General features: G+C 43.9%; 50 protein-coding genes, 2 tRNA genes and 1 other RNA gene. 26 read left to right on the top strand and 27 right to left on the bottom strand.

The genetic code is table 11. From position 1 onward, the window contains the following. Positions 1-60: 60 nt before the first annotated feature. Positions 61-555 (top strand): metallophosphoesterase family protein, encoded by a 495-nt coding sequence (locus EO130_RS09565; protein WP_127141293.1) that lies wholly within the window; start codon positions 61-63, stop codon positions 553-555. Positions 556-619: 64 nt separating this feature from the next. Here EO130_RS09565 and EO130_RS09560 read toward each other — a convergent pair whose 3' ends face one another. Continuing rightward, a complete protein-coding gene (locus EO130_RS09560) occupies positions 620-1,030 on the bottom strand; it encodes a DUF4293 domain-containing protein (RefSeq protein WP_127141292.1) in 411 nt (136 codons plus the stop codon). A gap of 189 nt (positions 1,031-1,219) precedes the next feature. Between EO130_RS09560 and rho the strand changes: the two genes are divergently transcribed. The 4 genes from rho to EO130_RS09540 all read left to right on the top strand — a co-directional run bounded on the left by rho (position 1,220) and on the right by EO130_RS09540 (position 5,105). After that, positions 1,220-2,836: a transcription termination factor Rho gene (rho, locus tag EO130_RS09555; RefSeq protein ID WP_127141291.1), complete on the top strand. Its 1,617-nt coding sequence runs from the start codon at positions 1,220-1,222 to the stop codon at positions 2,834-2,836. A 130-nt stretch (positions 2,837-2,966) separates the two neighbouring features. Then, positions 2,967-3,614, top strand: coding sequence for a hypothetical protein (locus EO130_RS09550; RefSeq protein WP_127141290.1), 648 nt, complete (start codon positions 2,967-2,969; stop codon positions 3,612-3,614). A gap of 10 nt (positions 3,615-3,624) precedes the next feature. After that, the gene (locus EO130_RS09545; protein WP_127141289.1) at positions 3,625-4,314 is read left to right on the top strand and encodes a hypothetical protein; all 690 of its coding nucleotides are present in this window, start codon (positions 3,625-3,627) and stop codon (positions 4,312-4,314) included. A 104-nt stretch (positions 4,315-4,418) separates the two neighbouring features. Further along, a complete protein-coding gene (locus EO130_RS09540) occupies positions 4,419-5,105 on the top strand; it encodes a hypothetical protein (protein ID WP_127141288.1) in 687 nt (228 codons plus the stop codon). A gap of 64 nt (positions 5,106-5,169) precedes the next feature. On the opposite strand, the gene rpsT is transcribed toward EO130_RS09540, so the two are convergent. The 4 genes from rpsT to proS form a co-directional block, all read right to left on the bottom strand. Then, the gene (gene rpsT, locus EO130_RS09535) at positions 5,170-5,421 is read right to left on the bottom strand and encodes a 30S ribosomal protein S20 (protein WP_127141287.1); all 252 of its coding nucleotides are present in this window, start codon (positions 5,419-5,421) and stop codon (positions 5,170-5,172) included. Positions 5,422-5,456: 35 nt separating this feature from the next. Then, positions 5,457-5,528 (bottom strand) — tRNA-Glu (locus EO130_RS09530). Positions 5,529-5,597: 69 nt separating this feature from the next. Continuing rightward, positions 5,598-5,669, bottom strand: a tRNA-Glu gene (locus EO130_RS09525). 81 nt (positions 5,670-5,750) lie between these two features. Further along, the gene (proS, locus tag EO130_RS09520; protein ID WP_127141286.1) at positions 5,751-7,226 is read right to left on the bottom strand and encodes a proline--tRNA ligase; all 1,476 of its coding nucleotides are present in this window, start codon (positions 7,224-7,226) and stop codon (positions 5,751-5,753) included. A 94-nt stretch (positions 7,227-7,320) separates the two neighbouring features. On the opposite strand from proS, the gene EO130_RS15460 reads away from it, so the two are divergent. Beyond that, the gene (locus EO130_RS15460) at positions 7,321-8,550 is read left to right on the top strand and encodes a hypothetical protein (protein ID WP_164732915.1); all 1,230 of its coding nucleotides are present in this window, start codon (positions 7,321-7,323) and stop codon (positions 8,548-8,550) included. Positions 8,551-8,588: 38 nt separating this feature from the next. Next, positions 8,589-10,091: an OmpP1/FadL family transporter gene (locus tag EO130_RS09505; protein WP_127141283.1), complete on the top strand. Its 1,503-nt coding sequence runs from the start codon at positions 8,589-8,591 to the stop codon at positions 10,089-10,091. Between the two features lie 52 nt (positions 10,092-10,143). On the opposite strand, the gene EO130_RS09500 is transcribed toward EO130_RS09505, so the two are convergent. After that, positions 10,144-11,586 carry a T9SS type B sorting domain-containing protein gene (locus EO130_RS09500; protein WP_127141282.1) on the bottom strand — a complete coding sequence of 481 codons (1,443 nt, stop codon included), beginning with the start codon at positions 11,584-11,586 and terminating at the stop codon, positions 10,144-10,146. 115 nt (positions 11,587-11,701) lie between these two features. Continuing rightward, positions 11,702-13,504, bottom strand: coding sequence for a T9SS type B sorting domain-containing protein (locus tag EO130_RS09495; RefSeq protein WP_127141281.1), 1,803 nt, complete (start codon positions 13,502-13,504; stop codon positions 11,702-11,704). Positions 13,505-13,637: 133 nt separating this feature from the next. On the opposite strand from EO130_RS09495, the gene folE reads away from it, so the two are divergent. Further along, the gene (gene folE, locus EO130_RS09490) at positions 13,638-14,318 is read left to right on the top strand and encodes a GTP cyclohydrolase I FolE (RefSeq protein ID WP_127141280.1); all 681 of its coding nucleotides are present in this window, start codon (positions 13,638-13,640) and stop codon (positions 14,316-14,318) included. 15 nt (positions 14,319-14,333) lie between these two features. Then, positions 14,334-15,815: a cysteine--tRNA ligase gene (gene cysS, locus EO130_RS09485; RefSeq protein WP_127141279.1), complete on the top strand. Its 1,482-nt coding sequence runs from the start codon at positions 14,334-14,336 to the stop codon at positions 15,813-15,815. On the opposite strand, the gene EO130_RS09480 is transcribed toward cysS, so the two are convergent. Beyond that, positions 15,812-16,723: an AraC family transcriptional regulator gene (locus EO130_RS09480; RefSeq protein WP_127141278.1), complete on the bottom strand. Its 912-nt coding sequence runs from the start codon at positions 16,721-16,723 to the stop codon at positions 15,812-15,814. The two genes, cysS and EO130_RS09480, sit on opposite strands and share 4 nt — an antisense overlap. A 211-nt stretch (positions 16,724-16,934) precedes the next feature. Between EO130_RS09480 and exaC the strand changes: the two genes are divergently transcribed. The 7 genes from exaC to EO130_RS09445 all read left to right on the top strand — a co-directional run bounded on the left by exaC (position 16,935) and on the right by EO130_RS09445 (position 23,495). Continuing rightward, positions 16,935-18,458 carry an acetaldehyde dehydrogenase ExaC gene (gene exaC / locus EO130_RS09475; protein WP_127141277.1) on the top strand — a complete coding sequence of 508 codons (1,524 nt, stop codon included), beginning with the start codon at positions 16,935-16,937 and terminating at the stop codon, positions 18,456-18,458. Position 18,459: 1 nt separating this feature from the next. After that, a complete protein-coding gene (locus tag EO130_RS09470; RefSeq protein ID WP_127141276.1) occupies positions 18,460-18,846 on the top strand; it encodes a DUF779 domain-containing protein in 387 nt (128 codons plus the stop codon). 63 nt (positions 18,847-18,909) lie between these two features. Beyond that, positions 18,910-19,131 carry a membrane protein insertion efficiency factor YidD gene (gene yidD, locus EO130_RS09465; protein ID WP_127141275.1) on the top strand — a complete coding sequence of 74 codons (222 nt, stop codon included), beginning with the start codon at positions 18,910-18,912 and terminating at the stop codon, positions 19,129-19,131. A 69-nt stretch (positions 19,132-19,200) separates the two neighbouring features. Further along, complete coding sequence (gene lgt, locus EO130_RS09460; protein WP_127141274.1) at positions 19,201-20,163, top strand: prolipoprotein diacylglyceryl transferase; 963 nt, start codon at positions 19,201-19,203, stop codon at positions 20,161-20,163. A 3-nt stretch (positions 20,164-20,166) separates the two neighbouring features. Next, positions 20,167-20,652 carry a DUF192 domain-containing protein gene (locus EO130_RS09455; RefSeq protein WP_164732914.1) on the top strand — a complete coding sequence of 162 codons (486 nt, stop codon included), beginning with the start codon at positions 20,167-20,169 and terminating at the stop codon, positions 20,650-20,652. A 47-nt stretch (positions 20,653-20,699) separates the two neighbouring features. Then, positions 20,700-21,950: an ATP-binding cassette domain-containing protein gene (locus EO130_RS09450; protein ID WP_127141272.1), complete on the top strand. Its 1,251-nt coding sequence runs from the start codon at positions 20,700-20,702 to the stop codon at positions 21,948-21,950. A gap of 81 nt (positions 21,951-22,031) precedes the next feature. Next, positions 22,032-23,495 carry a glycosyltransferase gene (locus EO130_RS09445; protein WP_127141271.1) on the top strand — a complete coding sequence of 488 codons (1,464 nt, stop codon included), beginning with the start codon at positions 22,032-22,034 and terminating at the stop codon, positions 23,493-23,495. A 55-nt stretch (positions 23,496-23,550) separates the two neighbouring features. Here EO130_RS09445 and secDF read toward each other — a convergent pair whose 3' ends face one another. Further along, positions 23,551-26,517 (bottom strand): protein translocase subunit SecDF, encoded by a 2,967-nt coding sequence (gene secDF / locus EO130_RS09440; RefSeq protein WP_127141270.1) that lies wholly within the window; start codon positions 26,515-26,517, stop codon positions 23,551-23,553. Positions 26,518-26,740: 223 nt separating this feature from the next. Beyond that, a complete protein-coding gene (gene mdh / locus EO130_RS09435) occupies positions 26,741-27,667 on the bottom strand; it encodes a malate dehydrogenase (protein WP_127141269.1) in 927 nt (308 codons plus the stop codon). Between the two features lie 246 nt (positions 27,668-27,913). Here mdh and EO130_RS09430 point away from each other — a divergent pair, with 246 nt between their 5' ends. Further along, on the top strand, positions 27,914-28,285 hold the full coding sequence (locus EO130_RS09430; RefSeq protein WP_241244332.1) for a hypothetical protein: 372 nt from the start codon (positions 27,914-27,916) through the stop codon (positions 28,283-28,285). Positions 28,286-28,366: 81 nt separating this feature from the next. Here EO130_RS09430 and EO130_RS09425 read toward each other — a convergent pair whose 3' ends face one another. Next, a complete protein-coding gene (locus EO130_RS09425) occupies positions 28,367-29,377 on the bottom strand; it encodes a DUF6588 family protein (RefSeq protein ID WP_127141268.1) in 1,011 nt (336 codons plus the stop codon). Positions 29,378-29,450: 73 nt separating this feature from the next. Next, positions 29,451-31,391, bottom strand: a complete 1,941-nt coding sequence (gene gyrB / locus EO130_RS09420) for a DNA topoisomerase (ATP-hydrolyzing) subunit B (protein ID WP_127141267.1) — start codon at positions 31,389-31,391, stop codon at positions 29,451-29,453. A gap of 324 nt (positions 31,392-31,715) precedes the next feature. Between gyrB and EO130_RS09415 the strand changes: the two genes are divergently transcribed. Further along, entirely contained in the window at positions 31,716-32,258 is a 543-nt protein-coding gene (locus EO130_RS09415; RefSeq protein WP_127141266.1) for a hypothetical protein, read from the top strand. 118 nt (positions 32,259-32,376) lie between these two features. On the opposite strand, the gene asnB is transcribed toward EO130_RS09415, so the two are convergent. Next, complete coding sequence (asnB, locus tag EO130_RS09410; RefSeq protein ID WP_127141265.1) at positions 32,377-34,047, bottom strand: asparagine synthase B; 1,671 nt, start codon at positions 34,045-34,047, stop codon at positions 32,377-32,379. Positions 34,048-34,285: 238 nt separating this feature from the next. Between asnB and EO130_RS09405 the strand changes: the two genes are divergently transcribed. Continuing rightward, on the top strand, positions 34,286-34,819 hold the full coding sequence (locus EO130_RS09405) for a DUF2911 domain-containing protein (protein ID WP_127141264.1): 534 nt from the start codon (positions 34,286-34,288) through the stop codon (positions 34,817-34,819). 69 nt (positions 34,820-34,888) lie between these two features. On the opposite strand, the gene EO130_RS09400 is transcribed toward EO130_RS09405, so the two are convergent. The 5 genes from EO130_RS09400 to EO130_RS09380 all read right to left on the bottom strand — a co-directional run bounded on the left by EO130_RS09400 (position 34,889) and on the right by EO130_RS09380 (position 43,193). Further along, positions 34,889-36,508 carry an amidohydrolase gene (locus EO130_RS09400; RefSeq protein ID WP_127141263.1) on the bottom strand — a complete coding sequence of 540 codons (1,620 nt, stop codon included), beginning with the start codon at positions 36,506-36,508 and terminating at the stop codon, positions 34,889-34,891. After that, positions 36,508-37,113 (bottom strand): hypothetical protein, encoded by a 606-nt coding sequence (locus tag EO130_RS09395; protein ID WP_127141262.1) that lies wholly within the window; start codon positions 37,111-37,113, stop codon positions 36,508-36,510. The genes EO130_RS09400 and EO130_RS09395 overlap by 1 nt, the downstream gene beginning before the upstream one ends. A gap of 107 nt (positions 37,114-37,220) precedes the next feature. Then, complete coding sequence (locus EO130_RS09390) at positions 37,221-38,309, bottom strand: OmpA family protein (protein WP_127141261.1); 1,089 nt, start codon at positions 38,307-38,309, stop codon at positions 37,221-37,223. A 102-nt stretch (positions 38,310-38,411) separates the two neighbouring features. Continuing rightward, on the bottom strand, positions 38,412-40,157 hold the full coding sequence (locus EO130_RS09385; RefSeq protein WP_127141260.1) for a TonB-dependent receptor: 1,746 nt from the start codon (positions 40,155-40,157) through the stop codon (positions 38,412-38,414). A 12-nt stretch (positions 40,158-40,169) separates the two neighbouring features. Beyond that, a complete protein-coding gene (locus tag EO130_RS09380; RefSeq protein WP_127141259.1) occupies positions 40,170-43,193 on the bottom strand; it encodes a tetratricopeptide repeat protein in 3,024 nt (1,007 codons plus the stop codon). Positions 43,194-43,454: 261 nt separating this feature from the next. Between EO130_RS09380 and EO130_RS09375 the strand changes: the two genes are divergently transcribed. The 4 genes from EO130_RS09375 (at position 43,455) to ppgK (ending at position 46,742) form a co-directional block, all read left to right on the top strand. Further along, the gene (locus tag EO130_RS09375; protein ID WP_127141258.1) at positions 43,455-44,000 is read left to right on the top strand and encodes a LemA family protein; all 546 of its coding nucleotides are present in this window, start codon (positions 43,455-43,457) and stop codon (positions 43,998-44,000) included. A gap of 440 nt (positions 44,001-44,440) precedes the next feature. Beyond that, the gene (locus EO130_RS09370) at positions 44,441-45,127 is read left to right on the top strand and encodes a DUF3137 domain-containing protein (protein WP_127141257.1); all 687 of its coding nucleotides are present in this window, start codon (positions 44,441-44,443) and stop codon (positions 45,125-45,127) included. A 76-nt stretch (positions 45,128-45,203) separates the two neighbouring features. After that, positions 45,204-45,887, top strand: a complete 684-nt coding sequence (locus EO130_RS09365; protein WP_127141256.1) for a cell division ATP-binding protein FtsE — start codon at positions 45,204-45,206, stop codon at positions 45,885-45,887. Positions 45,888-45,983: 96 nt separating this feature from the next. Next, positions 45,984-46,742, top strand: coding sequence for a polyphosphate--glucose phosphotransferase (gene ppgK, locus EO130_RS09360; RefSeq protein ID WP_127141255.1), 759 nt, complete (start codon positions 45,984-45,986; stop codon positions 46,740-46,742). A gap of 109 nt (positions 46,743-46,851) precedes the next feature. On the opposite strand, the gene typA is transcribed toward ppgK, so the two are convergent. From typA to EO130_RS09345, 3 genes are all read right to left on the bottom strand, one after another. Continuing rightward, positions 46,852-48,651, bottom strand: a complete 1,800-nt coding sequence (gene typA / locus EO130_RS09355) for a translational GTPase TypA (RefSeq protein ID WP_127141254.1) — start codon at positions 48,649-48,651, stop codon at positions 46,852-46,854. A 97-nt stretch (positions 48,652-48,748) separates the two neighbouring features. Continuing rightward, a complete protein-coding gene (locus tag EO130_RS09350) occupies positions 48,749-49,306 on the bottom strand; it encodes a hypothetical protein (RefSeq protein WP_127141253.1) in 558 nt (185 codons plus the stop codon). Positions 49,307-49,375: 69 nt separating this feature from the next. Further along, a complete protein-coding gene (locus tag EO130_RS09345; protein ID WP_127141252.1) occupies positions 49,376-49,951 on the bottom strand; it encodes a hypothetical protein in 576 nt (191 codons plus the stop codon). A 73-nt stretch (positions 49,952-50,024) separates the two neighbouring features. Here EO130_RS09345 and kdsA point away from each other — a divergent pair, with 73 nt between their 5' ends. After that, on the top strand, positions 50,025-50,843 hold the full coding sequence (gene kdsA / locus EO130_RS09340) for a 3-deoxy-8-phosphooctulonate synthase (protein WP_127141251.1): 819 nt from the start codon (positions 50,025-50,027) through the stop codon (positions 50,841-50,843). Positions 50,844-50,847: 4 nt separating this feature from the next. Here kdsA and EO130_RS09335 read toward each other — a convergent pair whose 3' ends face one another. From EO130_RS09335 to EO130_RS09315, 5 genes are all read right to left on the bottom strand, one after another. Then, positions 50,848-51,216 carry a DUF1801 domain-containing protein gene (locus EO130_RS09335; protein WP_127141250.1) on the bottom strand — a complete coding sequence of 123 codons (369 nt, stop codon included), beginning with the start codon at positions 51,214-51,216 and terminating at the stop codon, positions 50,848-50,850. Positions 51,217-51,237: 21 nt separating this feature from the next. After that, on the bottom strand, positions 51,238-52,107 hold the full coding sequence (locus tag EO130_RS09330) for a DUF808 domain-containing protein (RefSeq protein ID WP_127141249.1): 870 nt from the start codon (positions 52,105-52,107) through the stop codon (positions 51,238-51,240). A 102-nt stretch (positions 52,108-52,209) separates the two neighbouring features. Next, positions 52,210-52,689 carry a COG2426 family protein gene (locus EO130_RS09325; protein ID WP_417935514.1) on the bottom strand — a complete coding sequence of 160 codons (480 nt, stop codon included), beginning with the start codon at positions 52,687-52,689 and terminating at the stop codon, positions 52,210-52,212. An 84-nt stretch (positions 52,690-52,773) separates the two neighbouring features. Beyond that, positions 52,774-53,043 carry a hypothetical protein gene (locus EO130_RS09320; RefSeq protein ID WP_127141248.1) on the bottom strand — a complete coding sequence of 90 codons (270 nt, stop codon included), beginning with the start codon at positions 53,041-53,043 and terminating at the stop codon, positions 52,774-52,776. A gap of 82 nt (positions 53,044-53,125) precedes the next feature. Continuing rightward, positions 53,126-54,331, bottom strand: a complete 1,206-nt coding sequence (locus EO130_RS09315; protein ID WP_127141247.1) for an NAD(P)-dependent oxidoreductase — start codon at positions 54,329-54,331, stop codon at positions 53,126-53,128. A 351-nt stretch (positions 54,332-54,682) separates the two neighbouring features. Here EO130_RS09315 and ssrA point away from each other — a divergent pair. Continuing rightward, positions 54,683-55,081, top strand: a transfer-messenger RNA (tmRNA) gene (gene ssrA / locus EO130_RS09310). 235 nt (positions 55,082-55,316) lie between these two features. Beyond that, the gene (locus EO130_RS09305; protein WP_127141246.1) at positions 55,317-56,468 is read left to right on the top strand and encodes a site-specific integrase; all 1,152 of its coding nucleotides are present in this window, start codon (positions 55,317-55,319) and stop codon (positions 56,466-56,468) included. Here EO130_RS09305 and EO130_RS09300 read toward each other — a convergent pair. Beyond that, positions 56,465-57,588 (bottom strand): IS3 family transposase gene (locus tag EO130_RS09300; RefSeq protein ID WP_417935513.1). Its coding sequence is split into 2 segments (ribosomal slippage): positions 56,465-57,336 and positions 57,336-57,588, totalling 1,125 coding nucleotides; the frame shifts between segments, so codons are not numbered across the junction. The two genes, EO130_RS09305 and EO130_RS09300, sit on opposite strands and share 4 nt — an antisense overlap. Between the last annotated feature and the right edge of the window lie 83 nt (positions 57,589-57,671).

Genomic DNA, 57,671 nt, shown 5'->3' with positions numbered 1-57,671 from the left:
GATAATTGAATCCTTTCCAAACTAAATCCGACCTTGGGTTTTTAGCATATTTTTAGCGAAATGACAAAGATTTTATTGCTTTCCGATACGCACGGACATATGGATGAGACCATTCTGAAATATGCCGCCCAGGCTGACGAAGTTTGGCATGCTGGCGACATTGGGAACCTTGCTGTAACCGATAGCTTGAAAGCGTTAAAACCTGTTCGGGGCGTGTTCGGAAATATTGACGACCATGTGATCCAAAAAGAGTTTCCGGAAAACAATCGATTCATGTGCGAAGGGGTCGATGTATGGATTACACATATTGGTGGTTACCCAAATCGATACAACGTTCGTGTGCAGGATGAGATAAGAAGCAATCCGCCAAAACTATTTATTTGTGGGCATTCCCATATTCTAAAAGTAATGCACGACAAAAAATTGGGGCTTTTGCACATGAACCCCGGAGCCTGTGGCAAACACGGCTTTCATCAAGTGCGGACCATGCTTCGGTTTGTAATCGATGGGGAAAAAATCAGTGACCTGGAGGTTGTAGAACTTGGCAAACGGTAACCAAACATAAAAACCCCGGCCGAAGCCAGGGTTTTTTCGCACTAATACTACTAAGATGTTAGGTTCAACGTAAGCGATCAACAGATTTTACAAGATCTTCATCCTTTTTGATAGCCCTGTTAGCCAGGACCAGAAAAACGATAGAAAATACAGGAATCAGCATCCCAATACCCTTCTCAGAAACCACAGTTTCTCCGGATAAGCTTAGCGATCGATAAACGAAAAATCCTAGTAAAAAAAGGTTCAATATCATATTCAATCTGTTCACCACAAATTGATTTTGTCTTTTCTTGTACATCACAATCGACACAACGGCCAAAACGGTCACAACATAAAAAACAAGGCTGACCAGTACTTCGTCCTGGGCAAACACTTCTTTTCCGCCTACTTCCACCCATAGGTTCAAAAAGAACGGCAGTATGCCCGAAACTAGGCCGACTGCGAGTAGAAATAACGTTTGTACGCGTTGAATCATTGCAAAATTTGATTTCCAATGGCAAAAATAGGCGTCTTTTTGAGAAATGAGGACTTATTCTTGAAAAATAATTCGTATTATTGTGGTGTTATTAGCAAGCGCCTACCAAGAAATTCTTTTCTCCAGTAGTATCCAAATAACCTCACTTCATATTTAGAATCACACAAGTTTAACTTATTTCATTATTTAATGTTCGAGATTTCAGATCTAAAAGCTAAAAAGCTTCCTGAGTTGCAAGAGATTGCAAAAGAGCTCAATGTCCCCAAATTCAAAACGTTGAAAAAACTGGACCTAGTTTACCAAATACTGGATGTACAGGCCTCCAACCCTAAAGCCGTTGCAGAAACGGTAGCTACAGCAACAGCGGACGAAAAGTCAGAGCCCAAACAAAAAAGAGCTAGGACCCCGCGCCCGAAAAAGACCGAGGCAAATGACAACAAAGGGGACGCCCCCGAAAAAGCTCCACAGAAAAGAGAGCCTCGAAACAAAAAGGATGATTCAAAAGGGCAAAGTCCACAACAAAAGAAGGACAGCAAACCTCAGAACACCAATAACAACAACTCCCAGAAGAGCCAAAGCAACAAAAGGAGCAATAATAACAATACGCAGCACAACAAAGGCCACCACGACAAAAAGAACAGCAATTTTGACAAGGACCTAAAAAATAGGTACAAAGAGCCTGAGTTCGAATTCGACAGCATTATCGAAAGCGAAGGTGTGTTGGACATTATGCAGGATGGTTACGGATTTCTCAGGTCTTCCGATTATAACTACCTCTCTTCTCCCGACGATATTTATGTTTCCCAATCGCAAATACGTTTGTTCGGATTAAAATCCGGGGATACGATTTTGGGCAACATCCGTCCGCCAAAGGAAGGTGAAAAATACTTCCCACTGATCAAGGTGAACAAAATCAATGGACTTGATCCCCAGGTAGTACGCGATAGGGTTGCTTTTGAGCACCTTACCCCGTTATTTCCAAAGGAAAAATTCAAATTGGCAGAATTACAGAGCACCATCTCCACAAGAATCATGGACCTGTTCTCGCCTATCGGAAAAGGACAAAGGGGAATGATCGTTTCGCAACCTAAAACGGGTAAGACCATGTTACTTAAGGATATTGCCAACGCCATTGCGGCCAACCACCCAGAGGTGTATCAAATCATCCTTTTGATCGATGAGCGCCCTGAAGAGGTTACCGATATGCAACGTAATGTACGTGGTGAAGTAGTTGCTTCCACTTTTGATAAGGAAGCCACCGAGCACGTAAGGGTTGCCAATATTGTTCTTGATAAAGCGAAAAGATTGGTGGAATGTGGTCACGATGTAGTGATTCTTTTGGATTCCATCACCCGTTTGGCCCGTGCCTATAACACCGTACAGCCAGCTTCTGGTAAGGTATTGAGTGGTGGTGTGGATGCCAATGCGCTGCACAAGCCAAAACGTTTCTTTGGCGCCGCCCGTAACATTGAAAATGGTGGGTCGTTGTCCATCATCGCTACGGCATTAACGGAGACAGGCTCCAAAATGGACGAAGTGATCTTTGAGGAATTCAAGGGTACCGGTAATATGGAGCTTCAATTGGATAGAAGAATCTCCAACCGTAGGATCTTCCCTGCCATTGACCTTATTTCATCATCCACCCGAAGGGACGACCTTTTGTTGGACGAAAATACCATTCAACGTATGTGGATCTTGCGCAAATACCTTGCGGACATGAATCCTATCGAAGCAATGGAATTTATGGAGCAGCGCATAAAGCAAACCAAGAACAACGAGGAGTTTTTGCTCACCATGAACGAGTAAAAATAATTCGGTCACAAATAAAAACACTTAACCCTTCAATTTGCTTTGAAGGGTTTTTTGTTGAGTCAATTTATAGAAAAGGCATATCTTTAGTTCGGTTTCCTCAAAACTGAACTTTAAACACTTTACTATGAAACACAACAGAAAGGCCTTGTTTGCTTTTTTTGGAGCATCACTATTACTATTGGGAGCTTGCCAGCAGGGTCCGAAGAAAGAAGAGCCTACCGAACCGACACCTGAAAAAGTATCACCTCCAGAGGGCATCATATCCCTGGAAGAATCCAAATCCCTTTACGACAATTATACCCGGAACAGGGTGGCTATGATCGAACAGTTTGAAATGGAGCAAAATCCGGACGAAAAATTTATCCCTGCCCGTTTCACCTCTTTCACTTATAAGGACATCAAAAACTACATGGCCTATGTGGAACAGGAAGCCGAAGCTGCAGGCGTTGAAGTAGCATCCCTACGCCTCTACTTTGCCAATTATCCCAACAAGCCCGATTTTCCCGATGGAAAAAAAGTGGTACACCCTAGGCAGAATTCAATATTCATAGTACCTACCACTATGATGGACGGTAAGGAATACGGTTTTTATATTACCGCCGACGGAAAGGCTAAACCCATAAAAGATAAAGTAGGTAGCCCAGAAGATGGCGACATGAACGAAGCCAATACATCCAAAGCAAGCATGGTACCCGCCCTGTTTCAAAATGGTGATCGAAGCTTGAACCTTAATCATGGGGGATCGGGACCGCCTCCCTACACCGATTTTTAAATAAAGGGACATGCCGACAGAGCTCCTCGATTATCTGACCGAGCACTTTTATGTGCCGCTATACTTGATTACTTGGATAGTGGCCATTGTGAGGTACCGTAGGTATTTTGACACCCCGTTGAAATACTTTCCAATGATTATCATATACACCTTTTTTACAGAGCTATTGGGCGTGCTCATTAAGTACAATAATAATTTCCAATTCTTTTCGGATGGCAGGTATGCTTGGCACAATGTCATTATTTATAATGTGTACCAGCTCGTTTTCTTTATCTTCTTTTTTGAAGTTTATCGAAAGGTACTTCACAACGAGAATCTCAAAAAGCAAATTGGATATTTGATGGGTATATGCGCTTTAGCATATCTTGTAAATGCCATAGCCTACAATCCATTGCACAATCAAATGACCTATGCCCACATCATTGGGTCGGTGATGATGGTCTACATCGTGCTCGCATACTTTAGGGAAAAGCAGTTGGAGCAATTGCCTCAGCCCTTAAAATTTAATTTAATGTTCTGGGTTAGCACAGGTATTCTTGTTTTTTATACACTTTTCCCGATTATTTCCACTATTTACCTATTGGACCTCAACATTGGAATTCAGGTATACTTTAGACCATTGTTACTTACCGCCATAGCCTTAATGTACATCATTATCATATTTGGGCTATTAATGGGCAAAAGAAAGGCTTTTCGATAAACATAATGTTACAAGTTCCTAAAGAAAGCCTCCCTCGTGGAGGCTTTTTATGTATTTTTACGAACACAGAAAGCTACTGACAGCCAATCAGGTAGCCCACACCCATGGAGGAACTATTTACATTTCTTAGTGAGCAGTACATCATTCCCTTCTACCTGATTGTGTGGCTTGTGGCCATGTCCCGTTACCACACTTATTTTGTCACCCCCATGAAGTATTACCCCATGTACCTCATGTATACCTTTTTAACCGAGTTGCTAGGATATTTCATCAAATTCCATGAAGAGTTTCAAGTAGTGAACGACAGTAACTATGATTGGTACAATGTAATTATCTACAATATTTATTCCGTGATTTCCTTTGCGTTTTTCTATTACCTCTATTGGCGCTTGGTAAAAACGGACAGATACAAAAAATGGATCATTGTAGGTGCCGTAACGAGCCTTTGTTCCTACGGAATTAGCCTTTTCTTTCAAGACCCGTTCTATTCCAACCTCTATTACGCAGATCTCGTGGCGTCCATGACCCTTCTATTTGTGATTTGGCTCTATTTTAAAGAAAAAAGGAACGAGATCCATTCCCAGCCCATGAGATATAATTTAATGTTCTGGACAAGTTTGGGACTGGTGGTTTTTCATACGTTCTTTCCGTTTCTAATCTTTATCGGGTATGAGGCACCAAAAATATGGGTAGAATACCGCCTACGAAGTATATTGTGGGTATTGATTTTGTTTATGTACGGCTCCTTTCTAATCGGGGTACTCACTCATAAAAGGAGGGCGTTTCGATAGCATAGCAACAAAAAAGCGCCCCCAATATGGAGACGCTTTATGCTATTTAAAAAATGATTCAAGATTACATTGCTGCAACTTGGGTCATCAATTTGCTTTTAAGGTTGGCCGCCTTGTTACTGTGAATGATATTTTTCTTGGCCAATTTATCGATCATACCAACAACAGTGGGCAACAAAGCTTCAGCAGCTTTCTTATCCTCTTCGTTACGCAATTTTTTGATGGCATTACGCACGGTTTTGTGCTGATACCTGTTACGCAAACGTACTGCTTCGTTTCTTCTAATTCTCTTTAATGCTGACTTATGATTTGCCATTGCTTACAATTAATTCTTTCTAAATTCTTTCTTTGTAGCCCGTAGGGGAATCGAACCCCTGTTACCAGGATGAAAACCTGGCGTCCTAACCCCTAGACGAACGGGCCATTATTTCAACTTGAAGGTTTAAACATCCACCAACCTAAAATAAGCTTTTTAGCTTAAACCCTGCTTTGTAGCCCGTAGGGGAATCGAACCCCTGTTACCAGGATGAAAACCTGGCGTCCTAACCCCTAGACGAACGGGCCATTATGCTTGCATAATTGCGGATGCAAAAATACAACTATTTTTAAGTCTTGCAACAGTATTTTTTATTTTTTGCCACCTGCTTAGTAGGCTTTCGCAAACAACACCCGTTGAACCGAGGGTTTTCCCGTTACCATACACTTGCCTTCCTCCTTTTGCCCATGCAAAGGAATACAACGGATGGTTGCCTTTGTCTCCTCCTTAATTCTATCCTCCATTTCAGCGGTACCATCCCAATGAGCCGAAACAAAACCACCTTTTTCCTCGATTACTTTCTTGAACTCATCATAAGAATCTACCTCCGTAATATGCTCTTTTCTGTAATCCAGTGCCTTTTTAAAAATGTTCTCTTGGATATCGTCCATTAAAGCAACTACTTTCTCCACTACCTCATCGGCCTTTACAATCTCCTTGGTCAAAGTGTCCCTACGGGCCACCTCAAAGGTTCCGTTAGCCAAATCTCTTTGTCCCACAGCCAGTCGGACGGGAACACCTTTCAATTCATACTCATTGAACTTAAAGCCTGGTTTGTGGGTGTCACGGGTATCATACTTCACCGTAATTCCTCTACTGCGGAGCTCCTTGACCAAAGGCTCCACTTTTTCTGAAATAGCATCCAATTGGTCCATTCCTTTATAAATCGGCACAATAACCACTTGTATCGGCGCTAGCTTGGGAGGAAGCACCAAACCATTGTCATCGCTGTGGGTCATGACCAAGGCACCCATCAATCGTGTGGAAACACCCCAAGAAGTGGCCCAGACATAATCCTGTGAACCTTCCTTATTGGCAAACTTCACATCGAAAGCCTTGGCAAAGTTCTGTCCCAAAAAGTGTGAGGTTCCAGCCTGCAAAGCCTTGCCGTCTTGCATAAGGGCCTCAATACAATAGGTTTCTTCTGCGCCGGCAAAACGCTCACTTTCGGTTTTGGTTCCCTTGATTACGGGCACGGCCATGTAATTTTCAACAAACTCGGCATACACGTTCATCATCAGTTCTGCCTCTTCCAGCGCTTCCTCACGGGTAGCATGGGCCGTGTGGCCTTCCTGCCACAAAAACTCGGCAGTTCTCAAAAAAAGACGAGTCCTCATCTCCCAACGCACCACATTGGCCCATTGGTTGATTTTTAAGGGCAAATCCCGATAGGATTGAATCCATCTTCTATACGTATCCCAGATAATGGTCTCAGATGTAGGGCGCACAATGAGTTCCTCTTCCAATTTAGCGTCCTCGTCCACCACAATGCCACTGCCATCCTCCGCATTCTTCAAACGATAGTGGGTAACCACGGCACACTCTTTTGCAAACCCTTCCACGTGGCTTGCCTCCTTGCTCAAATAGGACTTGGGTATGAACAGCGGAAAATAGGCGTTCTCATGACCTGTTTCCTTGAACATCTTATCCAATTGTCCTTGAATTTTCTCCCAAATAGCATATCCGTAGGGCTTGATAACCATACACCCCCTTACCCCTGAGTTTTCAGCCAAATCTGACTTTACCACCAGTTCGTTATACCATTTGGAATAATCCTCTGCTCTGCTCGTTAAATTTTTACCCATCAATTGTAGTTTGGCACAAAACTTGCGACTTTAATAGTGAAATGATTGGGTAAAACTAATTATTTTTAGTATGTTCAACAATAAAAATTGCACCATGTTACAGTCTTTACTTCTCAATAAATTACGAACCCCCGCCATATTGATGGTTACTGCCCTCATCATGGCCTCCTGCGGTTCTTACCAGCAGGCCTCCTATTATGATGATGGAATCTATACTCCCAACAACCGCGTAGTAAGCGTGGAAAAGAGGAATGCGCAAGCCGAAAGGGTTGAGCAGCAGGAAAATAACATCTATGGGGACTATTTCGGTGAGAAAGCGAACGAGTACGGTGAAATTTTGGACAGTGAGGTTTTTACCGATGTGGAAAGTTATTCCAGCCAAACACAAAACGATACCATTCCCTATGGCGAACAAACCGACTATTTCGCCTACAATAACAATTACAATGGCAATCCTGGATGGGGAGACAATCCATCCAACATCTCTATAAATGTTTATGACAACAGCTGGGGCTGGGGTTGGAACGACCCATGGCTATGGAACGCTGGCTGGGGTTGGAACGACCCTTGGTTATGGAACGGCGGCTGGGGCTGGAACGCTGGCTGGGGCTGGGGAGGCCTTGGTTGGGGATGGAATGCTGGCTGGGGTTGGGGCGGATATTGGAACCAACCCTTCATTGGAAGAGGATATTATGGCAGAAATTACGCTCGTATCTCAGGCAGACGCGGGTATTCCTACCTGCCTGGAACTACCATCGCCTCACGTACCAACAGACGCTATTCCGATGGATTTAGATATAACAGTGGACGTTCCAACAGAACCGTTGGACGAAGTAATAACTTGGCAAGTCGCAGTGCCCGTGGTTACAGTAATCGCTCCAATGTAAGGAGAACGGTAAGTGCCGACGCCTTGGCCAGAAACCGGGATTACAGAACCAGTAGAAGTACACGGACCTCGCCTAGCTACAATAGAAATTCAAGATCCTACAACAATAGGTATGGAACATCGCCTTCCACTAGAAGCAACCGAAGCTATAATGGCAGTAATGCAACCCGAAGCTATAATAGAAGTTCTGGAACACGGTCTTCAAGAGGCTATTCGCCAAGCAGAAGTTACAACCGATCTTCTAGCGGTAATAGCTCACGAAGCTATCGTAGTAGTGGATATTCCGGAAGTAGTAGGTCTAGTGGCAGCTACAGAAGTTCCGGTGGAAGCTCCAGAAGTTCTGGAGTAAGTAGATCATCGGGTGGTTCACGTTCCTCTGGAGGAGCTTCGCGTTCTTCCGGTGGAAGTAGAGGTGGACGTGGTGGCGGAAGACCATAATCATTCCATAATTTATCGATTAATCTAAATCACAAGAAATGAAAAGAATCTCAACTTTCATCGTGGTACTGGCATGCACTTTTGCAAGTGCACAGACCATTGATGATGTGGTACGCTACAGCACCGAGAACCTACAGGGAACCGCTAGATTTCAAGCTATGGGCGGGGCGTTTGGAGCCTTGGGTGGCGATTTATCTGCCCTTAACGTGAACCCCGCAGGTTCTGCCGTGTTCAACTTTAGCGAAATCAGTATAACAGGCTCCAACTATCACAGGAACAACGATGCCCTGTACGGTGGCACCGTAACCAACACTACTGATAATTCCTTGGATTTTAATCAAGTGGGTGGTGTACTTGTTTTTACTTCGTCCAGTGACAGCCCTTGGAAAAAACTGGCATTGGCCTTTAATTATGATTTGGCCCAAAATTTTGATAATACTTATTTTGCTTCAGGCAGCACTGCTGTTGGGGTTGACAATTACTTTCTCAACTTTGCGCAAGGCGAACCTTTGGGTCCCCTTCGTACGCGGGAAGGTGAATTTGTGGAAGATGCTTATTTGGATATCGGAGCCAATTTGGGGTATTCCGCCCAACAGGCTTTCTTGGGGTTCCAAGCTGGTATCATTGAACCAGTAGACGATGTGGACCAAAACACGGACTATTTCTCCAATGCCCAATACGGCACGGTAAATCAGCGATATCAACAGAGCACCTCTGGATTCAATAGTAAGTTCACGGCCAATTTTGCCACTCAATATAAGGACAATTTGTACTTAGGGGCATCTTTAAATTTCCATAATGTCCTTTATGAAAGAGTTAGCCTTTTGGATGAACAAGGTTATGATGCAGATTCGCCGATACAGACCATTGCATTCGACAACCTTCTGCGTACAGAGGGCAATGGATTTTCATTCAGCCTGGGCGCCATTGCAAAATTGAATCAAACTGTACGAGTGGGTGCCAGTTATCAATCCCCTACTTGGTATAGGCTCGCGGATGACACCTCACAGCGCATCAATTCCAATTTGGCGGTGCCTGACATCGACTTCATTAATTTCAACATAGTGAATTTGTATGAAGAGTACCGCATCAAGACTCCTGAAAAATACACAGGAAGTTTGGCCTTGGTGTTTGGTCAGGATGGATTGATAAGCTTGGACTATTCCTATCAAGATATGTCCAAAGCAGAATTGCGCCCTACTTCCGATCCAAGCTTTGCTGATGAAAACGAATTTATAGGAAATACCTTGGGGGCGGTGAATGCTTTCCGTCTCGGTGGGGAATATCGAATTGAGCAGGTAAGCCTTAGAGCTGGTTACCGTTATGAGCAAAGCCCTTATGAGGATACCGATTTTGTGGGTGACCTCACCGGTTTCTCCGCAGGTATCGGATATACCTTTGGCGCCAACCGTTTGGATTTGGCCTATAGCCGCACTGAGCAGGATACGAATTCCTTCTTCTTCGATGGGGGCGTTGACAATGCTGCGCTTATCAATCGCATAAACACGAATATTGCCTTGGGCTACACCTTTAAATTCTAGAAAAAGAAAATATAATGCGATAAGGTCGGAAGAAATTCCGGCCTTTTTTTATCTATCGTACTAACGAAAAGTGTCTTCGCACGGATCTGGCAACAATGACATTTTCATCATTGCGCTCATATTCCAATCGGAACCAATAATCGGAAGAAGGCATGTCCCTCCCATTGAAAGTGCCATCCCAACCGATGTTTACATCAATCTGCTTAAGCAACTTTCCGTAACGGTCGAAAATATACACTACAGGATTGCCCAACTCCTCTACCCCATACACGGTCCAATTATCGTGGGCACCATCACTATTGGGCGTGAAAAATTTTGGATAGCCCACGACCAAAAATTCGATAGGTTCGGTGGTGCCACAACCGTTTTTATCGTTAATAACCACAGTGTTTACGCCAGGAGGAACATCCAAAAACACAGGGTCGTCCTGATATTCCCCTCCGTTGATGGCATATTCATAATTTCCGTCTCCCACGGGGACAATTTCAATATTGTAAGGGTCGGTCTGGTCGCTGTTGACCAAATCGTCAATTACCCGAACCTCATCCAATTCGGGAGTGCCGTAGAAGGTAATCAATACATCATCGGTTATAATGGTTGCCTGATTGGTTTCGATAGAAACAAAATAACGTCCCGAATTGGGGCTGGAAACAGTCAACTCGGTCTCCGTAGCACCATTGGCCAAAATTTGGTCGATAACACCATCATCATCAAAATCAACGCTCCATGTTACATTGGCAATATTGGGACCTGCCGGTGAATTAAGGGCAGATAAAACAATGTCCGGGTCGCCTTCGCAAGCTACAATATCGAAACCTAAAAACTCATCGCGCAAACTACAATCCAGCGCCGTATTTTGGTCTTCATCCACAGAAGTACCCGTAAAGGTGAGGATAAAGTCCTCTGGCTCATCATCAAAATTGGTGTTGTAATTATTGATGTAGAGATAATAGATTTCGCCCTGTCTCACATTCAACCATTCATCATAGGTGTTTTGGCTTCCTTTTACAAACGGAGCCCCTTCCCTACCATCAACAGGATTGGTGCCAATTCCGGTGAAACCGGTATCATTATACTCGTAATTGCAACGAATGGGCTGTGCGGTTCCATCCCCTACTATGGTGCAAAAATTTTCATTGGAAGTTTCATCAAAAGGACCGTACAGAGCAAAATCCCATTCCGCGGTGACCGGGCTTCCCGGAGTAACGGGAAGGGCTTCAATGTCAAAACCGATTTGACCATCGGTTCCTGCCCTAAACACATACCAAGCCGTATTGTTTTCGATATTGGCGGAACTCACGCTCCCTTTTTCCAAACATCCGGTTTGGGTAATGACCTCAGGATCAAAATCGTCAATATCCCCACCTCCGTCGGTGGTTCCCAAAATGGGAGCATCGGCACAAACGGGTATCGCTGTTCTACAATCTGGGGAGTTTTGCGCGCTGACCAACTGGCATACAAGAAAAAAACAGATAGCGCTGAATAGAGCTCTCATAGAATTTTGGGGCTATTGATTATGCTGCTTATTAGCAGTATAACTCCTTAACCTACGCTTTTAGTATGCAGTCATCGAAGAAATTTACCGTTAATCGACAAACGGTAACACTTCGCTATCGCCTTAAGGAAAAATGGCTTTGCAGGTATTTGGCAACGGTGCGGTTGCCATCTGCATCAATGTAGGACAACTTGAACCAGTAATCGGTTGATGGCAAAGGTTTCCCTTGAAAATTCCCGTCCCATCCAGCATCGAACTCGTTCATTTGTTTAATGAGTTTACCATAGCGGTCATAAATCGTTACAATGGGCGAGTTCAAGGTAGAAAGCCCCTCAATCTGCCAAGTCTCGTTCAACACATCGCCATTGGGCGAAAAAGCAGTAAGAAAGCCCACGACCACAATGTCTTCTTCTACCTCACCACAGCCATACAAATCTCGCATTCGTATGGTATGAACACCAGGAGGAACACCTTGGAACACATTGCTGCTTTGAAAATCAGTACCATCTAGACTAAATTCATAGGTACCATCGCTATCGGTATTGATGGTAACGGTATTATTGACACTCATATCGGCTATATCAATACTGGAAATTTGGGGCACGGTGGATATCTCGACCACAACCGTTCTGCTGGCCTCACAAACAATTCCATTGGATTGATGGGTTACCGTTAGGATATATTCCCCCGCTTCGGATATCAAAATAGATGGGGTTTGCTCTCCTGTATTCCATTGATAGGTGTAATTAGGATTGGGCTGCGTTTCCCCGATTTCCAGACTTCCAACGGCTTCACAGATGACAGCCTGCTCATCGAAGGTTAACACTGGGGTGGCTATGGCATTGATATCAAAACTTTGGGAAGCATCGTAGCAATCAGGATTTGCCAAGGAGGTAGTCCTCACATAAATAGTTTCCGAACCGCCTGAAAGGACATGGTTTCGCTCTAATGGAGCTATACCTGCATGCGCATCGGCTTGGGTACTATGATAACTGACCACAAAAGCACCTGGATCTATTCCGCTAAGAGCTTCTCCGTTTTTAGTATTCAAATCAAAGGTCATTCCCGGTTCATGGCAAAAGGTTTCGTCAGACAGCATACCCGTAACCGGCACTTCATTAAATCCAACTTGCACATCGCTTACAATTTGTTCTGCGGACGTAAGGACCACTACTCGGTAATTGCCCGAACCTGGAACGGTATAGGTAGCTCCATTGGCTCCTGATATCAATTGAAAACCAGTCCCTTCATCACGATACCACTCATAACCGGCAGCCCCTGTGGTTGTTGCATCCAGGACTACAGTTTCGCCTTCACAAACGGTGATGGGCGGACCCAACAAATTACTCACAATGGAACAATCCAAAGCGCTGTTGGGGTAATCTACCCATACATTTCCTGTAAATTGTATGGAAAAACCAGAGTTGATGTTGCTAAAATTATTGATGAACAGGTAGTACTCCTCACCAGCCTCAACCTGTAACCAGTCTTCATAGTGTACGGAGTCTTCATCGCCCGTAGGGTCCTCCCCCACTCCTATAAAACTGGTATTCTCACTGTTGTCGAAAAAATTACATCGAACGGGGTCGCCCAAATTGTTGCAATCCGTAGCTTGGTACAAAGCAAAATCCCAATCCTCATTACTGTTATGCCCTATATTGAAGCCCAATTGGCCAGCTTCAGCCGTTCTAAAGCGATACCAAGCCGAATTGGATTCAATGGCACCCGTTGTGGTCTGCTCCAAGCAACCGCTGGATGATGCCCCATTAAAGTCATCGGTACCAAAACCATCGGTACCTCCATTAACAGGGGTATTGCTGCAAATTGGAATTGCTTGGGTACAATCTTGGGCAACTTGCCCTTGTGCAGTTTGCCAGAACAATAAAAGCAGCACGATCCTTATAATAGGTTTCAACATAAAAGACTGTAGGTTTGGGCATTATAAAAGTACCGCGCACTGTGCCTTAACAATAATTTATGTTGTCAAACCCTTGATACCAGATGTTAAATCGTTCATTAATGTATATCTTTGCCCTCCATAAGCAGTACCTATGAAATTAGAGCAGGCATTGGAAGAACAATATGAAGAAAGAGGGAACGACCACGTAGGTTCCTCATCGGATACCCCTTTACGAGAGGATGCTTTTGTATTGAGCGACGAAGAAAAAATCGAAAGAATACAAAAAAGCGTCAGGGAAATTATGCTTACCCTGGGTCTTGATTTGGATGATGATAGTTTGAAAGGCACCCCAAAACGGGTGGCCAAAATGTACGTACAGGAAATTTTTGGTGGATTGCATCCGGACAGAAAGCCAAAATCATCAACTTTTGACAATAAGTACAAGTACGGCGAAATGTTGGTCGAAAAAAATATCGTAGTGTATTCCACTTGCGAGCATCACTTATTGCCCATCGTTGGGCGGGCGCACATTGCCTATATTTCCAATGGAACCGTGGTTGGACTTTCCAAGATGAACCGAGTTGTGGATTATTTTGCCAAACGACCACAGGTACAGGAGCGTATGAACATCCAAATCGTAAAGGAGCTTCAAAAAGTGTTGGGAACCGAAGATGTGGCCTGTGTTATTGACGCCAAGCACCTCTGTGTAAACTCTAGGGGTATTCGCGATATCGAGAGCAGCACGGTAACGGCTGAGTACGGCGGCAAATTCAAGGAAGAGGCCACAAGACGGGAATTTTTGGACTACATCAACATGGATACCGAATTTTAAACACCAACCGTTTAAATGCAATTGTACAAAGAGCAAACCTTACGCATCCATAACTCCCTTACTGGAAAAAAAGACGTATTCCAACCCATAAACGAAGGCCACGTAGGCATGTATGTCTGCGGTCCTACCGTTTACAGCAATGTACATCTGGGCAATTGCCGCACCTTTATGTCCTTCGACATGATTTTTCGGTACTTCAAGCATTTGGGATACAAAGTGCGCTATGTGCGAAACATTACCGATGCAGGACACTTGGAGAACGATGCGGATGAAGGGGAGGACAAGATTGCAAAAAAGGCCAAGTTGGAGCAGATTGAACCCATGGAGGTAGTGCAACGTTATACGGTGGATTTTCACAATACCTTGCAGTTGTTCAACTTATTGCCCCCAAGCATTGAGCCCACCGCCACGGGACACATCATAGAGCAGATAGAAATCATCAAGGACATTCTTGAAAAAGGATATGCCTACGAAGCCAATGGTTCGGTCTATTTTGATGTGATCAAGTTCAACAAAGACCACGATTACGGTAAATTGAGCGGCAGAAAGTTGGAAGATATGATTACCAACACCCGAGAACTTACCGCCCAGGACGAAAAAAGAAACCCACAGGATTTTGCGCTTTGGAAAAAAGCCGAGCCACAGCACATCATGCGTTGGCCATCCCCTTGGGGCGATGGTTTCCCGGGATGGCACCTGGAATGTACGGCCATGAGCACCAAATACTTGGGCGAAACCTTCGATATTCACGGTGGTGGAATGGATCTCAAATTTCCCCATCACGAATGTGAAATAGCACAAGCCGAGGCCAGTACGGGAAAATCTCCCGTAAACTACTGGATGCATGCCAATATGTTAACGCTTAACGGTAGAAAAATGTCCAAATCAACGGACAACAATATTTATCCTGCGGAGATTTTTAGTGGTGACAATAACATCTTAAGCAAGCCCTACACCCCTGCGGTAGTTCGCTTTTTTATGATGCAAGCGCATTACACGAGTATTTTGGACCTTAGCGATGAAGCTTTACAAGCCTCCGAAAAGGGATATAATCGTTTGATGGAAGCCTTGGATAGCATCGATAAATTAAAAACAGGAACAAAATTAGACTTTGATGTGGCAACATGGAAGCAGAAATGCTACGATGCCATGAACGACGATTTCAACACCCCGATTTTGATAGCACAGCTGTTCGAGGCAGTAAAGCACATCAACTTGATCAAAGAGGATAAGGAAAGTATTTCCAATGAGGATAAAGCGGAATTGAAAAAAACATTGCAAGCCTTTATTTATGATGTATTGGGCATAGAAAACCAGTCTATGGCCAAAGATGACTCCAACACCTTGAACGGGGTCATGGAACTGTTGATTGACATCAGGAACGAGGCGCGTGCCAAAAAGGACTTTGCCACTTCCGATAAAATACGCGATCAATTGGTAGCTTTAGGGATTCAAATCAAAGACGGTAAGGACGGAACCACTTTTAGTGTCAACTAAGCGTTTTTCAAAAATTTTGATTGGTATTCTCCGGGCGAAACATGAATCTTTCGTTTGAACAATCGGTTGAAATAGGAACGGTTCTCGAAACCACATTCCAAATAGATTTCCTTTATTTTTTTGTCCGGGTCCTTCAATAGCTTGATGGCCATTTTAATACGCTCACCGTTAATGTAATCAATGGGGGTGATTCCCAACTCCTCCTTAAAGGTTTTGTGAAAGTGGGATTCGCTCATACAGGCCTTTTTGCTCAAATCACTGACGGATATTGGTTCGTGCAGATGGTTGGAAATGTACTCCACTACATAGGCCAATCGGTTATTGGCGCTTAACTTGGTTGCGTTTTGGTTATAATTCTCACGGCGGTTGCCCTGCAAAATACGGATAATCAATTCTTGCAACATATTATCCACAAAAAAGTCCTTGGAAGGATGATTTTCGGTAAATAAATACAGGAGCCTTTGAATGATTCCATAAATACTGGCATCATTGGTAAAGTGATAGTTGTAATCCATCAAAGCCCATTCGGAACCATCATGCTTTGGCATGGATTCATTCATCAAGTTGATGACCTTATTGATTTTTTCGTCAGAAATGGCCATGGCCAAGCAACGTGTCGGATTCTCTTGGTTCGCCTCTGGGAAATCAATGCACATGACCTCGTTAGAGGGCAAAATCAAAGATTCGCCCGGTAAAAAATCAAAGGAATTCTTATCCCGTAAGTGCATCACCTTTTTTCCGATCAGCATGGAGGCTAGAACAGGTTGGTCAAATTGCAGGAGCACCTTTTGTGCTTGCAAATGCGTTTCAAAGACATGCATGGCTGCATTGTTGAGGGTGTAGGACGTTTGGTTTTCCACCAAATGCTCCAGCTTTCTCTCTTTGAAAAATCGTTCAGATAACTGCATGTTAAGTGTTTACTCCTTAAAATATCAAACAAAAACTTAATAAATATAAAAAATTAAGCGTTCTTTTTTGTTAAAAATATAAATCAAAGAGGATTGGTCATGTCATTAATAGAATACGTCAGATGTACGGAGTTCAAAATCAATACTTTTAGAATCAGTCACTTAGTACAAGTGATGACGCACATAAATATTAACTAAAACAACTTGTATTATGAGCAATGTACAAACTACGGAACAAAACGTTCTGGAAAAACCAAAGTTTAAGGACCAATACGAAAATTATATCGGTGGCAAATGGACCCCTCCCACCAAAGGAGAATACTTTGACAATGTTTCCCCTGTCGATGGGAACTCGTTTACCAAAATAGCAAGGTCCACCTCAGAAGATGTGGAAAAGGCCATTGACGCGGCCTGGGCAGCAGCTCCGGAATGGAATAATTCCTCGGCCACTTACCGCAGCAATCTTTTATTGAAAATTGCTGATGTGATGGAAAATAATTTAGAGGTGTTGGCCCGTGCCGAAACGTGGGACAACGGCAAAGCCCTTCGTGAAACCCGTGCAGCCGATATGCCCCTGGCCATTGATCACTTTAGATATTTTGCAGGGGTAATCCGTGCAGAGGAAGGTTCCGTAAGTGAATTGGATGCCAACACGGTTTCCATGAATATATTGGAACCACTGGGAGTCGTGGGACAGATTATTCCATGGAACTTCCCCATTTTGATGGCGGCATGGAAAATAGCTCCGGCCTTGGCGGCAGGCAACTGTGTAGTTCTAAAACCCGCAGAGCAAACCCCTGTAGGAATTTTGATTTTGATGGAGCTTATCGAGGATATTCTCCCCGCTGGAGTCCTCAATATCGTGAATGGATTTGGTTTGGAAGCAGGCAAGCCTTTGGCCTCCAGTCCGCGTATCAATAAAATCGCCTTTACCGGGGAGACTACCACGGGGCAATTGATCATGCAATACGCTTCCAAAAACATTATCCCCGTTACTTTGGAATTGGGAGGAAAATCTCCAAACGTGTTCTTTGAGAGCATAATGGAAGCTGATGACGAGTTCTTCGATAAGTGTTTGGAAGGAGCTGTTATGTTCGCCCTTAACCAAGGTGAAGTATGCACTTGCCCCTCTCGAATATTGGTTCAGGAAAGCATTTTTGATGCCTTTATCGAGCGTGTCGTGGAACGCACAAAAGCCATCAAGCTGGGGCATCCGTTAGACCCAACTACCATGATGGGTGCACAGGCCTCGAATGACCAGTATGAAAAAATTCTAAACTATATCCAAATCGGCAAGGAAGAAGGATGCGAAGTGCTCGCCGGTGGAGAAGCCGCCTACAATGAAGGACTTGAGGGCGGATACTACATCCAACCCACCATCTTAAAAGGAAACAACAAAATGCGGGTGTTCCAAGAAGAAATTTTTGGACCTGTGGTCTGTGTGACCACTTTTAAGGACGAGGCCGAAGCCTTGGAAATCGCCAACGATACCCTTTACGGATTGGGCGCTGGGGTTTGGACGCGCGATATGCATCAGGCCTACAAAATTTCCAGGCAGATCCAAGCTGGTAGGGTTTGGGTAAATTGTTACCATGCCTATCCCGCCCACGCACCATTTGGCGGCTACAAAAAATCAGGAATTGGTAGGGAAACCCATAAAATGATGCTTAATCATTACAGACAGACCAAGAACATGTTGATCTCTTACGACAAGAACAAATTGGGCTTTTTCTAGGATGGAGCCTTTGGTAAAACGTGTACTGGTTTCGGACAATGCCATAAAAATCATTGAACAACTTAGGGAGAAACATGGCGAACTCATGTTCCACCAAAGTGGGGGCTGTTGCGACGGCTCCTCGCCCATGTGCTTCCCTAAAGGTGAACTGATGCTCAATGAGAACGATGTGAAATTGGGCACAATTCACGGTTGCGATTTTTTTATGAGCAAGGACCAGTTCGAATACTGGAAACACACTCAGCTTACAGTGGATGTGACTACGGGACGAGGTGCCAGTTTTAGTCTGGAAATTCCATTGGGTCTCCGTTTTGTCATCAAATCACGACTCTATACGGATGATGAGCGGGAACATTTGGAACCCGTGCAATCGGGTGAAGAAGTTTAAAACATGCCCCGACCTTGTCGGGGCTTTTTGTTTCCTTGTATCTTTGTGTCAGTTAAACATGCCATGAAGAAAATTTTGATAGCGCCATTTGTGCTGTTGGTGCGCTTTTACCAACTTTTTATCTCCCCCATGCTCCCCTCAACCTGTCGCTATTCCCCTACTTGCTCGCAATATACTTTGGAAGCCTTAAAAAAACACGGTTTGCTTAAGGGCGGGTGGCTCTCCATCAAACGGATAGTCAGCTGTAATCCCTGGGGAGGAAGTGGTTATGACCCTGTCCCTTAAAAAATTGAAGTTTAAATAACACTGAGCAACCGTCCAAAGTAGTTATATTAGTCCCTAAAATTTATGCACATGTACTTTCTAGGATTTGACTGGAACCCCGAAGGAACCTTGTTTAAACTGGGTTTTATACAGATAAAATACTATAATCTGCTCTGGATTGCGGCCTTTGTTCTGGGCTGGTTCATCATGAAAAAAATATTCCTGAACGAAAAGAAGTCCATGGAAAAACTGGATTCCCTTTTCATTTATACCGTGGTTTCCATTATGCTGGGGGCACGTTTGGGACATGTGTTTTTTTATGATTGGGACTATTATAAAGATCATTTGGCAGAAATCCTTTTGCCAATTCGCGAAAGTGCCAACAGCTCGCTTTTTGGGCTCATAAACGGTTATGAATTTACGGGCTTTACGGGTCTTGCCAGTCACGGGGCCACCATCGCCGCTGTTATTGGTATTGCGCTGTACTCCTTAAAATGGAAGGATATGAAAATACTCTGGTTATTGGACCGGTTGGTCATTCCTTCAGCGATAGGTGCGGCCTTTGTGCGGTTCGGCAACTTTTTTAATTCTGAAATCAACGGAAAAAAGGTGGATGAATCCTATTTTTTGGCCACCCGTTTTATCCGCGACTCCGACGATATGCCTGCCTATCAGGCCATGGCCTTGACCAAGGAACAGACCCCGAATGCAGCCTACAAGGCCATTCAGCACAATCCGGAGTATGCCAATATTTTAGAGTCAATTCCGTATCGCCACCCCGCACAGCTCTACGAAGCGTTTTGCTATATTTTGGTCTTTATTGGGCTTTATTTGCTTTATTGGAAAACAGATTGGAAAAATAAGCCCGGTTTCTTGTTCGGTCTCTTTTTGGTACTCTTGTTCGTGGTCCGCTTTTTTGTGGAGTTTTACAAGAAAAGCCAGGGCGGTTTCGAGGAATCCCTCGGAATGTTGTCCACCGGACAATGGTTGAGCCTCCCTATGATCATCATCGGTTTCTATTTCATGGTAAAACCCACCCCGGTAGAAATTTAAATTATGGCATACTTCAAACATATCTCCTTTTTGGTCTTTTTACTTGTTTTGGCATCCTGTAAAACCGAGTCCAAGAGCGCAATTAAAACCGAGACTGTTTCCTTCACCAAGGAAGGGGAGCTTAAGGTACTGTCTACCGAAACGGATTCCATTAAGGCCAATTTTGATATTGAAATTGCCGAAACGGAATATGAGACCCAGACCGGACTCATGTACAGGAAATCGATGAAAACAAATCGGGGAATGTTGTTTGTGCAGCCCACTGAGGCATTGCAGTACTTTTACATGAAGAACACGGAAATCCCGTTGGACATCATCTATATCAACTCAGGGATGAAAATCGTGAGCTTTCAAAAAAATGCGCAGCCCTTTAACGAGAACACCTTACCATCCAACGTCCCCGCCAAATTTGTACTCGAAATCAATGCAGGTCTTTCCGACCAATTGGGACTACAGGTTGGGGATAGCATCAGTTTTTCAAGATTATAGTCCAAACTAAAGGATAATCGTAATTTTGGGGAAAGACCTTGAACCGAATGAAGCGGCCGAAAAGCTACGCAATCCTCATACAAAACAACGCCAATACCGAGCCCTTGGTGCAGCGGTTGCTTCAAAATAAGACAGTGGAGGGCCTGACCGAACTGCAGCACTTAAATGGGCTGCTGTTTTCTAGGTCTGAGATTCATCGATATATGGATGAAGAAGATCGCCACGACATCAAAATTTTGACCAAGGATGGCGATCAACCGCTCAAGACCATGAGCAGTGGGGAGCAAAAAAAGGCCCTGCTCAACTATTTGCTCCAACAGAACCCCGACTTTATGGTATTGGTGAATCCGTTTGATAATTTGGACGTTACCACCCAAGTCAAGCTTAGGAAACAACTGCTGGAAATCGCCAAAACCAAAATAGTGGTGCAGGTGGTCAGCCGATTGGATGATATTCTTCCAGGTACAACCCACTTTTTCAAATTGGATGGCAGCACCTTGGAATCCTACCCATACCCAGATGATTTTTGGAACGAAACCAGAATTACCTCAAACCCGTTCCAAGACTCCATACCAGCACCGCTGAAACCCATCGAAACCATACACAGAGAATTGGTTTGTTTCAAAAAAGTGTCTGTCAGTTTTGATGGCAGACCTGTGCTCGACCAAATCGACTGGACCATTAAAAGTGGTGAGTTTTGGCAACTGATTGGACCCAACGGTAGTGGAAAATCTACCCTCCTCTCCATGATTACCGGCGACAGTCACAAAGGCTATGGACAAGATCTCACCATTTTTGGTCAAAAAAAGGGAAGCGGTGAAAGTGTTTGGGACCTGAAGCAAAAAATCGGATACTACACTCCTGCCATTACGGATAAATTTCGGGGTTATCATAGTTTGGAACATATGATCATATCTGGACTTCATGATTCAATCGGCCTTTACGTACAACCCACGGATAGTGAAATCAACCTTGCCCGCCAGTGGCTCCAACTTTTGCAATTGGACGATAGAAAAAGGGAGCATTTCAGGGAATTATCCGACGGCGATAAACGCTTGGTGATGATGGCCCGCGCCATGGTAAAACATCCGCCCTTATTGATTCTTGATGAGCCCACAGCGGGTCTGGACGATGCCAGCGCCTCCCTTTTCGTGGCCTTGGTGAACAAAATAGCCAAGGAGAGCGAAACCGCCATTGTGTTTGTTTCCCACCGAACAGAGCCCCAACTGGAGCCGATGTACATCTATGAATTGATACCTAGGGAAAGTGGTTCAATAGGGATTTCGATTAAATCGTAATCATTTAAAAAACAGATTATTAACAACCTCACTCGTTTTTTTGCTATCTTATAAGGGAATCAAACAGTAACCTTCCCTTCCATGCAAAAAATTAATGTTAAGCCAGGCGCCAAACTTGTAGACTATAAGGCGTACGGTTCTCTCTATTCCTCTGTTCTGGATTTTATGGAACAGGCCCAAGACCCTATCGATTCTCTCAAAGGAAGCACTATTTGGATGATCAACTCTACGGCCATTGGCGGTGGGGTGGCCGAAATGCTCCCGAGTCAGATGCGGATATTGCGCGAACTTGGCGTATCCATCGAATGGCTGGTTATCGAAGCCAAAAAAGAGGCCTTCTTTGATCTGACCAAGCGTATACACAATGCCATTCACGGAAGTGGAAAAGGCGTTTTTACCGGAGAAGACCGTAAGATTTACGAAGAAGTGAATCGAAACAATCTCGCAAAGGCCTTGGAGCTTATCAAGGACGGTGATATTGTAGTGGTACACGACCCACAGCCCATGCCGCTAGCCGCCATGATCAAAAAGGAGAAGCGGGTCTCCATTATTTGGCGATGCCATATCGGTTTGGAGGAAGATACCAAAGTAACCGACGCCGTATGGAAATTTTTGGAACCTTACACGGACGATTATGACCATTTTGTGTTTAGTCTGCCCTCCTATGTGCCCAAGCCCTTGAAAAACAAAACTTCCATTATTCCCCCTGCCATAGACCCTTTGAGCCACAAAAACCGGGAATTGCAATTGCACAAGTGTATTGGTATCCTTTATCAGTCTGGCGTGTTGGACGACCACAAGGCTATTTTGTACCACCGTTATGAGCATTTGGTACGAAAGGTAATGCCCGATGGCTCTTTTGATGTTTTGGATGCAGGTCAGAACTTGGATTTGATCTATCGTCCCATCATCACCGAAATCTCTCGTTGGGACCGCCTCAAAGGCTTTAAGGAGTTGATGGAAGCCTTTATTAAAATGAAACTGGACAACCGAGAACACGGAGATCCCGATAGTTTGGAGTACAAAAGGATTGAAATGACCCTATTGGTGATGGGAGGTCCCGATCCTGCCTTTGTATCGGATGACCCTGAAGGGAAAGAAGTATTACAGGAGCTCACCGAAACGTATAAACAGGTGGACCCTAGCTTGCAAAACGATATAGCCATACTCTTACTGCCTTTGGATAATCCCAAGCAAAATGCGCTAATTGTAAATGCGCTCCAACGCACATCCAGCATTATTGCACAAAATTCCATTCAAGAAGGGTTTGGACTTACGGCCACAGAGGCCATGTGGAAAAGAAAACCTGTATTGGTCTCCAATGCCGCAGGGTTAAAATATCAAGTGGTGCATAACAAAACAGGTCAAATCAACCCGGACCCTACAGATATAGCTAGCTTGGCTAAAACCATGGCCTACATGCTCAATCATCCCAAAGAAAGGGATAAATGGGGCTTTAATGGACAATTAAGGGTTATCCAGAATTTCACCTTGTTTAGCCAACTTTTATCCTGGTTAGGAACCTTATCGGCAAATAGAATATAAAAACAAAGGCCCTTAAAAGGGCCTTTGTGTAAAGTGTAATATAAAAAACGAAAAACTATGCTCCTGTAGCAGCAGCAATTTTCTTCTTCAATGAATCGAACATTATCGGTGTTGCAATAAACACGGAGGAGTAAGTACCCACAACTACACCAACAATCATAGCGAACATAAATCCTCTTAGGCTCTCACCTCCAAAGATGAAGATGGCCAACAATACAATCAATGTAGTAAGGGAGGTATTCAACGTTCTGCTCAACGTACTATTCAGTGCAGAATTGATATTTTCTCCATTGTTAAATCCTTTTAGTCCAGTTATTTCACGGATACGGTCAAAAACAACCACCGTATCGTTGAGTGAGTAACCTATTACCGTCAGGATAGCCGCAATAAAGGCTTGGTCAATTTCCATATTGAAAGGCATAATGCTTCCGGTCAAGGAGAAAATACCCAATACGACCATGACATCGTGGAATACTGCAACAACAGCTCCCAAGGAGAATTGCCATTTTCTAAATCGGAATAGGATATACAGGAACACCACAGCCAACGAGGCAATAATGGCCAAAATAGCTCCTTTCTTAATGTCATCTGCAATGGTAGGACCTACCTTTCGGTATTTCAAAACGCCCAAATCTTCCGCTGTACCACCTGGCTTAAAATCGTCATAGGTAGTACCATCAGGGAAATACTTTTGAATTTGGGTGAACATTTCGTTCAGAATCTCGGTATCCACTTCTGGACCGTTTTCTTCAAACCTGTAATTGGTGGTGATGATAATCTGATTGGCGGCACCAAAAGTCTTTGCGTTGGTTCCACTTCCAAAAACAGCATTCAGGTCACCAGCAATCTCAGATGGGTTCACTGGATCTTCAAATCGAATTTGATAAGAACGTCCTCCTACAAAATCAACGCCTTGTTGCAGTTTAAGAGTCATCAAAGAAACTATACTCACAACAATCAGAATACCTGAAATAATGTATGATATTTTACGCTTGGACAAGAAGTCGATGCTCAAGTTTTTGAACAAGTTCTTGGTGATTCCTGTACAGAAATCCAATCGACGACCTTTTTTACTGGTATAGGCCTCGATCATCAATCGGGTTACAAAAATAGCGGTGAACAAGGACGTTACAATACCAATCATCAGGGTGGTAGCAAAACCTTTAATGGGTCCTGAACCAAAGATAAAGAGGATAATCGCTGTAAGTCCTGTAGTAATGTTGGCATCCAAGATGGAAGACAATGCGTTTCCAAAACCATCGGCAATGGCTTGCGCCTTTCCTTTTCCTCTATCCAATTCTTCTTTGACCCTCTCAAAAATAAGTACGTTGGCATCCACGGACATACCAATGGTCAATACGATACCGGCGATACCGGGCAATGTCAATACGGCCCCTAAGCTGGTCAACACCCCAAAAATCAGGAGAATGTTGAACAAGAGTGCGATATCGGCAAAAACACCTGCTCTTCCGTAGTAGAAAATCATCCATACCAAAACGAACATCATGGCAATGAGGAAGGACATCAAACCACTGTTGATGGCTTCTTGACCCAATGATGGGCCTACTACAAAGGAATCGATAATCTCTGCGGAAGCGGGTAATTTACCAGCTCGCAATACGTTGGCGATATCCTTGGTTTCGTTTACGGTAAACGTACCTGTAATCTCTGAACGGCCACCAGAAATGGGTCCGGAAGACACCCCAGGTGCGGTATACACTTTATTGTCAAGAACAATGGCGATACCAGTCTGATTGTTGTAGGCGTCACCTGTCAATTCTTCCCACTCCTTGGCACCACGGGTGTTCATCGTCATGCTTACGGCAGGCTTATTGAATTGGTCAAAGGTATCCTGTGCATCGGAAACTACGTCTCCGCTTATTCTAGGAGTACCTTCCCTGTTGGATTTCAGCGCATACAAATCCACCACTTCTGCGTCTTGCGATGGTCTTTCCCAAAGGAATTTGGTGAATTGGATGTCGTTTGGCAACAATCTTTTGATTGCCGGCATTCTCAAGTAGCTACCCAACTCGGCCGTATCCGAAACCATGGCGCGCGCAATGGCGTGACTACCTGGGTTGGCCGGAAGCAATTTGCCCAAAAGTGGGTTCGCCTCTGCCGTCATGTCCAATGAGTCCTGAGCCACATCGGAAAGCAGGGAATCAATCTCGGATTCAGGTTTCGCCGCTTCTTCTTCGGATGCCTTGGGCTCCAAAATCTCTTTTAAACGCTCGTTGGCATTTACAAAAAAGTTCCCCAAACTTTGGTTGCTCTGCGGATAGGTTTCCCAGAACTCCAACTGAGCTGTGCTGGACAGCAATTCTTGGGCACGGGCAATATCTTTGGCTCCAGGAAGCTCAACTACGATCCTTCCCGAATTTCCTTCTCTTTGAATATTGGGTTGTGTAACCCCGAAACCATCAATACGCTCACGGAGTACTTCGAATGCAGAAACGATGGATTCATCAATCTTTCTTCGGATGATAGGTTTTACCTCTTCATCGGACATTTGAAAATTGATATCATCACTAAGTCCCTTGTTTGCGAAAATGTCGGGTGAAGCAAGTTTGGTGTCACCTTTAATGTTGTCAAAAGCATCAAAAAACAATTCCAAATAGGTATCATCACTACTGGTTGATGCTTGATCGGCATCGGCCAATGCTTTGTTGAATACCGGGTTTTTGGTATTGTTGGCAAGGCCTTTCAAAATATCCTTTACGGAAATCTGTAAGGTAACATTGATACCGCCCTTGAGGTCCAATCCCTTGTTCAACTCTTTTGTCTTGGCTTCCCCATAGCTCGTATAGCCCAAAACAGTGTTATCACTGATGGAGTCCAAATACGATGCCTCTAAAGCTTCACGCTTTGCAACATAGTCTTCCTCAGCCTCCGAAATTTGGCTAACTGCGTAAGCTTCAGCATCTCCCTCCAACTTGTTAGTGATGAAAGTATAAGATAACTGATAGATGCTCACCAAGCCAAAAAGGATAGCGAAAAGCCTTATAAGTCCTTTATTCTGCATTGATTGTTAATTTTATAGAAGTTTTCTTAAACAGCGTGCAAATATATCATTTCCGATAAGATTTGACAATAGAATTTGATGTAATTGCAATTCCTGATGATGGTTATGGGCCAAAAAAGAAATTGCCATTCCCGACAAACCTTGGAATCTCCCAAAACCGCTGGGCAATTTCCTTAGGGCTTACGTCAGAAATGGCAATTCAATAAATTTGGTTTGATAAAGGCTATACGTCCAGTAATCCGTTGGTTTTTTTAACACCTTCGGCACTTTCTTGCATTTTGGCCTTTTCCGCATCGGACAGTTCGATTTCAACGATTTTTTCGATACCGTTCTTGCCCAAGATCACGGGAACACCAATACAGATATCATTTAAACCGTACTCGCCTTCCAACAAGGTGGAACATGGATACATTTTCTTTTGGTCGCAAGCAATGGCCTGCACCAAACCAGAAACAGCGGCTCCTGGAGCGTACCAAGCACTGGTTCCGAGCAATTTGGTCAATGTAGCACCTCCCACCTTGGTCTCTTCCACGACCCAGTTCATTTTTTCTTCGGATAGGAATTCGGAAACCTTTACGCTATTACGGGTGGCATGCCCAATCAAGGGTACCATTCCGGTATCGCTATGTCCTCCGATTACCATTCCATCCACATCGGAAATTGGTGCTCCCAAGGCTTCGGCCAATCTGTATTTAAAACGTGCGCTGTCCAAAGCTCCTCCCATACCAATGATTCGGTTTTTGGGCAAGCCCGTAGCCTTGTGCACCAGATAGGTCATCGTGTCCATAGGATTGCTCACTACAATAATGGTCACGTTGGGAGAGTGCTCCAAGAGACTGGTGGATACCGTTTTTACAATTCCAGCATTGATTCCGATCAATTCCTCGCGGGTCATACCTGGTTTACGTGGTATTCCAGAGGTAATCACTGCGATATCGCTGTTCGCAGTTTTGCTGTAATCGTTGGTGCTTCCAGTAATTTTGGTATCAAATCCATTCAAAGAAGCGGTTTGCATCAAATCCATGGCCTTTCCTTCGGCATAACCTTCTTTGATGTCCAATAAAACAACTTCTGATGCAAAATTTTTCATCGCTATGTATTCAGCGCAGCTTGCTCCTACTGCACCAGCTCCAACTACGGTAACTTTCATGTGTATAGATTTAAATTTTAGTCTTCAAAAATAAGGCATTTGAGGCAGAAAAAAGCTGACTTTTACCAGTTTTAGCGGCTTCTTTTGTGCAAACGGCAGCTTGTTCCCATCAATTTGGATTGTCTGCTCCAACATGACCTACATCATTGTCCTAAACCAAATGCAACTATTTTCCATTTTTTATACAATACATCGTCACAAACCGACGTTCTAATAGTCCCAAATTTAACGTAACCTACTTGACCTATGAAAAAGCTCTTTTCATTGTTGTCGATTGTTGGCATCATCGCCATCAGCAACTGTACACGCGTACCAGAAAACCACGACCCTATCTTGGGCATCTGGTCAAAAACTGAATCTTCCATCCTTGAAGGCAAGGGAACCAACACTACTCGCGAAGAGTGGATTTTTAACGACGTTTATTTAGGTAGGTACCAAACCTACTCCAATTCCAAATTGACTTTTTATACCGATTTTAAATGGTCCGAAGAGAACGGGACCTATACCATTATATATGGTGATTCTCAAGTGAAAGATATCACCGTAAGCTTGGAAAAAGCCAAAAAACCTGAAATCTTAACCTTGGATAATGGCTCGGTCTTCGCCACCAGGGAGTAACGTGAAGGCTACATATATGAAAATAGGAGGCCCCGGGAGCGGGGCCTTCTTTATTTTTGGGTATGTCCTTTGGGTTACCTACTACCTGAATCCGAAGTTGATACCAAAGGTAAAAGTGCGGAATTCGGCAATATTGTATTCGGCATTGAGCCTGAAAAAGCCTAGCTTTATTTTGGTACCCAAGTTGGCGTTAATACCACTGGCATTTTGAGAAACCGTAAATGGATCTACCACAGTTTCGGCGAAGAAAGGTCCGTTGGCCTCGTAGGTACCCAACAAATCAATATCCGATTTTCCTGTGATATAGCCCAACCCACCGTAAAAATTGATGACGGGAATATTTTTGGTTGAAACCACTGCACTAAAGTTCCACGTTTTAAAGGAAGCATCCAGACGCTGGTCACTTCCTTGAATGGTCGAAGAATCGGTGAAATCGTACTCTCCATTCAGATTGGTATAGCCTATTACGGCAGATATAGCAACGGGCAACACCTTATCCGCAGGCAACATTTTGGTGAAATCATATTGCAAACCTGCACCAAACAATCCAATCTTGGCGTCGTCCTCAAACTTGATCTGTGGCAAGAAACGGGCTTTTACCTCCAAACCCTTGATCAACCCCACACTCGCCTGAATATACCCTGATGGGATAAAATTGAGATTTTCGCCCGCAAGACCCGAAGGAAGTTCAAATTCCTCTCGGAACAAGCCGCTTTCGTCTTCCACAAACACTTCTACTCCATCAATGTCGCCCAATGCGGTGGACACCAATCTAGCTTGGCCTGGGTTGTTCACAAAGTCGAGGTTTTCATAATCTGCTGGATTCAAAAGGAAGGCCTTTTTATCATCCTTATTTTTAAAACCAGTCAAGTTTCCAACGATGGAAATTTCAAAACCTCCCAAGGGTTTTGCATCGGCCGTATTGTACCATCCGGTTGAAATACTGTAGAGAGTTCCTTCAGAAACGGGCGATAGATAGGCATTGGCAAATCGTTCGGCATCTGCGACGCCCGATACGAAAATATCGTTTAAATCTTGGGCCTTTACCATGGTCATGGAAACCAGTGCTAAGCCTAATACTATTCTTTTCATACTATTGAAGTTTTGACCAAAACTAAAAAACTCGCCTTTTTGGGGCGAGTTTTTGTTGTGAAATCTAGGTTATTTATACGTCTATGTTGGCATAGACGGCATTTTTCTCTATAAATTCTCGTCGAGGTGGCACCTCATCCCCCATCAACATGGAGAAAATACGGTCGGATTCCGTTGCATTGTCAATCTGTACCTGACGTAATTTTCTAAAATCTGGATTCATAGTCGTATCCCAAAGCTGCTCGGCATTCATCTCACCAAGACCTTTGTAACGCTGGATACCTGCTCCACCACCCATTTCTGCATTGATCGCATCGCGCTCCTTATCGTTCCACGCATAGCGTTTTTTGGCTCCTTTTTTCACCAAATACAATGGCGGGGTCGCAATATAAACGTGCCCACCTTCTATCAATTCCCTCATATAACGGAAGAAGAAGGTCAAAATGAGTGTTTCAATGTGGCTACCATCGACATCCGCATCACACATGATGACAACTTTGTGGTAACGTAGTTTCTCCAAGTTCAAGGCCTTGCTATCTTCCTCCGTTCCGATGGTCACCCCAAGAGCGGTGTAGATATTTTTGATTTCTTCATTTTCAAAAACCTTGTGCTGCATGGCTTTTTCCACATTCAGGATTTTACCTCGTAATGGAAGAATAGCCTGAAAATTACGGTCTCTACCCTGCTTGGCCGTACCTCCCGCGGAATCTCCCTCTACCAGGAACACTTCGCATTTGGTTGGGTCCTGCTCGGAGCAGTCAGATAGCTTTCCTGGCAAACCGCCAACGCTCATCGGGTTCTTACGCTGAACCATTTCACGGGCTTTTGCGGCTGCATGCCTAGCCTGTGCGGCGAGTTTTACCTTTTCCACAATTTGTTTGGCATCATCTGGATTCTCTTCCAGATAGTCGGTCAACATTTCGGAAACAGCCTGGCTGACGGCACTGGTCACCTCACGGTTCCCCAATTTGGTCTTGGTCTGTCCCTCAAACTGTGGCTCGGCTACCTTCACGGATACAATGGCGGTAAGTCCTTCGCGGAAATCGTCTCCTGATATTTCAAACTTGAGCTTATCCAACATCCCAGAGTTATCCGCATACTTTTTCAGGGTTGTGGTCAAACCTCTTCTAAAACCAGAAAGATGCGTACCTCCTTCGTGGGTATTGATATTGTTCACATAGGAATGTAGGTTCTCGGTGTATCCTGTATTGTAGACCATGGCCACTTCCACCGGAATACCGTTCTTTTCACCTTCCATGGAAATCACGCTCTGGATCAAAGGCTCACGAGTGCCATCCAAAAACTTGATAAATTCCTTGAGTCCTTCCTCCGAATGGAAGGTTTCGGAGATAACTTCTCCTTTTTCGTCCTTGCGCCTTTTATCGGTCAAGGTTATGGTTACCCCTTTGTTCAGATAGGAGAGCTCTCTCATCCTATTGGCAAGGGTTTCATAATTGTATTCCGTGGTTTGGGTAAAGATGGTGTTATCTGGAACGAAAGTGACAATAGTTCCAGTCTCGGAACTTTCACCAACACTTTTTACTGGATAAAGGGTTTTTCCTCTTTCGTATTCCTGCTCCCATATCTTTCCATCTCGATATACTGTTGCCTTTAAGTGGGAGGACAAGGCATTCACACAGGAGACACCCACACCGTGGAGTCCACCTGAGACCTTGTAGGAGTCCTTGTCAAATTTACCACCGGCCCCAATTTTGGTCATAACCACCTCCAAGGCAGAAACACCTTCCTTTTTGTGCAGGTCTACAGGGATACCCCTACCGTTATCTTGAGTGGTGATGGAGTTATCCTCATTGATGATCACATCTATCCGATCACAATGGCCGGCCATCGCCTCATCAATGGAGTTATCCACTACCTCGTACACCAAATGGTGCAATCCACGGACCCCAACATCTCCAATATACATGGAAGGTCTCATACGTACGTGCTCCATACCCTCAAGGGCCTGGATACTATCCGCCGAGTATTGTTTCTTGTTTGCTTCTTCGCTCATATATTTATAGGTATTTGGCTCAAAATTTCAAATCTTACAAATATAGTGAATACCCAGTGCAATTAGGCCCAAACCCTATTTCCAACCCCTTAAGTTATCAACAAAAACTGTGGAAAACGCCCCCGTTTTTAGCTGTCAATTTTAGAACAAAGCAGAAAACCATACCAACTGATTTTACGAAATTCAGCAATCAGTGTAAAAGCGGAGATAAGTAAGAAATATTTTATAAGAAGTTAAGTTTAAATCTTTCAAATAGCTATTCAAAACATTGGTGCTTAGGGGCAGAAAGTATATGTTTGTGTGTATACATTCTAATTTAACATTATGAAAAAAGCGTTTTTATTGCTTATGGCAACAGTAGGGTTTGTTTACACAATTCAAGCCCAAGATGGAACCCAGACCGACCAAGGTAGTTGGCTGATTGAAGCCAACACAGGTTTTGGCGGTGTTTCCGCACACGCAGCCAATACAGGGTTTGGTTTTTTTACATCAGATGGAATCACTTCTTGGAGTATTGGCAATGAAGGTGGCTACTTTGTAGCGGATGGTTTGGCACTCAAAGCAGGGGTGGGATACACCAGCACCAGTTTTTCTGATTTTGATATATCGGAATCGATCCTAACCTATAAATTGGGCGCTAAGTATTATATCATAAATACTATCCCCGTTCAAATAGATGTCACTGGCGCCAGCATAAAGGACGCTAACGAAAATCCCCTTTGGTTGGGCTTACAAGGAGGCTATGCCATCTTTATTGGCGATATGGTCAGTATTGAGCCCGGTTTGCGATATAATCTTAGCCTTAATGAGGATTTCACCGATGAAGGAATATTTGAATTCCGAGTAGGTTTCGCTCTTCACTTCTAGTTAGGTCCCAACATTTTTAATACAACTAAAAAGCCCCTTGGACAAGGGGCTTTTCGGACTAATTAAAAAATGAAACAAGTAAGATTTACTGCTCCATATCGTTGGTTGGTAAAGGGGGCTATTTCACATATGCATCGGTATGAACCTTAGCCACAGCTCTTCCCGATGGATCGTTCATGTTCTTAAAGGCCTCATCCCACTCCAAGGCAATCTTGGTACTACAGGCCACTGACGGTTCTTGGGGAACACTCAATGCCGCTGCATCCGAAGGGAAGTGACTTTCAAAAATAGATCGATAATAATATTCTTCTTTCGATGTAGGTGTCTGTATCGGAAATTTGAAATGTGCATTTTGCAACTGCTCATCTGTAATCTCTTCTTCCACCAAGGCTTTTAGGGTATCTATCCAACTATACCCAACGCCATCTGAAAACTGTTCCTTCTGCCTCCAGACGACACTCTCTGGCAGATAGTCTTCAAACGCTTTGCGCACCACCCATTTTTCCATGCGTTCTCCATTGATCATTTTATCTTTTGGGTTAATGCTCATTGCTACATCCATAAACTCTTTGTCCAAGAAAGGCACTCGACCTTCAATACCCCATGCCGCCAAGGATTTATTGGCTCGGAGACAATCATACATGTGGAGTTTGTCCAGTTTCCGAACAGTCTCCTGATGAAAGTCCTTCGGGCTTGGTGCCTTATGAAAGTACAGATAGCCGCCAAACAGTTCATCTGCTCCTTCGCCGGACAAGACCATCTTTATGCCCATGGATTTAATGACCCTTGCCATTAAATACATTGGAGTCGAGGCTCTTATGGTTGTAATATCGTAAGTTTCTAGATTATACACAACATCTTTTATGGCATCAAGCCCTTCTTGTATGGTAAATTTAATCTCGTGGTGCACGGTACCGATGTGGTCCGCCACCTTTCTTGCGGCCGCCAAATCCGGGGAGCCCTCTAGTCCCACGGAGAACGAATGTAGTTGTGGCCACCATGCATCGGCAGTATCACCGGACTCGATTCTTTTTTGGGAATATTTTTTGGCGATCGCCGATGTTACGGAGGAATCCAAGCCGCCGGACAACAATACCCCGTAGGGAACATCGGACATTAGTTGACGGTGCACCGCAGCTTCCAAAGCATCCTTTATTTTTTGGATACTGGTTTCGTTCTCCTTAACAGCATCATACTCCATCCAATCCCGTTTGTACCATCGCACAAATTCTCCATCGGAACTGTGTAAGTAATGCCCCGGAGGAAACAATTGAATCTTGGAGCAGGTGCCTTCCAAGGCCTTTAGCTCAGAAGCTACGTAAAAGGTACCGTTTTTGTCCCATCCAATATACAGCGGAATAATACCCATATGATCGCGGGCAATAAAGTATTCATCCTTTTCAGAATCGTAAATGGCAAAACCAAAAATTCCGTTCATTTCATCTATAAAATGGACACCTTTCTCCTTGTAAAGTGCCAAAATTACCTCACAATCGGATTGGGTTCTAAATTCATAGTTTCCTTCGAACTGCTTTCTTAGCTCTTGATGATTGTATATTTCGCCATTGGCAGCCAACACCAATTTGCCATCCGCGCTCAATAATGGCTGTTTGCCCGAAGCTGGGTCCACAATGGCCAATCGTTCATGGGCAAGGATGGCTTTGTCATCAGAATAAATTCCACTCCAATCCGGCCCACGGTGCCTAACTTTTTTAGACATTTCCAACAATTGGGGCCTTAGTACTTCCGTACTTTCCTTCACATCAAATGCGCATACAATTCCACACATATCTTTATAATTTATAACAATTTTAAAACAAAAATGCATTTTAACATTAAAAAACAAAAGTATATATCAATAATATATTATTATTTTTAATTTTTAATGCCTTATTTCTACATAAATGTAACTGATATTTGTTTTTATGCTTTTATTATGAACGCATTGTAAGGTTGCTTAATTTCCACGTCTGTATATTTGAATAACATTTAATCAAATCCTTAAACTAGGAACTTAAATCACAATCATGAAGAAATTAACCGTATTACTAGTAGTGCTTTGCACCAGCTTGGTATTTACCACCGATGCCACTGCACAGAAATTTAGCGGACTGGACAAAAGTCCTGCCGATATTGCCTATTACCCTGCGAGTTCAAGGGACACCGACAAGGCCGTTCGAGTTATTTACAGCCGTCCTCAACTAAAAGGTCGTAGCTTGGCTGAACTGGCTCCTGTGGGAAAAGTTTGGAGAACTGGAGCGAACGAAGCCACTGAAATTACTTTTTACAAAGATGTGATGATCGGCGGCAAAAGCGTTAAGGCTGGTTCTTACTCCCTTTTTACGATTCCCGGGGAAGATGAGTGGACCGTTATCTTGAACAACAATTTACACCAATGGGGCGCCTATTCCTACGATAGTGATGCCGATGTAGTGCGCGCTATGGCAACTCCTTCCATGGACAACGAAGAATTGGAAGCGTTTGGAATTGCCTTTGATGATGACGGCAACATGGTGATGGGATGGGGAACCACAAGGGTTACCTTGCCTATTAGCTACTAATCCAAATGGATTTCAAATAAGAAAAGCCCCGATTCGGGGCTTTTTTTGTTCCTACGTCAGAAAATTTTCCTATTTCTTCTGAACACCACCTAGGAAAACCTGCTCGGCGGTTACGTTGGGAATCTCTTCCGATGGGATGGTCATCAAATCATCGCTCAATACCACAAAGTCTGCGAATTTTCCCGGTTCAATGCTTCCCTTTTCATCTTCCTCAAAATTGGAATAGGCTGCCCAAATCGTCATTCCCTTCAAGGTTTCCTCCCTGCTCAGGGCATTTTCCATTTGAAAACCACCTTCAGGATATTGCTCAAGATCTTGACGAGCTACCGCTGCGTAAAAGGTTAAAAACGGACTTACTTGTTCCACCGGAAAATCGGTCCCTAAGGCTACCAGCCCAGCTTTGTCGAGCAAATCCTTAAAAGCGTAGGCTCCTTTAACGCGCTCCTCGCCCAATCTATCCTCTGCCCAGTACATATCGCTGGTAGCGTGGGTAGGTTGTACGGACGGTATGATTCCATTTTCAAAATAATCAAAATCGGACGGCGTTATCACCTGCGCATGTTCCACTTTCCACCTACGGTCGCTCTTGCCTTCCAATGCTTTTTTGTAGGCGCGAAGCACCACGATATTGGCAGAATCCCCTATGGCATGGGTATTCATCTGGTAATCTGTGGCGGCAATGCGCTCTGCCAAGGCTTCAATCTGGTCCACTGGAGTGACCATCGCCCCAAAATGTCCCGGCTTATCGGAGTAGGGTGACCGCAAGGCCGCACCGCGGGAACCCAAGGCCCCATCGCCATAAACTTTTACGGAACGAACATTCAACCCTTCGGTTTTGATGATGCCTTTGTTCAAGAAATAATCTAGATTTTCAGGATAGTTAGATACCATGGCATACACCCGAATCGACAATTCATCCGCTTGCTGTAAGCTATCGATGAGCTCGATGATATCCCGAGGCAGGCCGGCATCGTTGACCGTGGTCAGTCCGTAATCCAATGAGATTTTCTCAGCATCTTTTAGCGCCTGTATCTTTTGTTCCAAACTGGCTTCAGGAATTACCTTATCGACCAGAGCCATGGGATTATCCACCAGTACCCCGGTAATTTCCCCATTTTCCTTTACGATTTCACCTCCTTCAGTTTCTGTCTCGTCGGTAATCCCAGCCATATCCAATGCTTTCTGATTAACCAAATAGGCATGGCCATCAACGCGTTCTAGCGCTACGGGGGTATCGGGAAACAATTCATCCAACTTGTCCTTGGTCGGGAACTCCTTGACCTCCCAGTCGTTTTGGTCCCATCCCCTACCTCTAATGAAATTTGAGGGACGCTCTTTCTGAAAGGCCACTACCCGTTCCACAACTTCGTCAAAACTCTGGGTGCCCACCAAATCAACAACTTGTTGGTTCTGCCCCAATCCATAAAAATGGCAATGGGCATCAATGAGGCCTGGAACTATGGTCTTGCCCTCGGCATCCAACTGTTTCTTTGCATTATACTTTTTGGAAATTTCCTCTGAATCGCCAACAGCCACAAACTTGCCATCTTTGACGGCAAAACCGGTCACTTTTGAAAAATTGGCATCGACGGTGTAGACATTCGCGTTGGTAACAATGAGGTCTACCTCTTTTTTAGTGTTGCAAGAGAAGAAAACTGGGATAACAAACAGTAGTAAATATTTTTTCATTATTCTGGGATTAGATCTTTACCATCCCATAAAAATACCTTTTCTTTTACAAATGACTTTAATTCATGCCCTTGATTTAAATCTAAAAACCCCAAAACAATTCTGCCTTCTCTACCAAACCTTTCATTAGGAAAACGGTACTGGTAGTGATATAATTCATTACCCATGTTCTCGGTACTCAAAGTTGGCAACCGATGGAGTGAACCATTTGAGGTTTCCAAAAAATAATGTGAGTCCAGTAAATCTCCACAGCCCGAAAAAAGGTTATCCACAAGGATGACTTTTTCAACTCCGTCAATTTTAGGACAATCATTTATCCAAACCCAAAAATCGGTATTCTCAAGATCTGACTCACTTAAAAAACCAACGAAACGGATTGTATCCTGCCCTTTTAATAGAAAAGCCTCATATTTCTTTTCTTTATATGTCATGGTTGAATCGTCTGTATTTTCGTGCTCCGCATATTCCGAATAAACAATGGAATACTCTTCGTTTGGATAAAATTCGCTTCCATGTCTTGGATATTCAAAAACTTGTGCAGCTACATATTGGCCGAACAATAAAAAGCACCCTAAACTAATTGCCCTAAGGATAAATGATTTCATGGTTATACTATTTTGCTACCAAAATAAACCATTGTATAATTTTTTAAGCAGTGAATTGACGGATGCCCTGTTTGAATTGACGAATGGCCTTTTTGAGTTGACGGATGCTAATTATCCTCAAACTTTGTCATTACGAACTCCACACGACGGTTCTTTCTTCGGGCTTCATCGGTGAGGGTGGTGTCCAACGGTTTGCTGTCACCAAACCCTTTGGAAGTAATCCTATTTTTGTCCAAACCCAGATCAATGAGATACTGTGCTACGCTACTTGCCCTTTCCCGAGAGAGAATATCGTTGTATGCATCGGAACCCAAATCATCGGTATGCCCGCTGATGGCGACCTTTAACTCAGGATTCTTCATGAGATAGTCATAAATATCTTTGAGGCTTTGCTCCGCTTTGGGCTGCAAATCGAAACGGTCAAAGTTAAAGTTGACATGGTCCAATACATAGACTTCGTCCGTTTGGTATTCTGGACCAAGGTAGGTGAGTGTGATATCATCCAGATAGTAGTAGGCATAGCCTTCATTGTGTTTGGACGCATCATTATTGTCGAGGTAATTGGTACCAGCATTACTTTTGAAATTTCCAAGAATCAAATAGCGCTCAAATCCCTTCGCTACCATGTCAAAACTGAGTTCCATCCATTCTTGTTTATCCTGATAGTACCCCGTTACCGGGAACTGTTTGATTGGTGTAGTTTGGATGGCCGATGCCAAAAGTTCTCCTTGCGAAAGCTCCCGTTTGGTGTGCACCGAAAGTAGTTTTTCGGTAAATACTGCACCCATATCCATTACTGCCCCATCGGATTTTTCGGAAAGGCTGATAAACAAGGTCAATCGATACCGACTTCCTTTTTGCAGGGTTTCCGTTAAGGGGACCTGGATGTATTCCCGGTAATCTCTAGGAGCGTACAGATACATTCCGGCATAACCTGCTCCCTCGTATGGTGCCTGCTTTCCTTTAAAGTTCATGGGAACGCCCAGTTTGGTACGGCTACATTCGTTAAAATAATCGGTGGTTCCCAAGGTGGGAGCGCTCCAATAGGCGGCATCCTTATTGAGATTGCTCATCTTAACGGGACAGGACACAAAGTCCTCAAAACCTCCATTTTGCACCAAATTCTGGCCGTATCCTAACGAAAAACTCGTTAAAACAAGGGATAAAAACAAGGTCTGTATTGGTCTTGGCTGCATTATTTCCGTTTCAATAGGAACGGCCAACTATTGGGCAATCAATCTATTGACCGAAAATAATGAACGGTATTTTTAACAATTTATTGCCTATTTCCTTACACACTAGAAATCGAACTTATAGGATACTCCCGCCAACGCTTGGAATCCTTGGACTCGAAAATTGGCCCAACGTTGGTAATTGTTATTGGCAATATTGGAAGCTTTCACAAAGATGGAAAGCTGGTCATTAAAACGATATCCCACATGGGCATTGGCATCAAAAAATCCATCGAGGGTCACTTGATCGAATTGTAATTGTGAATCCAGCGGGTCGATTTGGGAAAGCAAGTCTTCCCTTTCACCGACGTAAAAGAGGTTGGCTCCCATATACCACTGCTCGCTAATCTGATAGTCCATAAAAACAGACCCTTTGATGGTAGGCAAATTCCACGCAGGATTATCTGTTTCCGTGTCATAATCGTAAAATTCAGCGTTCACCCCCAATGAAAAATTTCGGTTCACATCCACATTAATTTCTCCGAAAACACCCAAGGTTTTTACATCATCATAAAACACCTGAAAGGAATTGCCGAACGTATAGCTTTTCTCATCATCCCTTATGGTGTTAATGGGATTGTGGATAAAGAGTGGTTTCCTGTTCTCTGCCATATACGACCCCTTGATATTGTACCCCACATTGGAAGTCAACTGGCCCTTCAATCCCAAATAGCCTTCATACTGCCGATCGGTAGGGGTGATATCCAAAGTTGGCGAAACGAAAGGGTTTTCATTTACAAAATCGTGATAGGAATTTTGTGCCAACTCCCCCTCAATGCCCCCGTAGGCGATAACATTTTCATCCAAGACACGGTAGGACGCGGTTACAGCGGGATAGATATAAAAATTATTCTCGCTATTTTCCATATCCAGTCCGTAGACGATATTGGCCCCCAAATTCAAGGTAAGGTCATCCCGAAGAATCAACAAACTTGGCGTCACCCCAGCTTGCAAATGGCTGTAATTTTTCTCCCCTTCATTGATCGTTTCCGTGATGGACCCATTTGCAAAACTGCCCCCCACATAATCGACCTTCGCTCCAATGGTAAGCAGCTCCTCGGTAATGGGCAGCTCAAAGGTTGGGTTGATAACGGCACGGTTCTCGGCGGATTCAGTTGCATCCCACAATCGTCTCAACAACACCTGGCCACTCTTAAAATAGGAATCTTCCATATTAAAGTGCGCCTTGACCTCAGCATTGAAATAATTTTGCCGCTCATCCATCGCGTTGATTTCATCCTCGGTAAAGAATTCACTCTGGATTCCGTACCAATTATACAGTTGGTGTTGCAAACCGATGTCCGCCCCCCAATCCATGTACCGGTCCTTTTTGGCGTAGGACGCATTTAATTTGGTGTCATAAAATTCCGTGTCCAGTGGGGTGGAATCCAAATCGCCACGTGAAGAGTTGTGGGTAAGGCCAAAATCCAATAGGTCTTCGCCCCTATTGAACTCCCTGCTAGTGTAAAAGTCTACCAGGGCATTGTTGTAATTGCCCAATCCCACCGATGCATAGGAATTGTACAAGGTGGGCGGCGGGGTTTTTTCCACTCCCGATGCCTTTCCTTTCGCCGGTGTAAAAGTGGATGCCACAGGCACGGAAAAGATGCTGTAATTGATTTTTTTCTTTTGGAGCACAATGGAATCGTTCAAGCTTGGCGACGATTTGATCTTAAAGGCATCCGAAACGGTTGGAGAGTATGACTTTACCACCGTTACCGTTTCTGTACCAATATTATCCTCTTCCTGGGCGGTTACCACTCCGCAAAGGCTCAAAAAAAGCAATGAAAATATATAAGTTCTCTTTTGCATTTTGTGTCTCGTTTAGTTTTGATTGGGGTCTACGGATGAATTGCTTTCGGCTTCTTTGGTCTTGATGGTGGCCAACTCACTTTCTGCTTCTGAAACGATTTCGTCAAACTCGGAAAAATTGGAAATCACGCTTTCCAAAATGTAGGTGGCTTGAAAGGCATCTCCCAAATTGTAGAAGTTCTTGGCCATGATCACCAACCCTTTACCGGCCCACTCCTTGTAAGCAGCGTAGTCCTTGGCCAATTTTTGAACGGACTCGTTGGATGCTTCAAAATCCTGTTCCTTATTTTTAAAATAAGCATCGTAGTACCATGCTTCGGCAGCAAGCTCCCCTGATGCAATTTGTTTCACATCCTGATAGGCCGTTTTGGCCAATGCTTCATTGTCCGTAGCAATGGCGGAACGCGCTATCATGACCTGGGCGTCACTTTTGATACGATCGTCAATTTTAGGAGCGTTCAACACCTTTTCGGCATAGGCAATGGTCTGGGCATAGTCTTTTTGACCGTAATATCCTTTCATCAAATTGGACTGTGCGAAGGTTTTGTTCTCCGAAATATCCGCGGTGTTTTCCAATCTTTTCAGATAAGGAATGGCATTGGCATAATCTTGTTTTTCCACATAAATCTCGCACACGCGGGTCAGGGCCTGTTCGGTATATTCTCCATTCCCGCCATCGGCAACAGCTTTGTATTTGGGCAAAGCTTTGTCCTTTTCGCCATTGGCAAAGTAGAGTTGTGCCAAGGCAAAGTTGGCATTCTGTGCGTGTAATCCGTTGGGGAACTCTTTAAGGTAATCCTCGTATCCACGAATAGCAGCAGCCGTTTTGCCCTCAATTTGTTTTCTTTCGGCGGATTCAAAACTAGCGTTGTCCAGCTCCGCATCGGTTACCTCCACAAAGTCGAGATTTCGGGCCCAAGCGGCATATTCGCTTACCCTGCCCTCGTCCACATAAACCAATTTGGCCGTGGCAACGGCCTGTTTGGCCTCTTGGGTGTTGGGGTATTTTTGCACCACTTCCTTCAATTTGTCCAAAGCCTGTTGGTTGCGACTGGAATTGTAGTACACCAAACCGGAGCGCAGTAGTCCACGAGGTGCGAACTTACTACCAGAGTACTCCGCTACGATACGGTCATAGGTTTGCAATCCCAAATTTTCTTGGTTATTGTTGATATAGGAGTTGCCCAGTTCAAACAAGGCATCATCCCGTAAGGAAGACGTTGGGAACATGGTCAGGAATTCGTTGAGGCCTTCAATTTTTGCGGTATTGTTTCCCAAAAAGCCATCACAAAGCGTTTTTTGGAATGCCGCGTAATCCCGCTCGGGACCGTTCATCTTTGATGACGTATCGTAGGCCTTCTTCGCCAACGGATATTTACTGTTCACAAAATAGCTGTCACCCAACCGTAGATAACCATCATTTTTACGTTGATCATCAATGGCATTGGAACTTACCACATTCTGAAAATAGGAAACCGCATTGTTGTAATCCTTTAATTTGAAGTAGGTATATCCCAGATTGTAATCCAATTGGCCATATTCAGAAAGCGACTTGGCCGCTGGTGCATTCTGAAAGCGCACAAAATCTACCAAGGCCTCCTCAAAACGGTTCATCCGGTAGGCGGATTCTGCCTTCCAATACAGCGCTCGGGCCTCAAAACTAGGATTGGCAGCGCTTTTCACCGATTTGTCGAAACGTTCCCAGGCACCGTCATAATCCCCATCAATAAAAAGCTCCACCCCTCGATAGTAGGCCACTTTTTGGTAGGTTTCCTTGCTGGCGTAGTTCTGGTTCTCCTCCAAAAGTTTCATAGCACCCTCAAAATTTCGGGAAGTGATGTATGAATCTACCAACAATTCCTGAATTTCCATTTGATGTTCATCCTTGGGATAGGTTTCCAAATAAGTGGTCAATACTTGTGGTACGGGCTCGTAAGCATTACCGATTTCGTAGCTTAAGCGGGCATAGTTCAACCAAGCGTCTTTTTGGATTTCCAGACTGTAATCCATTTGCGAAGCATTTCGGAAGGCATTCAAGGCCTCGGATTTTTTGTCGAGTTTTAAATAACATTCCGCCAAGTGGTAATAGGCATTTTGGGAAACGGCATTGTTTCCGCCAATAATTTTGTTGAACTGTTGGATGGCTTTGTCGTAATCTCCGAGTTTGTAATGGCTATATCCCAACAAATAATAATCGGTATTGTTCCATTTGCCGCGTTTGCCCTTGTATGCTTCCAAGTAGGGAATGGCTTCTGCGTATTGTTCAAGATTGAAATAGCTCTCACCAATAATTTTATTGAGTTCGGATACCTCTTCGCGGTTCGATTTTGGTAGTTGCTTCTTGGCCATGGCGATGGCTTCCTCAAACTTGCCCAGCTTAAAATTCAGGTCGGCCTGATAATACGAAAGCTTTTCATTGAGCAACTCCGGGTCCTGAATTTGGTCGAAACGTGCGCTTGCGGAATTGTAATCGTCCTGTTCGTAGGCGATATATCCCAAATAATACTTGGCTTGTGAGCCATATTTTTGGGAAGTCGTGACCTTGTTCAAATAACGCTCTGCCTCTTGTGGACGCTTGGAAGCGTACAGTGCGTATCCATTGTTGAAGTTAAAGCGGTCCCGCTCGGAGTAGGGCATGGAATTTTCATCCACTTTTTTGTACCATTTGAGCGCGTAGGGATATTTACCGGTTTCAAAATAATAGTCGGCCACATCCAAAAAGGCTGAATTTCGCTTGGTAGAGGTGGGATAACGTTCCACAAAATCCTCCATCATTTTGTCGGCACCGCGCTGGTTCAAGCGAATGGCGGCATTGGCTGCATAATAAGCGCTATTGGCTTCGGTTTCGCCATCCTTGGTAGTGGCCTTTACGGATTCAAAAATATTTTGTGCGGCTTGATATTGACCATTGTTGTACAGGGCCAAGGCATCTTGATATTCTTTGTTTTCGTGGGTATATATTTTGGTTTCCTGGGCGGAAAGCACAAAAAAAGTTCCCATTAAAATGGGAAACAGTAGGAGGTTTTTTCGATTCATAGTGTTCTACGCTCTTCTCGATTGACTTTATTCATAACGTCAAAATTAGGGCCAAAGTATATTTTAAATGTCATTTGACGAAATTTACGAAGCTGTGTTTGATTAATCGGGGCTAATTGGTACTTTTGGTTCAGCTGTGAAAAAATCTTGCTCCTCACAGCTAATTCAACCTCAACATTTTATAAGGCGACATCGCCTTGACTGTAAAAAATGGACAATCCTTTTGGGCATTGTCCTATCGTCTAATTTAATTTGGTTGAAATGACATATTTGATTGGTCTTCCCATGCTGATTTTGTTGCTAGGGATTCTCTTGTTCAACAATCTCATCAGCAAGAAAAACAAGGTTGAAGAAGCCTACAGTGGCATTGATGTGATGCTTAAAAAGAGAACGGACCTGATTCCTCGCTTGGTAAATACCGTGAAAGGCGCCATGAAACATGAACGGGAAACCTTGGCCGAACTCACCCAACTGCGGGAAAAACTTTTGAATCAGGATACTGCACCCGATGAACGGTTTACCATGGAAAACAGACTAGGGAAACTCCTAGCAAACATACAGCTACGGGCCGAAGCGTATCCCGACCTGAAGGCAAATCAAAACTTTCTTTTGCTTCAGTCCAGCCTTAATGAGGTAGAAGAACAATTATCCGCGGCGCGCCGTGCCTACAACGCTGCCGTCAATTCCTTTAACAATGGAATTGAAATGTTCCCTTCCAACCTTGTAGCAAAACTAATGGGGTACACTAATAGGACACTTTTCACCATCGAACCTTCCGAAGCTAAGGCCCCTGAGGTTTCATTCTAAAACAAAGGGAAGGTGGAGCAAAAACAACAACTATTGAACAAACTTTCTCCTTTGTTACAAAAGGCCGAGGGGACGAGAAGAAAGTATCGATTTTACCAAAGATGTTATAGCTATTTGATTCTCTTATTCATTCTTGGCATGATGAGTGTGCCATTGATGATATCCTTTAATAATATCGGTTTCAGTAGATGGATGGCACGAGTTATGCCTGCTCAAAATTTTGGTATCATACAGTTTGCCATGATTGTGTATTGGCTTCTGTTCTTTATTTTGATGACAGCTACCTATAGCTTCAAAAATAAATTCAAACAAGCTGAAAGGGAGATCTTGATGAAATCGCCCCTGAATTCAAATTTGAGACTCACAAACAAATTCCCCCACAACAAATTGCCGAAAGCAAGCTGCTTCCTGGTTTTACCCCAGTAAGGAACAATAAAAAATTGCCCAGCATCCATAACCTCAACTTTGGTGTATTGAGGGGGAAGGTCGGTAATTCTTCGATTCTCATGGGCGATGTCAACATTATCAACCAAGGGGTCTACAATTACTACCTCATGTTCATTCCCTTGTTCCCGCACTTATTGGTCACTTTCAACTTTTTGCGACCATTAGTGTCCAAACACCGTTCCTCAGATCATTTTGGAAGTCATTTTGTGGGAATGTTTGCCGTCGTGGATTTTCCCAAGAAATTTAAGGGCCATACGGTTATTTTGCCCGATAGCATAGAGAAACGGGTCGGTTACTTGGCAAAAACGCTCCAAAGCCTGAATATATCAAGAGGCCAATTGGTGAAATTGGAAGATCCTGAATTCGAAAAGCATTTTGTCGTCTACAGTACCGACCAAATCGAAGCTCGTTATCTACTTTCGCCATCGTTGATGCATCGAATTACCCAACTCCGTCAAAAAATAGACAAACCCATTCTTCTGTCGTTCCACCGCAACAAACTATACTTAGGCGTGCGGCACGCCCATGGCTTTTTAAGTTTGGACAAGAGAAAAAGTCTCATAGATACCGATGTGTTCGGTATGCTGTACGAGGATATTACCACGGCCATTGGCATAGTGGAAGACCTGAATCTCAATAGGAACATTTGGAATACCGGAGCCCCTTTAGCTTCAAATTAAAATACGGATAAAGGTTCCATTTTGATAGGGCGTACCAAATTTTCAAATACTTTTGTATAACCATTGAAATGAAATTATGCCCGAGACCATCGTAAAATTACAAGACGTAGCCGTATTCCAAAACGAGAACTTAGTCCTCAACCATATTGATTTAGAGGTAAAAAAAGGGGAGTTTGTGTATGTCATCGGGAAAACGGGAAGCGGGAAAAGTAGTTTTATGAAAACCCTCTATGCCGATTTACCCCTCAGGCAAGGAACTGGACAGGTGGTTGATTTTGATTTAAAAACCTTAAAGGAGCGTGATATTCCCTTCTTACAGCGAAAACTCGGTATTGTTTTTCAAGATTTTAAACTGCTTCCCGATAGAAATGTGAACAACAACCTAAAATTTGTTCTGAAGGCCACGGGATGGAAGGACCAAAAAAAAATGGACGACAAGATTGAAGAGGTGTTGAACAAGGTGGGAATGAAAACCAAAGGTTTTAAATTTCCCCACGAACTCTCTGGTGGCGAACAGCAACGCATCGCCATTGCAAGGGCCCTCCTTAACGACCCAGAACTCATATTGGCCGACGAACCTACCGGAAACCTCGACCCGCAGACCAGTGTAGAGGTTATGAAGGTACTACAGGACATCAACCAGAACGGACGCACCATTATTATGGCCACGCACGATTACGCCCTGATCCTTAAATATCCGCACAAAACCCTAAAATGCGATGGCAGTAAGGTATTTGAAGTCATCCAAAAGGCTGTGTAGCGGGCTATTCCGTTGCTTGTCAGACGATTTCCAAAACAATTACGGGATGCGCAAAAGTTTTTGTTACTTTGTCTAAACTAATTTTGCTTCCCATATATGGAAATTCTTGGAATTGATATTGGCGGATCGGGTATCAAAGGTGCCTTGGTGAACGCCGAAACTGGAGAAATGTTGACAGAGCGTTACCGAATCCCGACCCCAAAATCCAAAAAACCCAAAGATATGGCCAAAGTAGTGGCCGAAATTGTGGACCATTTCGATTACGACGGTCCCGTTGGGTGTGGATTTCCTTCCATTGTCAAAAATGGGGTGTGCAAATCCCCAGGTAATTTGGACCCTAGCTGGGTAGGAGTGAATATCGACGAACTGTTTACCGAGTATACTGGACATGAATTTACCGTGCTCAACGATGCCGATGCCGCTGGCTATGCCTCTATGAACTACGGTGTGGGCAAGGGCAAGGATGGCTTTGTTGTCATGATTACCATAGGAACCGGTCTTGGTAGTGGTGCCTTTTATAATGGCGTTTTGATTCCGAACTTCGAATTGGGCCAAATTCCGTATAAAAAATTCAAGAAAATTGAAAAATGGGCGGCTGCCTCTGCCAAGGAACGCGAAGATTTGAGCTTCAAAAAATGGGGCAAGCGTTTCAATAAATTTTTGGAGCTCGTAGAGCTTATCGTTTGTCCGGATTTGATCATTGTAGGCGGGGGAACTTCCAAAAATTGGGAGGAATTCAGTCATCGCATCAAAATTGATACAGAAGTGGTCAAAGCGGAGTTGATGAACCATGCAGGTATCATCGGAGCTGCTGTAGCTTGTTTGCGCGAACAGCACCACGGGCATTTGCATTGATCTTTGGATTCAAGACCAAAAGATTCAAGAATCAAGACCTTTTAAAAAATAAAGCGAATGAAGATTGCTCCTCACTCGCTTTTTTTTATGCTCAAAAGTGATTTACAATTTAGACCACTTTATTTCTTTTTCTGTCCACCTCTTTTAGATAGATTTTTCGAATCCTCAAGTGATTTGGCGTTACCTCTACGTATTCATCCTTTTGGATGTATTCCAAGGCTTCTTCCAATGAAAACTTGATGGCCGGAACGATTTTTGCCTTTTCATCGGCACCGGACGAACGCACGTTGGACAACTTTTTGGTCTTGGTCACGTTCACCGTCATATCATCTTGACGGGAGTTTTCCCCAATCACCTGTCCTTCATAGATTTCCTCTCCCGGGTCAATAAAGAACTTGCCTCTTTCCTGAAGCTTGTCAATGGAATACGGAATTGCGGTACCATTTTCCATGGAAACCAAAGAACCGTTCAATCGCTGTGCAATATTTCCTTTTAAAGGCTGATATTCAAAGAATCGGTGCGCCATAATGGCCTCACCCGCCGTAGCGGTCAACAATTGGTTTCTAAGACCAATGATACCCCTCGATGGAATGATGAATTCACAGACCATTCGGGAACCACGGGCTTCCATACTGGTCATCTCCCCTTTCCGGATGGATACCATTTCTACCGCCTTTCCAGATACTTCTTCGGGCAAATCGATGGTCAAGTGCTCCACGGGCTCACATTTTACCCCATCAATCTCCTTGATGATAACCTGTGGCTGTCCAATTTGAAGCTCATACCCTTCCCTACGCATGGTTTCAATCAATACAGAAAGGTGCAATACCCCACGGCCATACACCAAAAACTTATCCGCGCTATCGGTTTGTTGAACCCGAAGTGCCAAGTTTTTCTCCAACTCCTTGTCCAAACGCTCCTTGATGTGACGGGAGGTAACAAACTTTCCATCCTTACCAAAAAACGGACTATCGTTAATGGTGAAAAGCATACTCATCGTAGGCTCATCAATGGCTATGGTCTTTAATTTTTCAGGGTTTTCGATATCGGCAACGGTATCACCAATTTCAAATCCTTCCATACCCACAATGGCGCAAATATCACCGGCCTTTACTTCTTCGACCCGTAAACGGCCCAATCCTTCAAATGTATACAGCTCCTTGATTCTTGACTTGACAACCGAACTATCCCGTTTGACCAAGGAAACTTGTTGCCCTTCGCGTAAAGTTCCCCTCTGCAATCTTCCAATGGCGATTCGTCCAGTAAAGGAAGAATAATCCAAGGACGTGATCAACATTTGGGTAGAGCCTTCCTGGGGTTTAAATTCAGGAACGTGCTCAATCACCATATCCAATAAGGGTTCAATACTGTCGGTCGGCTTTTTCCAGTCCTCGCCCATCCAGTTATTCTTGGCAGAACCATAGACTGTTGGGAAATCGAGCTGCCATTCCTCGGCGCCCAATTCAAACATCAAATCGAACACTTTTTCGTGGACTTCTTCTGGAGTACAGTTTTCCTTGTCCACTTTATTGATCACCACACAAGGCTTCAATCCAAGGTCAATGGCCTTTTGAAGCACAAAACGGGTCTGTGGCATGGGCCCTTCAAAGGCATCTACCAACAACAAAACCCCATCGGCCATGTTCAATACACGTTCTACTTCACCTCCAAAATCGGCGTGACCAGGAGTATCTATAATATTGATTTTAGTGTCTTTGTAAACAACGGAAACGTTTTTGGATACGATAGTGATCCCACGCTCCCTTTCCAGGTCGTTGTTGTCCAAAATAAGGTCGCCCTTGTTCTCGTTTTCTCGGAACAATTGGCAATGGTACATAATTTTATCGACCAAGGTAGTTTTACCGTGGTCTACGTGAGCAATGATTGCGATGTTTTTAATTTTGGACATAACCTAAATTTTAAGCCCGCAAAGATACTCCTATTTTTCATTGGGCAATACACCCAAATGTTATTTTTATCTTATTGATTTTGTGGTAGTTCCAAACCTACAGGCCAACACACCAACGCTTTTCGCTAATAATCCAGCCGATACTGAGGTTCACCACGGGCTGAACACCTCCTTTAAAAGGTCCGACATAATACCCTGCACCGGCATCTATGGAGAAACTAAAGCCGGAATCAAAACTGCGCTGTATACCGTAAACCAGTCCACCATAGCCATGAACGCCCTCTACCAAACGGCCTTCGACCACGCGACTGCCGGGTGAAAAAATGGCAGCCGATGGTGCAATATAGTTTCCGGAATTGCCGTAAATAGATCGACGTCTTCGTTGACGGCTATTGAGGTTGTGGTAGTATCTGTTCTGAACGGTGATGGCCGGAAAAAAGTCGAAATCATCCAAGGGCTGGGAGCTTGCGGGTTCCAAAGCGGCCTGATACGCCACCCGAATATCCAAGGTACTGTTGACCCCAAGGGCCATTTCGTATTCGATACCGGGGTTAAAGGCATTGAGCTTGAACTGACGAACCTCGCAATTGGTACCGTATTGGGCGTTTGCATAACAGCTTGCGAAGAGCCAAGACAAAAGTAGGAATCGGCGCATGTAGGTTAATTTGGTACTAGTATAACCCCAACTTCGCTAAAAAAGTATGCTTTGAGGGCATTTTTCATTCTAAAAACGGACCTTTTTCTTCCGTTTGGTGGCTACCCATCCCAAAGTCACATTGATCAGAGGGCCATAGCCACTCGGCACACCATCGCCCCGATAATAGCCGGCACCGAGTTCCACGTTAAAGTTGAAGCCTTTTTCGTAGGTACGTTGAATGCCGTACACCATCCCAAAGAATCCGAGATTAAAGTCACCTACGGCGTCAACATTTGTCGAAATCTGTAATTGCGAAAAGAAAATCGCCTGCGCTGCGGCAATGTAGTTGCCCGAATTGCCCGAAGTGTTTTTGTCCAGTCTTGCCCTTCGATTAAAATTATGGTAGTATCGGTAGCGGTTGTTCATGGCCAATCCGAACACATAACCTTCTTCATAGGTGGCCAAACCAAAACCAAGGTTGGAGGAAACACTTTGGTTCCTAAAAAGTCCCAATTCATAAGTGAATCCCGGGCTCAATAAATTCAATTGAAATTGGTGCCGCTCCAGATGTACCAAATCAAATGTACCTCCCCGCTCTTGCCATTGAGCATTGGAAAGTAATGGAATCAAACAGAGGGTCAGCAAAATTATTTTGTATTTCATAGTTGATGGTTTATCTAGATAAATCTAAAAAGGATGCCACGGTTAAATACTATCTTTGTGCAAACTTTAAGAAATGGATATCACAAAAATCCCACAGCTAAAACATACGGACAGTAATAATTTTTTCTTGTTGGCGGGCCCCTGTGCCATTGAGGGCGAGGACATGGCCATGCGCATTGCAGAAAAAGTGGTCAGCATTACGGACAAGCTGCACATCCCCTACGTTTTTAAAGGAAGTTTTAAAAAAGCCAACCGTAGCCGGATTGATTCCTTTACCGGGATTGGTGATGAAAAAGCCTTGAAGATCTTAAAAAAGGTATCGGACACCTTTGGTGTTCCTACCATTACGGATATCCACGAAATTTCCGATGCCGCCATGGCAGCAGAATATGTGGATGTGCTCCAGATTCCTGCCTTTTTGGTGCGACAAACTGATTTGGTAGTGGCCGCCGCCGAAACGGGCAAGGTGGTCAATTTAAAGAAAGGGCAATTTATGAGCCCCGAAAGTATGAAACATGCCGTAGCGAAGGTGGTTGATTCGGGCAACGAACAGGTTTGGATAACCGATCGTGGCACCATGTTCGGGTATCAAGATATGATCGTGGATTTTCGCGGTGTTCCCACCATGAAGCAATACGCTCCCGTGGTGTTGGATGTAACCCACTCCCTACAACAGCCCAACCAATCTTCTGGGGTTACGGGCGGTAGGCCAGCACTCATAGGCACTATGGCCCGCGCTGGCATCGCAGCGGGTGTGGATGGACTTTTTATGGAGACCCATTTTGACCCGGCCAACGCGAAAAGTGACGGCGCCAACATGTTGGACTTAAGTCTTTTGGAAAAATTATTGACCGACTTAACGGCTATCCGACAGACCATTAATTCACTGTAATCCTTTAGCGTTTATAAAAACCCTTGTGCTTTTGGGCGTAGCATTCCTGCAGTACGTCCACCAACACCTCTTGGTCGATTTCTTCCAATTTAGAATACCGTAGGGATTTGACCACTTTACGGTTTTCCGTAACCATTTTATCCAAATGCAGGGTGAGATGGGCCGAGTTCCAAAACGCAATGTCCACATAGCGTTTCTTTTGGGAAACGTTCAAATAGCAAATGGGCTGTTTACCTGCATAAAAACAAGGAATATTCCATTTATACTTCATATCCACTTGGGGCACTACCGATTCAATTACGGCTTTTAGGTGCAATAAAATACTTCTGAAAGGTTCCTTTTGGTTGAGGATATAGTTTTCGGCTGGGTTCATACTGATCGAATGATTGCGCCCTTATGTGCGTTTGAACATTTTTTTCGCCAACTGCATCAACAAAACGGCTACAAGACCAATTGTCAAGCCCAGTAAAAATTCCTTTAGCATGGTAGGCCATGCAGGAAGTAAATGATGAAAAAAGTCGATATTATGGTTAAAAATACCACCGGACACCAAAAGCAAGGCCAAAGTACCCACAACAGCCAATCCTTTGATAATCTTGGGAAGTGCATTGACCAACACCAGACCAACCTTATCCGAAAAACTATCCGTTCTATCGTTTAGATTGATGAGTCGATACCCGTAATCGTCCATTCGGACAATCAGGGCCACAATACCGTAAACCCCGACAGTGGCCAAAAGGGCCACAATGGAAACGGTGGCAATCTGGATGGTAAGCGTTTCATTGACCACGGTACTCAACGCGATAATGACAATTTCCACAGACAGTATAAAATCTGTGATAATGGCCTGTTTGATTTTTTTCTTTTCCAGCTCGGGCAGTTCTTCTTCCGGGACTTCGGTGGGATCATCATACTTTTCTTCATCATTTCGATGAAAGATGTACTCGTATACTTTTTCCGCACCTTCATAAGCCAAGTATATTCCTCCAAGAATCAGAATTACGGTAATGGCAGTGGGCAAATAAGCACTTAGCAAAAAGGCTATCGGCAGAATAATCAATTTGTTCACAAAAGACCCTTTGGTAATGGCCCAAAGCACGGGAATCTCCCTGCTGGCCAAAAAGCCTGTGGCCTTCTCTGCATTTACGGCCAAATCGTCGCCCAAGATGCCCGCTGTTTTTTTGGTGGCTACCTTGCTCATGGTCGCCACATCGTCCATGAGGGCGGAGATATCATCCAAAACTGCGAAAAAACCTGAAGCCATATCAATCTATTAGGGTTAGTGAATTTGCACTTGTTGGTCACAAAATAAACAAATACAACGCTAACAAGTGATATAAGAGATATTAAAAAACGTAGAAAGGGTTTAAGCGCCTTCCATGGACAACAAAGTGGCTGCCCAAATAATCAATGAAGAAAAGAAGATTCCGATGGTATTGGCGGCAAAAGCCTCGCGCTTTTTCATTTTAAAAAGATAGGCGGCGATGCTACCGGCGTAGACTCCAGTGCCGGGCAACGGAATCATCACAAAAAGTACAATGCCCAAAAAACCGAAACGCTGTATTTTCTTTCCTGAACCTTTCTTGGCGCGCTGCCCCACAAAAACAGCGGACTTTTTGTAAAATCGCCATTTGATCAAGTGACGGTTGATGTATTCCAAAAAGAACATCATCAAGGGAAATACGAGTACATTGGCTCCAAAACAAACGATAAAGACCAGATATTCATTGGCGCCTTGATAAATTCCGTAGGGAATACCAACTTTTGCCTCTCCGAACGGGGAAAGGCTCCACAGTGCCGCTATGAGTAAATCGATATGCAAGTAGCCTAGATTTAGAACTTGCAAAAATATTGAGGTTTTGGCTTACATAGCCTCTCAAAACCCTTAAATATTTACTAATTGTGATTTAAAAGTCTACTCAGTGCCATCTTATGCAACCGAAGAGAAAGGAGCGCCGTTAATGACCAAATCAAAATCGGGCAACAGCTTACGAATGTACTCCATGGGTGTTTTTTCGGAGATGTAGACCCATTTTTTATCCACATTCACATCAAAATGAAAACTTGTAAAGTCGGCATCCACATCCAAACGGGACAACAAAAACCTCGTAATTTTTGGTCTTAGGCTGTATTCCATGTCGATACAGGTCCGTTGCATTGCAGGACTGTCGTCCCCAGAAAATACCCAATTGAACTTCACGTGCTTTTAAAAAGTTTAAGAGATACAATATACTAAAAAACAACCCATTACCAACTTCTCTGGAATGTTTTTGGATATACGGTCACTCTTGCCCGTCCACATAATCCTGAAGGTAGGCATAGCGAGAGGTCAGCCTCCCATTTTGGGTCATGAGGGCGCTTTGGAGAATACCATCTTTATCTTTGTTGAAAAAGGAGGGAATGACGTGTTTTGAGAATGCTTCGCCAAAACCTACGCTGGCGTCCCTTGGCAACTCACACGGAAGGTTGTCTACAGCCATTACAGCAATGACATCTTCTTCTTTGTAATCCGTTTCGGATTCGGTTGCGGGATCGTACCCGTAAATAGGTTCCGCTATGGTGGAGGGACGAATGGTACTGGCCACGGGACCATCGATATCACAACTGATGTCCGCTACCACCTTGATTTTAAAATCTGGGTGTTTTACGTCCTCGCGGGTATACAGGTAGGGAGCGCCATCCCCATAAAAATGTCCGGCAATATAAAAATCGGTAACCTTGGCATAGCGGAAAAAATCGGATTGGTACTCCCCTGGGTTTTGAAAAAAATCGGCTTTATTGCCCTTTATCCCATCCTTACGTTTTACATAGTAGGAAACATCGATTTGACAGTAGACGGGTTCTTGAAAAGTATTTGTCAAGTATTCATTCGAAGAAACCTCTCTTAATCCCATAGCATCAAGCATCTCTTTGGCACCGTTGCCCACACGCCCTTTGCCAGTAAGCAGTATTTTGATGTTGGGCAACTCTATTTTCTTGAGTTCCGCAATCAGCGCTTGTTGGTCCAACAGTGATTCGGCCTTGGGCAATTGGAACAGGTCATATTTGAGGCCATAGGCCCTAAATCCATTGTAGGCCCCAACAATGCCGGCATACCGGCCAAAGGCCACCAATCTTGCTCCTTTGGGATTGGTGATAACTTCGTGGTCGTACAGTTCGATGTTCTTTTCCAAAATGGCACGCAGCAATTCCCTGTTGTAGGGCTGTTTTTTGATGGTATGGGAAAAGAAAAAGTATTTTTTATTGGGAATCAATGCATCGATAGGAACTTCCTTTACGCCAAGAAGTACGTCACAGGAGGACAGATCGGTTACCACTTGTATGCCTTTTTCACTGTATTCACTGTCCGAAAACACACGAATTGGTGAAGATTCGACCCTAATTTGGGCTTCTGGATATTTGGAAAGGACATTTTGACATTCTGTTGGTGACAGGACCACCCTGCGATCGGGCGGATTTTTGCGTTCCCTAATGATTCCGAACTTCATATGGTATTTTGGTATAATTGTTGACCAAAATAAGGGGAAAAGGTCGGGCAAGCAAACTTTTTATGGTTTGATGGTTATGCATTACCTTTGCCGACCGCGTTAGGGATAGAGGCGATATCCTTTTTTGTTATTCGACTACTTTCTGTTTCTCGACTGCGCTCGAAATGACAGAAAAAGATAAAGCCGATAGCCCGACCCAAATATGGCTTTGCCAAATTTGGGGAACGCCCAAAAATTATATATGTTCGATACGAACAGAGTTCTTTGATAGAAAAGTGAGTAGGATGAGGTCCCGAAACAAGTTCGGGACGTAATTCGATTACGCAAATTAAAAATTTGCTATCTCATTACGGGGCCGACCGGTTTTGACAGCAAGACCAATGGCGATGTAAGCATGCCGAGCGCTGGGATACAGCTCGTTAATCTCATATTTCACACTTTTAATTGGCGAAAATAATTACGCTCTTGCCGCATAATCTGAATTATAGTAGGATATGCCTCGTCCCTACAAGGTAGGGAAGCGAGATGTTCCTGAATAGCCCTTGTTGACGGCGATTCGTATAGGAGCACCAAAAAAGTCAACAAAAGGGTGTTCGTTCGCTTTGGCGACACCTCTAAAACCAAAGAAGCTAAGTGTATATTAGGCCGTATCTGGTCAGGTATGCATCGAAAATTAAGCAGATACTAAGCATGTAGAAAGCATGGTTATTGCTTGTTTGGACGAGGGTTCGAATCCCTCCGGCTCCACTAGAACGCCATCAAAACAAAACAACAAACCTGTAAATTACTGATTTACAGGTTTTTTTATTTTATTTAGTTTCATTTATCTTCAATTAAAACCAATTTAAAAGGCACCAAATCGATACCCATTTTAAAAATCAAAAAAAGGTATCGATTTCTCTGTAATTTGTTCTTTTTTAATATTTTACAAAACTCTAATAAGTTATTTTTTATACCTTTATTGACATAAATCGATACCCAAAATATGTCAAATTCCTTTGCCGTCTTATTTTACCTTAAAGACAAACGCCTCGACAAGAACGGAAAAGCTGAACTATACCTAAGATTAACGGTAAATGGCCAACGATCTGTAATAAGCCTTCATAGAAAGATCGACCCTGAAAAATGGGACTCAAGAATGAACAAATTGAAAGGAAAGGGAGTTGAATCCGAAGAGTTGAATAGATTCATGGCCACTGTTCGTCATAAGATAAACAAGATTCACCATGAGTTGGTAGAAGAAGGAGAGTTTTTCACCGTACATGATGTAAAGGATAAATTTTTAGGCAATGATAAAAGGGTTAAGATGCTCTTGGAACTATTTGATGAACATAACCAACAAATGAAGAAGCTGATTGATATTGAATTTGCCTTAGGCACCTATAAGAGATATCATACCACACGAAACCATGTGGCCGAATTTATAAAGTCTGAATTCCAAAAAAAGGACATCCCGGTTCGGGATGTGGATTTAAAATTCATTAAAGGATTTGAATACTTCTTAAAAACAGCCAAAGAATGCAACCATAACTCGGCTTTGAAATATATCAATAATTTCAAAAAGATTGTCCGTATGGCTGTTGCCCATGAATGGATTTCCAAAGACCCTTTTTACAACTACAAAGTGCAGTTCAAAACCGTGGAACGAGAATTCCTATCCAAAGAGGAATTACAGACTTTGGTCGACAAGGAGATTAAAGGAGAACGCTTGAATGTAGTAAGGGATATGTTCGTGTTCTGCTGTTATACGGGACTGTCCTATATCGATGTTCAGAAACTACATCCAGACAACATCGTAACCCATATTGATGGAAGTCTTTGGATAAAATCCAAACGTACCAAAACAAATTCCAGATTGGGCATTCCTCTACTCCCAACAGCATTGGCCATTATCGAAAAGTACCAAGACCACCCTAAGATCATCAATGGAGATTGTGTACTTCCCGTTTTGAGCAATCAGAAATCCAATGCCTACCTCAAGGAAATTGCAGAACTCTGTGGAATCAAAAAGAATCTCACCACCCATTTGGCCCGCCATACTTTTGCCACTACAATAACCCTTTCCAACGGGGTTCCCATCGAAACGGTCGGGCAAATGCTCGGCCATAAAAATTTAATGACCTCCTCCCAATATTAGGTACCGGTCATAACTAGAGAATCGGGGCTATTTTGATTCATTTCGATGTACTCGTTGGGAGACATGTCCCCCAACGAGCTGTGCGGTCTATAATTGTTATAGTCCTCTTTCCAAATATCGAACTTTTCCTGGGCATCCTCCAAGGAGAAGAACCAATTGGCGTTCAGGCACTCATACCTAAATGAGCCATTAAAACTTTCGATAAAAGGATTGTCCGTTGGTTTTCCTGGCCTTGAGAAGTCAAGTTCGACATTGTTCCCATAGGCCCATTTGTCCAATACCTTACTGATGAACTCACTTCCATTATCCACTTTGACACGCTTTGGCAGCACTTCGTTCCCAAAAGTAATGGCTTCCATTACCTGTACGACATCACTTCCTTTAAGAGACTTTCCCGCATGGATGGCCAAACACTTGCGGCTATAGTTATCCACTACAGTCAATGCCCTGAAACGGCTCCCGTTGTACAACTGGTCCGAGACAAAATCCATGCTCCAACATTCGTTCAAACTAGAGGCGTTCCCCTCTGCGGGTTGTCTGTGTGCGGCGGAACGGTTCCGTTTGGGCCGCTTGCTCCTCAGGTTCAGACCTTCCTCGCAATAGACCCGGTACATGCGTTTGTGGTTGTCCATGAAACCCTCCCGTCTCAAAAGGATATGGATACGCCAGAACCCGTAACGTACCCTGACGGCGGCAATCTCGTTCATCCGCATGCGCAACAGTTCATCGCTACGGCCCTTGGCCCTGTAATAGAAAACGCTCTTGTGCAGCAATATGAGCTTGCAGCAACGCTGGACGGAAATATTGTACTCCATCCTTATATTTTCGACCATCCCGCGCTTTCGGGACGGTCTCAGAACTTTTTTTTCAGCACGTCCTGCAGGATCTGTTTGTCCAAGCTCAGGTCGGCGACCAGTTTCTTCAACTGTGCGTTCTCCTCCTCCAGGTTCTTCAGCCTCCGTAGTTCGGAGACACCAAGCCCGCCATATTTCTTCTTCCAATTGTAGAACGTGGCCTCGCTGATGCCCATCTTGCGGCATACCTCCTGGATACGGGTCCCCGTCTCCGCCTGTTTGATCGCAAATACGATCTGCGACTCAGAATACTTTGATCGTTTCATAAGCAAATACTTGTTTAAAGTTAAACATTTATCCGCCCGGAATTCTCTAATTCTAAACTGTCCGGTTTAACGGGAGGAGGTCA

It is taken from the genome of Flagellimonas marinaquae (assembly GCF_003992675.1).
GTDB classification, from domain to species: Bacteria; Bacteroidota; Bacteroidia; order Flavobacteriales; family Flavobacteriaceae; genus Flagellimonas; species Flagellimonas marinaquae.
This window is presented reverse-complemented; position numbering and strand designations above follow the sequence as displayed.

Bases quoted from the DNA above. Each gene is read 5' to 3' on its own strand.
- proS (WP_127141286.1), bottom strand. From the start codon at position 7,226: ATGGGTAAAAATTTAACGAGCAGAGCAGAGGATTATTCCAAATGGTAT.
- EO130_RS09365 (WP_127141256.1), top strand. From the start codon at position 45,204: ATGCCCGAGACCATCGTAAAATTACAAGACGTAGCCGTATTCCAAAAC.
- EO130_RS09400 (WP_127141263.1), bottom strand. From the start codon at position 36,508: ATGAAAAAATATTTACTACTGTTTGTTATCCCAGTTTTCTTCTCTTGC.
- EO130_RS09315 (WP_127141247.1), bottom strand. From the start codon at position 54,331: ATGAAGTTCGGAATCATTAGGGAACGCAAAAATCCGCCCGATCGCAGG.
- mdh (WP_127141269.1), bottom strand. From the start codon at position 27,667: ATGAAAGTTACCGTAGTTGGAGCTGGTGCAGTAGGAGCAAGCTGCGCT.
- EO130_RS09405 (WP_127141264.1), top strand. From the start codon at position 34,286: ATGAAGAAATTAACCGTATTACTAGTAGTGCTTTGCACCAGCTTGGTA.
- EO130_RS09375 (WP_127141258.1), top strand. From the start codon at position 43,455: ATGACATATTTGATTGGTCTTCCCATGCTGATTTTGTTGCTAGGGATT.
- asnB (WP_127141265.1), bottom strand. From the start codon at position 34,047: ATGTGTGGAATTGTATGCGCATTTGATGTGAAGGAAAGTACGGAAGTA.
- exaC (WP_127141277.1), top strand. From the start codon at position 16,935: ATGAGCAATGTACAAACTACGGAACAAAACGTTCTGGAAAAACCAAAG.
- EO130_RS09330 (WP_127141249.1), bottom strand. From the start codon at position 52,107: ATGGCTTCAGGTTTTTTCGCAGTTTTGGATGATATCTCCGCCCTCATG.
- EO130_RS09550 (WP_127141290.1), top strand. From the start codon at position 2,967: ATGAAACACAACAGAAAGGCCTTGTTTGCTTTTTTTGGAGCATCACTA.
- EO130_RS09305 (WP_127141246.1), top strand. From the start codon at position 55,317: ATGTCAAATTCCTTTGCCGTCTTATTTTACCTTAAAGACAAACGCCTC.
- yidD (WP_127141275.1), top strand. From the start codon at position 18,910: ATGAAGAAAATTTTGATAGCGCCATTTGTGCTGTTGGTGCGCTTTTAC.
- EO130_RS09545 (WP_127141289.1), top strand. From the start codon at position 3,625: ATGCCGACAGAGCTCCTCGATTATCTGACCGAGCACTTTTATGTGCCG.
- EO130_RS09560 (WP_127141292.1), bottom strand. From the start codon at position 1,030: ATGATTCAACGCGTACAAACGTTATTTCTACTCGCAGTCGGCCTAGTT.
- EO130_RS09430 (WP_241244332.1), top strand. From the start codon at position 27,914: ATGAAAAAGCTCTTTTCATTGTTGTCGATTGTTGGCATCATCGCCATC.
- EO130_RS09385 (WP_127141260.1), bottom strand. From the start codon at position 40,157: ATGCAAAAGAGAACTTATATATTTTCATTGCTTTTTTTGAGCCTTTGC.
- EO130_RS09425 (WP_127141268.1), bottom strand. From the start codon at position 29,377: ATGAAAAGAATAGTATTAGGCTTAGCACTGGTTTCCATGACCATGGTA.
- lgt (WP_127141274.1), top strand. From the start codon at position 19,201: ATGTACTTTCTAGGATTTGACTGGAACCCCGAAGGAACCTTGTTTAAA.
- EO130_RS09350 (WP_127141253.1), bottom strand. From the start codon at position 49,306: ATGCGCCGATTCCTACTTTTGTCTTGGCTCTTCGCAAGCTGTTATGCA.
- EO130_RS09500 (WP_127141282.1), bottom strand. From the start codon at position 11,586: ATGAGAGCTCTATTCAGCGCTATCTGTTTTTTTCTTGTATGCCAGTTG.
- EO130_RS09390 (WP_127141261.1), bottom strand. From the start codon at position 38,309: ATGCAGCCAAGACCAATACAGACCTTGTTTTTATCCCTTGTTTTAACG.
- ppgK (WP_127141255.1), top strand. From the start codon at position 45,984: ATGGAAATTCTTGGAATTGATATTGGCGGATCGGGTATCAAAGGTGCC.
- EO130_RS09395 (WP_127141262.1), bottom strand. From the start codon at position 37,113: ATGAAATCATTTATCCTTAGGGCAATTAGTTTAGGGTGCTTTTTATTG.
- EO130_RS09450 (WP_127141272.1), top strand. From the start codon at position 20,700: ATGAAGCGGCCGAAAAGCTACGCAATCCTCATACAAAACAACGCCAAT.
- kdsA (WP_127141251.1), top strand. From the start codon at position 50,025: ATGGATATCACAAAAATCCCACAGCTAAAACATACGGACAGTAATAAT.
- typA (WP_127141254.1), bottom strand. From the start codon at position 48,651: ATGTCCAAAATTAAAAACATCGCAATCATTGCTCACGTAGACCACGGT.
- EO130_RS09470 (WP_127141276.1), top strand. From the start codon at position 18,460: ATGGAGCCTTTGGTAAAACGTGTACTGGTTTCGGACAATGCCATAAAA.
- EO130_RS09455 (WP_164732914.1), top strand. From the start codon at position 20,167: ATGGCATACTTCAAACATATCTCCTTTTTGGTCTTTTTACTTGTTTTG.
- EO130_RS09415 (WP_127141266.1), top strand. From the start codon at position 31,716: ATGAAAAAAGCGTTTTTATTGCTTATGGCAACAGTAGGGTTTGTTTAC.
- EO130_RS09565 (WP_127141293.1), top strand. From the start codon at position 61: ATGACAAAGATTTTATTGCTTTCCGATACGCACGGACATATGGATGAG.
- EO130_RS09480 (WP_127141278.1), bottom strand. From the start codon at position 16,723: ATGCAGTTATCTGAACGATTTTTCAAAGAGAGAAAGCTGGAGCATTTG.
- EO130_RS09345 (WP_127141252.1), bottom strand. From the start codon at position 49,951: ATGAAATACAAAATAATTTTGCTGACCCTCTGTTTGATTCCATTACTT.
- EO130_RS09445 (WP_127141271.1), top strand. From the start codon at position 22,032: ATGCAAAAAATTAATGTTAAGCCAGGCGCCAAACTTGTAGACTATAAG.
- EO130_RS09380 (WP_127141259.1), bottom strand. From the start codon at position 43,193: ATGAATCGAAAAAACCTCCTACTGTTTCCCATTTTAATGGGAACTTTT.
- rho (WP_127141291.1), top strand. From the start codon at position 1,220: ATGTTCGAGATTTCAGATCTAAAAGCTAAAAAGCTTCCTGAGTTGCAA.
- gyrB (WP_127141267.1), bottom strand. From the start codon at position 31,391: ATGAGCGAAGAAGCAAACAAGAAACAATACTCGGCGGATAGTATCCAG.
- cysS (WP_127141279.1), top strand. From the start codon at position 14,334: ATGCAATTGTACAAAGAGCAAACCTTACGCATCCATAACTCCCTTACT.
- EO130_RS09335 (WP_127141250.1), bottom strand. From the start codon at position 51,216: ATGAACCCAGCCGAAAACTATATCCTCAACCAAAAGGAACCTTTCAGA.
- secDF (WP_127141270.1), bottom strand. From the start codon at position 26,517: ATGCAGAATAAAGGACTTATAAGGCTTTTCGCTATCCTTTTTGGCTTG.
- EO130_RS15460 (WP_164732915.1), top strand. From the start codon at position 7,321: ATGTTACAGTCTTTACTTCTCAATAAATTACGAACCCCCGCCATATTG.
- rpsT (WP_127141287.1), bottom strand. From the start codon at position 5,421: ATGGCAAATCATAAGTCAGCATTAAAGAGAATTAGAAGAAACGAAGCA.
- folE (WP_127141280.1), top strand. From the start codon at position 13,638: ATGAAATTAGAGCAGGCATTGGAAGAACAATATGAAGAAAGAGGGAAC.
- EO130_RS09495 (WP_127141281.1), bottom strand. From the start codon at position 13,504: ATGTTGAAACCTATTATAAGGATCGTGCTGCTTTTATTGTTCTGGCAA.
- EO130_RS09540 (WP_127141288.1), top strand. From the start codon at position 4,419: ATGGAGGAACTATTTACATTTCTTAGTGAGCAGTACATCATTCCCTTC.
- EO130_RS09505 (WP_127141283.1), top strand. From the start codon at position 8,589: ATGAAAAGAATCTCAACTTTCATCGTGGTACTGGCATGCACTTTTGCA.